We start from the raw sequence: 57,671 nt of genomic DNA on the forward strand, positions 1-57,671 counted from the left end.
GGTTAATGCTATTACTGATGAAAATGCTCTCAATTGGTTTAATCATTGTGGATTGTTTTTTGACCCTATTTAGATAGCTATTCTTGTACTGGACTTGATATCAAACTGCTGTAATTATGACTAACCAAGATACGGAAATATATCCTGTTATAGCTGTTGCTAAGTAGATGAAGAGGGATGGTAATCAAAAAAAGTCAGATACCAACTTTCAATCATCTTCTTCCTCCTATTAATCAAATTAATCCCCGACTAGCTTTGAAATCTTGGTTTTTTAGCCCTATCCAACCCCAAGCAAGACCAGAAACAGGTACTTTACCTATTATTGGACAACTCCAAATTCGTAGAGCTACATCTGATGATTTAATAAATATTGCCCAAATTGTAGCCGAAAGCTTTCACTCCCAGGAAGGTTTATGGGGTTGGGCTTTTCCCTTATTTCGTATGGGTATTTATGAAGACCTAAGACATCGTCTTCTGTTTCCTATGTCCCGTCATATTTGCTTAGTTGCTGTTGACACTGCTACTGAAGATCAAAAAATTATGGGAACTATAGAAATAGGTATCAGGTTGATAGATTCTTGGACTAGTGCAAATTCGGCTTTTCCTTATCTATCTAATTTAGCTATTCACCCCAGTTATCGCCGATTGGGTGTAGGTTCTAGTTTACTGATTCACTGTGAGCAAATTTCCCTAGAATGGGGATTTCAAGACTTGTATCTCCATGTTTTGGAAAATAATCATCACGCCTGTCAGCTTTATTTTAAGTTAGCATATCAGGTGCATAAAATTGAATCTCCTTGGGATCTACTTTTCTTTAGTCGCTCACGTCGTATATTACTACATAAGCGTATATAGGATAAGTCAAGATTTACATTAAAAAAGTATGAGTAACTAAAAATGTATATTGATACGGCCGTCAATAATTTATTGTTAATCGTTACTATTTTAAAACTGCTTGTATGCGTTCTAGAGTGCGAGTGTTTTCTGCTGGTGTACCGATAGTGATTCTTAACCCACTAGGTAGAAGTCTAATGAGAGTACCCTGACTTCTGAGTTTTTGGTTAATTTTTGTTAAAAATGTAGCTAGTGAGTGAGAATCATCAGTTTTAACACGCAAGTAAATGAAGTTAGTGGTGCTGGGTGTAATTTCTAGGTTCGGATGTGATGATAAAACTGTGATCATTTTGGTTCTTTCACTGAGAGTCTGGGGAATTGATTCCAGTAAAAGTTGCCGATTTTCTAAAGCCATAAGGGCAGAAGTAATGGAAAAGCTGGGAAGATTGTAAGGAAGACGGACTTTTTCTAGAATAGCGATCGCATTTGGATGAGCGATACAATAACCTACACGCATGGCTGCGAGACGGAAAGCTTTGGAAAAGGTGCGTAATATTATCCAGTTAGGATGTTGCAATAATTCTGTAACTAAGGTAGTTTGACTAAATTCAAAGTAAGCTTCATCAATAACTACCAAAATCTCTTCTGGTAAACTTTTTAACCATTCTATTTCCCTTGTTGTTAAACAATTGCCCGTAGGAGAATTAGGATGAACAACAAAAACGACGCGAATAGGGGGGTTTTGTGTTTGTTTAATGGCAGATTTGGCAGCTTCTAAATCAGTTTCAAAGTTGCTTTGATTTCTCCCTATGGTGACAACAGGAATGGCCAAAGTCTGGGCTAAAATTCCATACATTGAAAAGGTAGGATTGGCAACTAATATAGAACCTTCTCCTCCTAAACTAGTGGCAATTAATAGGGATCTAATTAATTCATCTGAACCATTACCGACGGAAATATTTGCAGCAGTGAATGTTGAATTTGAGAGATTTGCGGATTCATTGACATATTCAGAAATAGCATTTTTCAGAGTTTCATATCCACCATCAGGATAACGATTAGTTTCAATAACTTTTTGATAAATCCCAGCTAATTTTTCTTTAATTTCTGGTGGTAGATCTAATGGACTTTCATTAGTATCTAATCTATCAAATTGAATAGGAACAGGTTCAGCACTATCACTACCGGGATGAGCTTTATAAGCGTTAAATTGGGATAAATCGGAACGGATAAATTTAAACATTTTTTGTTAGTTGTAGGGGTTTAGAAATGCTAAACCCTGTTATTTTGCAATTTTCATGAGAATCAAGAAGCTTTAATCGACAGCAAAAGAGTCATTTTAATTATTGTAATTTAGCAGCCATTTTATCTAATAATAGACTAACCTTTTTCGCTCTTTCGGGTTGACGCTGTTTTTGCAATAACTCTTTTGCTTGTAGTAGATTGGTTTTTGCTTCTGTTTCCTGTTGTTCCTGCATGAGAATATTCGCTAAACGTAAATAAGCGTCAGGATTTTTGGGACTGCTATCAATTACTTCACAATATAATGCTTTTGCTTCAGCAATTTGTCCCCGCTGATTTAAAATATCTCCTAACAGCAAATGTACCATATCATTGGTAGAGTTGATAGCAATAATTTTTCTAAATGCTATTTCGGCATTTTCAAAATCTTTCGCTTGATAAAAATTGATTCCTTTTTGAAATAAATTAGAGGTAATCAATGTTTTAATACTTAAATAACCAAGAATTGCCAGACCAAAAATGACTACAGAAACCGCGATAATATTAGATGTGGGAAATGTTGATAACATGATTTTAAGCTAATAAACAGGAGACGGGAAAAATTAGATATTCAATGAAAAACAATTTCCAGATAAATTGATAGAAGTTAGTAATGGCTTTTGTGTTTTGTAAATCAACCCCTGCACCTTGCCACCACATCACAATTAAAGTTATTGTATGGGTAATTAAAACAAAAATGGTGTTAACTTCCGCAAGATGAAATAATGCTACTAAAATCATGCCTCCATAACAAATTGTTAATACCCAAAGTGCCAGATTAAATACTTTTTGTTGTCCGAGTTGGAGGGTAAAAGTTGTGATATTATAAACTCTATCACCTTCCATATCAGGAATATCTTTGAAAATAGCGATCGCAAATGTAAATACTAAGATAAAAATCGTTAAAGCCCAAACTGCACCTGGAATACCTTGGCTTCTTTGCAATACCCAACTAAAATGCAAAAACAAACCTAAATTAACAATCGTTCCCCGCACCGAAAAAATACATAAAGCCGCCCAAAAAGGAAACTGTTTTAACCGAATTGGTGGTAAAGAATAAGCCGTACCGATTGCTAAACTTATCGTTACCATTCCCATTAAAAAAGGTCCAGTTAACAAGGCTACAGCCAAAGCCAAAATACCAGCAATAACAACAATTAATTGTCCTTGTCCTTTGGTAAATTCACCCGAAGCTAAAGGTAAATCAGGTTTATTGATTTTATCAATATCAATATCTTCCAATTGATTCAAACCAACAATATAAATATTACCACTTATACAAGCAATCCATGTTCCTAAAATTTGCCCAATATGCAAACCAGAAAAACTTGTAGAAGTGACACCCAGAGTAATTAAATATAAACCCAAAACACTCAAACTTGTTCCCATAATTGTATGAGGACGGGAAAACTTCCAAAAAGAATAAAACCAACTTTTTGGAGAAACAGCCGAACTTTGTTGATAAAATTGATTCATTTTTACCCTTTATTATTCTTAAGCACCTAAAAAAATTGAACTGATACCATTTCTTAATGAAACCGAGCCAAATTTCCCAAACTTGTCTTCTTCTCCGTGTCCTCTGTGCCTCTGTGGTTCGTTAATCTTTAAATTGAGCATATTTTCATACAAAATTCAACTTACTTTGTCCCGCGTAATAAACCAAAGCGAACTAACCCAGTTTCATAACCTCGACGCATTAACCCCAAAGACAATGCTCCTTGAATTGTACTCCAACCCGCCATTAATAAACCGATAAATGCTTGGGGCGTAAATGCTGAATCAATTACCACATTCCAAAAAGGTGCAACTGCGGTTGACCAATCAGCCGTGCGAATATTAGTTAATGGTAATTGCCAAGCGATCGCTTCATACTCCGCTAAAGAAATTACATACGGTAAACAATAGACCTGATAAATATCCTGCAAGTGCTTTTGTTCATCCGCAGTCAGTGGTGACTTATCCGTATTTCGATGACACCATGTCACCATAATCAAAGTCCCACCGGGTTTTAACACGCGATAGCACTCTTGCAAAAATTTAGTTTTATCTGGCATATGTTCACCGCTTTCTAGTGACCATACCAAATCAAAAGAATTATCCTCAAAGGGCATTTCCTGGGCATTGGCCACCATGAATCTAGCCTTTTGACTCAAATTCATTGCTAAAGATCTTTCCATGGCTCTAGCGGCTTGTACAGGACTCAATGTAATTCCCGTGGCATTTGCCCCAAACTTTTCAGCTAAGTATAAAGAACTACCACCTATTCCACAGCCCACATCAAGGATATTTTTAGCACTATGAACATCAGCCCATTTTAGCAGTTCTTCAATTAAATCAATTTGTGCTTGACGGCGTTCTTTCACCTGTTTACCATCTACACCATAATAACCGTGGTGCATATGTTCTCCCCAAATCTGCTCCCATAGACTGGAAGAAGCATCGTAAAATTCCTGAATTTGCTTGTAAAGTATTTGGCTCATTAATTTAGTAATAAAAAGATTACAGGAAATTGAAAAAATATATTCTTAGGCTACCATCTATGTTTTTAATTAGATAGGGCTATTATTTCGCCTGGGAATAACTGATTAATTCTACCTTGCGAATCTTGAAAATAACCTAAATACACAAATTTTCTTGGTTTTTAATTATTTATGACTGTTGCTCGGACAATTTGTTTGGGGTTTATCGCTGTCATTCTCTTAGGAACAATTCTCTTAACCATGCCTTTTTCTACTGGTAATGGTAATTGGAATGATCCCATTGTGGCATTATTTACTTCCACCTCCGCAGTTTGTGTGACTGGTTTAGCAGTGGTAGACACTGGTACTGACTTTTCCTTTTTAGGTCAGTTATTTATTGCTCTTTTAGCCCAAATTGGTGGTTTAGGTTATATGACAACTACCACATTTTTAATGTTATTAATGGGCAGAAAATTTGATTTGCGACAAAAAGTAGCAATTCAACAAGCTTTAGATCGTCCGGGGATGAGTGGAAGCACTCAAATTATCCGTTCTATTATTGCAACTACCCTATTGTTTGAACTTACGGGAGTATTGCTATTAATGATAGCTTTTGTCCCGGAAAAAGGTTGGCAAGAAGGAACTTGGTTAGCAATTTTTCATAGTGTTAGTGCTTGGAATAATGCTGGATTTAGTCTATTTAAAGATAATTTAATCAGTTATCAATCTTCTCCTTTAGTGATTTTAACAATTGGCACATTAATTATTTTTGGAGGTATTGGTTATCAGGTAATTTTGGATATGTATTTATGGTTGAGAGATAGCTTTACTTATCAAAGTAATCGCATCATCAAAAAAACAAGTTTTTTAACATTTTCCCTAGATTTTAAAGTTGCTATGAGTACAACTTTAATATTATTAATATTAGGCACAATTGCTCTTTTCTTAATAGAAGTTAGAAATGATAGTACCTTTGGAAAACTAAATTTATCCGACAAACTATTAGTTGCTTGGTTTCAGTCAGTTACTACCAGAACCGCTGGTTTTAATAGTATTGATATTGGGAAAATGACCAATGCTGGATTATTCATTATGATTGCTCTCATGTTTATTGGTGCAAGTCCTGGAGGTACAGGAGGAGGAATTAAAACCACAACTTTACGAGTGATTACGAGTTGTACAAAGGCAATTTTGCAAGGGAAAGAGGAGGTATTATTATATAATCGCAAAATTGCCATATCATTAATTTTGAAAGCCGTGGGTGTGGTGTTTGGTTCATTAGCAACAGTGATTGTAGCTACGGTTTTAATTAGTATTACCGACCCGGAATTTCCCTTTATTCAAATTCTTTTTGAAGTAGTATCAGCCTTTGGTACAGTGGGACTTTCTACAGGAATTACAGCTACTGTTTCTACCGCAGCCAAATTAATTTTAATTCTCACCATGTATATTGGTCGAGTTGGTATTTTACTATTAATGTCATCCATACTAGGTGATCCTCGTCCTAGCAGAATTCATTATCCTGAAGAAAATCTCCTTGTAGGATAATTACCAATTACCAATTACCAATTACCAATTACCCATTACCAATTACCCATTACCCATTACCCATTACCAATTACCAATTACCCATTACCAATTACCAATTACCCATTACCCATTACCCATTACCCATTACCCATTACCCATTACCCATTACCCATTACCCATTACCAATTATGAATCTTTCATCATTAAAATTTCTTCGCAGTTTACGTAAAGATAACCACCAATTTGCTGTCATTGGTTTAGGTAGATTTGGTCGTTCTGTTTGTTCAACATTGCATAATTTAGGTTATCAAGTATTAGCTACAGACGTTGACGAAAAACGGGTTTCTGAGGCTTTGAATGAGCAAATAGTCAGTCATGCTTTACAACTAGATTCAACCGAACCAGCAGCACTAAAAGAAGCCGGAATTTTTGAATTTGATACAGTAATTATAGCCATTGGTAACTACGTTCAAGAAAGTATTATTACTACTTTAAACGTAAAAGAAGGAGGTGTACCTCACGTAATTGCTAAAGCCTCTAGTGAAGTTCACCATAAATTATTAAATCGAGTGGGAGCAGATCATGTAGTATTTCCTGAATATGAAGCCGGTTGTGCTTTAGCACGAACACTGACAAAACCAGGAATTTTAGAAAGATTTGATCTTGACCCAGATAATAGTATTGTGGAGTTAATTGTTCCTGATGAATTTCATGGGAAAACTATTGCTGAACTTCAACTTCGTAACCGTTATGGTTTAAATATGTTGGCCGTAAGTCATGATAGTAAATTTATCATCAATCCTGAACCAACTAAACGTTTAGAAAAAGGTTCTGTAATGGTAGTAATTGGTTGTAATAAAGATATTAACCGGTTACCAATGTAGGGAACAGGAAACAGAGAATAATAATTTTCTCAATTACCAATTACCCATTATTTTGGATTTGTCATTTGTTTATTTGGTGTCAAATTTAGTAAAGTAGTTTTGTCCCTTACTGAAGTATTTATAGGTAAGTCTTCAACTGGGGGAAGATTTGCCGGCAGTTGTTCAACTGGTGGGGTAATAATTGGTGTTCCATTATTGGGTTGATTTACTGGCAATTGCTTGGGTGCTAAAATCTGGGTAATTTGCTGCATGATTTGTTCTGTTTTAGTCACTTGCTCAATATTTCCCTCTTTTATGTACTGTTCACGAGCACGTTTTAAGGCTCGAGCAGATTCATTCCAAGCACCTTGATTATACAAAGTTACTCCTAAATTATAATAAGCTGAGGTATTTTTAGCATTTTGAACAACTGCTTGTTGATAAATATTAATTGCTTCGGCAGTTCGGCCTTGATTTACTAAAAGACTACCCAAATTATTATAGGCTAGAAAATTTTCAGGATCTATTTTTAAAACTTCCTGATAGGCAGAAATAGCCGCTTCTATTTGACCTTCTTGTTGTTGAACAATTGCTAAATTAAAGTAGGCCTTTTTATGATTTCTGTTTAGGTTAATTGCTTGTTGATAGGCAGCAATTGCATCTTGACGCTGTTCTTGTTCATACAATAAAACTCCTGTATTATAATAGGCATCAGCTAAAGTAGGAGTAACAACTAAGGCTTGACGATAAGCTGTAATTGCGGCTTCTTTTTGCCCTTGTCTTTGCAAAGCTACACCTAAATTATAATAAGCTTCTCCCAAATTGGGACTTAATCTAATAGCTTCTCCAAATTCTTGGATAGCTAAATTGAGACGATTTTGCTGCAAAAAAATGTTCCCTAAATAATTTCGCGCTGTGCCAATATTAGGGTCTCGCTCTAAGGCTTTGCGAAAAGCAATTTCTGAATTCTGAAAATCTTGACGATTATAAAATGTTACCCCCTGTTGAAAAAATATAGCTGCATCTAAATCTTGAGAAACAACTTCTGCTGCTAATAGCTTACTATTAGGAGCATGAATAATTGCAGGTAAGGTCAACATTAAAAATGCAGAAGAAGTAGAGATAATAGTCGTTAATACTTGCTTGTACGTAGCCAGGACTACGTTGAAATGCGGAAATTTATGAAATATCTGATACATAATTTACCACCCCTTAGTTATAATCAACTTAATCTCAATTAGATTATCTATTACTTCATTAAAAATTCATCAAAAATTCATCATTGAATATTTTTTCCTTCTGGTAAAATCAACATGGCATCACCGAACGAATAAAAGCGATATTGGGCAGCGATAGCTTGTTCATAAAGATCTAACAATCTTTTTCTACCAATTAAAGCACTAACCAGCATTAATAAACTAGAACGGGGTAAATGAAAATTGGTGATTAAACCCTCCACAACCTGCCATTTATACCCAGGATAAATAAACAAATTTGTTTGACCCACAAAAGGCTGTAAAGCTCCTAATTGTGCAGCACCTTCCAAAGCCCTTACCGCTGTTGTTCCCACCGCAATAATTCGTCCCCCAGCGGCCCGAGTAGCCAGAACTTGCTCAACGGTATCAGAAGAAACTTCAATCCATTCTTTGTGCATGACATGATTAGTAACGTCTTTAACTTCTACTGGGCGGAAAGTACCTATACCAACATGAAGAGTAATAAAAGCCTGGTTAATACCATAATTACGCAGTTTTTCTAATAAACTTGGTGTAAAATGCAATCCTGCTGTTGGGGCAGCGATCGCTCCTTGTTCTTGAGCATACACCGTCTGATATTGTTCATCAGCAGCCGTAGAAGCCGTAATATAAGGAGGTAGTGGAATCTGTCCAAACTTCCCTAACACCTGCACTAAAGGAACTTCTGGGGGTAAATCAAACTGTAATAAACGCCCCCCAGTTTCTGGGTCTGACTCTACAACTGTTGCCCTTAATTCCTGTTTTTCCCCATCGCCCACCGCTGTAAAAATAATCTCACTACCCACCTTAAACCGTTTACCGGGTTTTACTAAAGCTAACCAGCAATTATGCCTCCGTTCCTCTAACAGTAATACCTCCACTTCTGCACCCGTAGATCTACAACCATACAACCGAGCGGGAATTACTTTTGTATTATTCATAACTAGTAAATCCCCTGGCTTCAGTAATTCCGATAAATCACGGAAAATATGATGTAAAGGTGGTATAGTTTTACCAGTTTCAGCAGAATTAACAACCAATAACTTAGAACTATCTCTAGGAACAGCAGGATTTTGAGCAATTAATTCTGGTGGAAGTTCGTAGTCATAACTAGACAACAAACAATCTAAATTGATATCATTTGCAGCTTCTAGTTGTGTTTGATTTTGTAGTATTTGTTGTTTCATAATTAGTTAATTAATTGGTTCAAAAGTTATTTGTTTTTGCTCAAATTGGGTAAATCTCCCCATATAAAGACGGGTGCTTTTACCCTACCAGGAATTTCACTCAATTGAAGACAATAGATAGGTAAAACTAAACTAAATGTGACCCCATAAAATCATGATGGAATATTTATATTACTTAGGCAATGCCAGTCTTACACTGAGAATTGTTCAATACTTACACAGTAGACCGCAACTTCCTGTTTCCTTTGTCAGCATAATTCATCAAATTGATGGTTGGATAGTGAGGATTAAATTTAGAGAACCAGTCTCAGATCAACAAAATGGCGATTTTCGGGCTTTTCTCAATGAATTAGGCATTAGCTATCAGCCAGCAATGAGAGTACAAATGGCACTTTGGAGTTTAGAGTCGGGACAAGCTACTGTAGACGTAATGCGCCGTTATCAAGTAGCAATTGTTTCTCATGGTAGCCCGGAAAGAGAAGAAATTGAAGCCTTTAGACAGCAGTTTGTTCGAGGTTTAGGATATTGTCCCGAAACACTGGCTTAAACAATTCAAAGTTCAAAATTATTCCCGTATGATCACGAAGTGAAAAATAATTGCCCCATGATTATTATTGGTCAAAAGCTGCTTCAATATATTGGTGCAGCCTAAAGTCATATCCAGATATAGATAAACGTTCTAAAAAATCTTTAGGAATAATTTTTTTAGTTTGTAGTTGATAGTCAACAAGCGCCACATCAAAGCGACAAGAAAAATTAGCTTTTTCGGGATATTCAGCTAAAAATATTTCCGCAGTTTGCCAGATTTTCGCTTGTTTTTGGAGAGTAATGGCATTTTTACCTCCTTCGTCCCAATTACGAGAACTTCGGGTTTTTACTTCTACAAATGCCAACATTGTATCTTGATATTGGGCAATAATATCAATTTCTCCCCAGCGACACCAAAAGCGCCGACGCAAAATTTCCCAACCTGTAGATTGTAACCATTTTGCTACTAGGTCTTCACCTATGTTCCCAATATCTGCATAATTAAATGGAGAAGGATTAGCCATTCAATCACAATACCATGAATACTAAACATCAAAATTGGATAAATATATTTAGTTTACTACTTTGGGTGATGATTTCCGCCACAGTTTTAATGGGTTTTGTTACCCCTGCTGTAGCGCTGGAATATAACAAAGAAATTCTCGTCAACTCTGATTTTTCTGGACGTGATTTAAGAGACTCTAGTTTTACTAAAGCCAACCTTCGCTATAGTAATTTTAGTAACTCTGATTTAACTGGTGTAAGTTTTTTTGCTGCTAATTTAGAATCAGCAAATTTACAGGGTGCTAACCTCACTAATGCTACATTAGATTCCGCCCGTCTGATTAAAGCTGATTTAACTAATGCTATTTTAGAAGGGGCTTTTGCCGCTAATGCTAAATTTGATGGCGCTATAATTGATGGTGCTGATTTTACAGATACCCTACTGCGTCGAGATGAAAAAAATAAATTATGTAAGGTAGCTAAAGGTACTAATCCCGTGACAGGTAGGGAGACAAGAGATACTTTATATTGTTCTTAGATTTAGATCAGATCCTCAACTTCTTTGAGAAGTCGGGGATCTGATGCTTACGGTATTTATATATTTTGTAAAATTTGTGAAAGTGTTAATTTGAGTTCTGGAAATAATGGCGATATAATTAAATCATCACATCTAAATTGATTAACTATGTATTCATCATCAACTAAAGAATAAATAGAAATAGTTGGTTGTTTAGGATTACCAATAAATCTTTTACCACCGAAAGCACCATAATCAACTATCCAATATTCAGGAATACCCATTGATTCATAATCATTAGTTTTATGAGTATAATCGGTTTGCCAATTACTGCTAACAATTTCTATCACTAAAGGAACTGAAGCAGCTTGAGTAACGGTTGATTCTTTTTTCCACAAAGGTTCATTAAGTAAGTTAGCAGGATTTAGTAACAAAATATCAGGCAAATAGGCAGATTCAGATTTTGCTGCTTTGATGAATGTTGTTTTAGGTATGAGGTAAGAAAGATTAAGTCTATCTAATTCTCCTGATATCTTACGAACTAAAAAACCAATTACAAATTCATGATCTCCTACTGGTGGGTTCATTTCTACAATTTCTCCATTATGTAATTCATAACGTGATCCTGTTTCTGGATAAAATTGGATAAATTCTTCAAAGCTTACGAATTTGGTTAATGTTTGAACCATGATTCACCTCTAGAATGGTGATAATTTGCTGATTTCAATTATAATATAGAGAAATCAGATTTGGTTTATAAATTGATTAATTGATGATATAAAATATGAATCAGCTAAAAATCCTCCTTGAACCCGGTACATTATGGACAAGCATCAAAACTACAACAGAGCAGGCTTTAAAATCTGGAGCTTTAAAATCTATTCCCACAGAATTGGAAATTATTGAACAAAATGGAGTACAATTTATAGTCAGAATTTTAGCAAATCTCAACCGTAAAGAAGCTGATAAAGAAAAACAAAATCAACAAATTACTAAAACCCGTAAAGAGTTTAATCCTTTTTTACCTTATGAAAAAGATTTATTTGTAGCAGATATTTCTGATACTCATGTTTGTATTTTAAATAAGTTTAATGTTGTTGATTTTCACCTATTAATTATTACCCGCATTTTTGAAGAACAGGAAAGCTTACTTACCCTACAAGATTTTACAGCAATGTGGACTTGTTTAGGGGAATTTGAAGGTTTAGTATTTTATAATGGTGGTAAACTTGCTGGTGCGAGTCAACGACATAAACATTTACAAATTGTCCCTTTTTCAGAAACAGATATTCCTATTTCCCCGCTTTTAAAAACAGCAAAATTAGAAAATGATATGGGAACTATCCGAGAATTTCCCTTTTTACACGCTTTTACTAATCTTAATAGGGGAGAAAGTCCAAAAATAACCTTAGAAAAATATCATACTTTACTCCAGAAAATGGGAATTAAACCCCTAGAAAATAATCTCCAATCAGGAGCATATAATCTTTTAATTACACAAAAATGGATGTTAATTGTTCCACGTAAACAAGAGGAAATTGAGGGAATTTCTATCAACTCTTTGGGGTTTGCTGGTGCATTATTAGTCAAAAATCAACAACAAATGGAATTAGTTAAAAATATCAAACCTATGGAAATTTTAAGCAAAGTTGCTTTTCCTGTACAACAAAATTAAATATTTAGACTACAATACAAGTGTTAATCGACTTACCCATATAAATAAAATCCTCGACTTCTTAATTTGCCCCAGAAATCGAGGATTTAAATGTTATGCTGACCCCTTTTTTGCCTTTGCGCGAAACAAAATTGAAAATAGCTGTAAGATCCTATTAACCGCAGTCCTCAGTCTCACAAACACGACGAACATTGAGAATATCACTCATCTTTTTAATTTGAACAAATAGACCTTCCAACTGAACACAGTCGCGCACATCAATTCCCAAATCAATCAAAGCAGGTTGTCCCAGACAAGTTTTTACTTGAGCATGACGGACATTAATACCTTTATCACTTAATCGAGATAGAACATCTTTCAATACTCCTACTCTGTCTAGGGCTTCAATTTGTAAATTAATGGGATAGGTACGTGGTCGATTGCAGTTTTCAATAACTGAATTCCAACGCACTGGTACTAAACGCTCACATTCAACATTACTTAGATTATGACAGCCTTGACGGTGTACAGAAATACCACGTCCTCGTGTCACCACACCTACAATGGGTTCACCAGGAATGGGGGTACAACAACCAGCAATATGATGAACTAAACCCTCTAGTCCAACAATTGGGGAATCACCACCACGGGAGGTAGGTAAAGCGTCCCGTGAGCTTCTTGACGTTGATTCCTTGGGGATAAATGGAATCACATCACTAACAGGTTGTCTAGCTTTAACGACTTCCTGCCAACGATTCAGCACTACATTTAAGGTGACTTCCCCATAACCTAAACTGGCCAGTAAATCCTCCACACTATGATAATTACACTTTTCCGCCACAGTTTCCATGGCATCCGATTTGAGCAAATTCTCAAAACCAGCTTTCCCCAATTCCTTTTCTAATAAATCCCGTCCCCTGGCAATATTTTCTTCTCGACGCGATCTCTTATACCATTGTTTAATGCGATACTTAGCTACCGAAGTGCTGACAAAATTTAACCAATCTAAACTGGGGTGACAATTTTTCTGGGTAATAATGTCAACAATATCACCATTATGTAATCGCGTTGACAGGGGAACAATCCGCCCATTAACTCGCGCTCCTGCACAGTGATTTCCGACTTCCGTATGAATCCGATAGGCAAAATCTATACTTGTAGAACCAGGACTTAAAGGGATAACATCTCCCTTGGGAGTGAAGACATAAACGCCATCTTCAAATAGATTATCCTTAACACTATCTAAGTATTCTTGAGCATCTTTTAAATCACTTTGCCAATCTAGCAATTGGCGTAACCAAGTAAATTTTTCATCAGAACTTGTTAAGTGAGTATTCTCAGAACCACCTGTTTCTTTATACTTCCAATGAGCAGCAATTCCGTATTCCGCGATATGGTGCATTTCCAGAGTGCGAATTTGCACTTCTAAGGGTCTTCCTGTGAAACCAATTACCCCAGTATGTAGAGATTGATAATTGTTTGGTTTAGGCAGACCTATATAATCTTTAAATCTACCAGGAATGGGACGAAAAGTATCATGAACCACAGCTAAAGCTCGATAGCATTCTTCATTAGTTTCGACAATAATTCGCAGCGCCGCTAAATCGTAAATTTCATGAAATTCCTTTTGCTGTCGCCGCATTTTTTGATAAATGCTATAAAGGTGTTTAGGACGACCGCTAATTTCCAAACAATTAATACCCGCTTTGAGTAACCGACGGTGCAGAGTATCCGTAGCTTTGAGTAGCTTTTCTTCTCTGGCTGTGCGTTTTTCAGCCACACATTCCTGAGTTTCTCGATAGGATTCCGGTTCTAAATATTTAAATGCTAGATCTTCTAATTCCCACTTAATCTGCCAAATTCCTAAACGATTCGCCAAAGGTGCAAAAATATCTCGTGTTTCCTGGGCGCTGCGTTGACGACTAGCTTCTGACATATATTGGAGAGTCCGCATATTATGCAAACGGTCTGCCAGTTTCACGACAATTACGCGAATATCTTGGGCCATAGCCAAAAACATTCGTCGGAAGTTTTCCGCTTGACCTTCGGTTTTGCTGGTAAAATTTATTTTCGATAGTTTGGTAACACCTTCTACCAAGCGCCGTACTTCTTGTCCAAAACGTGCTTCTATATCTTCATTTGTAACTTCTGTATCTTCAACTACATCATGAAGTAAACCGGCTGCTATCATAGTAGGACTACCACCTAATTCCCGGAGAATTTCGGCTACAGCGACAGGATGGGCAATATATGGTTCTCCTGATTTCCGAATTTGACCTTCATGTAGTTGATATGCAAACTGAAATGCTCGACAAATTAAGGCGTTACCGTTATACGTTCGTTCTTCTTCTTCTGTCAAGATTGGCGCTGGTGGTGCGATTAAACATTTGTTCAGCCAGTCCGGGAGAACAACATCAGTAGGGGGTTTGATAGCTACACTACTCATAAAATAAAAAAGTTAATTTGTGCATAGGTCAAGAGATAAGCAAAATTGACAGGATGCTTATAAAAGAGATACTGTTGCCTGAATACTTAGAGACAATGCCCTAATTGCTTGTAGTTATCATCGTTGCCTGCTAAGATCATAAAAAATCTATTAACGGCAACCAAGTCTCAAATCTTGAGTTGAGTCTTGTGATTTTGATAATAAACAAAAGAAATTTCGGTTGTATGAGAAAATTTTCTTGACAATAATATTATCTTAACTAGCAACAAATGTATTTAAATTGTGATAAATATCAGGAATTGGCAACATTTATAAACGAGTTACGAACTAATGTAACAACAGATAAACCCAATGCTGAGGAATTACGGTTAAATTTAACTAAGTTACAGATATTTTTTTTACAGCAAATTATTCCTTTAGTTGACGCTAATTCCCAGGAACAGTCCTATAAAACGGAAATAAGTAAACAGTTGCGACTCCTGGAAGTGGATATAATGTTTCTCCAAGGAGCAAAGCAATTAACAACATTACAGTCTAGATTAAAAACTATTGAAGAACGTCTTGATACTTTAATCAGATATTGTCAAGCTATTACCCAGCCTATGGAAGCGCGGGAATCAAAGTAGGAATTTGTCTCACGCGGCGCCTCTGCGTGAGACAAAAATATTTAACCTACTCACGAAAAATACAACTAACTACTTAATAAGTATATAAAACTTAACAAAAAAAATACCAAAGTAACCAGAAAATGGTAAATTAATTTCAGTTGTAACTATTCTAAATCTCGTTTATATGTTTACCAGAATCCGTCGGCTTTTAAATCGGTTTTTTAATAACTCTCGGACACTTAACAACGAACCACTAAATAAGGTGAGTTTGATTGTCATTATTTTAGTTGATATTTTCATTTTAATTAATGTTTTTACGGGTTTAAATGATATTAGTCAATGGTATCTTAGCCCGTCTCAATCTTATCCATGTTATTTTGAATGGAACGATTATAAAGCAAATACTAGCAAAAACAAAGATTATGAATTTTTGAGAAGTTCTGAGCTAAAAATTCAACAAACATATCAAAATGCAGAAGATGGACATTTAGGTAAGGTTTCCAAAATCTGTTTGAACTATGCTGAATCTAAAGATAAACTGAATAATCCTGAAAATCAGAAAATTATCACGACGATAAATCAGACGCAAGATAAAATTAGTCGTCTTGAACAAGCAAATGCTACCATTCTTCAGCAATACGATTCTACACTTTTAGAAAAAATTGCTGGTCAGTCTTCAGGTAATTCTATTAATCAGGTTCGCGCCGAAAAAGCTAAACAAGAATTAGCACAAAATAATCAGAAAATTTCTAACTTAAAACAGGAAATTGCTAATCTACAAAATCAACTGCTGACAAAACCTGAAAGTATTAATTTTCTGGTTTTTATCAAAGATGAAACTAAATTTGAGCAAATAAAAAAAGGTTATGAAAACGCATCATTTTGGTATCCTAGTATCCAATTGTTTTTTCAATCTATTTTTCTATTGCCTTTGATTGCAATTGCATTATTAGTTAATAGCTTCAGTCAACGCAGAAGATATGGATTAATCAGTCTAATAAGCTGGCATTTGTTAGTTATATTTCTCATACCCTTAATTTTGAAGGTATTTGAATTTTTACAAATTGGTGTAATCTTTCAATTATTGTTTAATCTGATTAGCTTCCTATTTGGTGGGCTAATTTTCCTAATTAATTATCTTTATATTTTGCTAATTCCCGTCATTGGTTTTGGCATAATTAAATTCTTCCAAACCATCGTATTTAATCCTCAAGTTCAAGCAGTTAACAGGATTCAACAATCACGCTGTATTCGGTGTGCTAAGAAAATTCGTTCTCAAGATAGCCATTGTCCTCATTGCGGTTATGATCAATATATTGAATGTCATAATTGCCATAATTTGACTTATAGAGGATTACCTTATTGTTATCATTGTGGTGCAGATCAAAATTCTAGTAATCTAGAACAGAGTTAAAAATCAAAAGGTATAATTTGTAAATGTTGGGTTTCACTGTCGCAACCCAACTTACATACACAAAAAGAAACTTAGTAAAATTAAACTTAGCATCATGTTTCTTCACCTATTTATTAGATATTATCAAATTAATAACTCAAGTCTAGAGAGACAATTTATTTATGTCATCAATTACTAACGTCACTGAAGCTACATTTAAACAAGAAGTATTAGAAAGTCAAACCCCTGTTTTAGTTGATTTTTGGGCTCCTTGGTGTGGTCCTTGTAAAATGCTAACCCCCGTAGTAGAAGAAGTAGCTACAGAATACGCAGAACAAATAAAAGTAGTAAAACTGAATACAGATCAAAATCCCACCGTTGCTAGTCATTACGGGATTCGGACTATTCCCACTTTGATGATATTTAAAGGAGGAAGACAAATCAAAACAGTTGTTGGTGCTGTTGCTAAAGCTACCTTAGCTGATACCTTAGAAAAATATATTACCGGAGATAAGTAATCAAAAACAGAGATATCAGCCATAAAAACTCCGTATTTACCTCCTCTGCGTCTCTGCGTGATCAGAAAATACCCTGTAATGAATAAAATAATCAAAAATTCAGTCAATTGAACTGCATACACAAAAGTGTTAAACTAAGCGCATACAACAAAACAGAGGAGAATAGCGTGAGTTCCACCGAAATCAAAGCCTTAGATGTACCTAGTGCTATCATACAACGTCGTTCCATCAAAACCTTCAAACCAGATCCTATTTCCCCAGAACTACTCAAACAATTAGTAGAATTAACCGTAGCTGCACCCAGTAGTTATAACATCCAATCGTGGAAAATAGTGTTAGTTCAAAACGAAACCCAGAAAAAAGCATTATGTGCGGCTGCTTACAATCAAAATCAAATTATTCAAGCGCCTGTTACCTTTGTTTTCGCTGCTGACGCTGCTGCGGGAGAAAAAAATTTAACACCTATTTTAGAACAAGGTGCAACTACCGGAGCTTGGAATGAGCAAACAGTCAATTATTTTAAAAATGCTATTCCTCAATTTCAAATGCACTTAGGGGATAAGCGCCGAGAATATGCCATTAAAGATGCGATGATAGCTGCTACAAATTTAGTATTAGCAGCGGAAAGTCTGGGTTTATCCACTTGCTTTATGAATGGTTGGATTGAAGAACAGGTCAAAGTTGTAATTGGGGCAGAAAATGACCCAGATATCGGTATTGCTGTTTTAGTACCCGTAGGTTATGCGGCCGAACCTCGTTTAAATCCTGGTCGTCTACCATTATCGGTTAATGTTTCTGTAGATAGATTGGACAATCCATTCTAACCATACATCTAACCATACATGATTTTGAATTAATCTACTTTTAGGCTGGGTAAGTCCCCAGCCCATTCTTTAACTAGAAGTTGCTAAAGTTAGTAATTGCTTCGGTGATTTTGTCCATGACTTCATTCACGGTGATGATTCCCAATTCCCCGGAAGCACGGGTACGAATACTCAAGCTGTTGGTTTCGACTTCCTTCGCACCAATCACCGCCATTACAGGTATTTTATCCTTTTCTGCGTTACGAATCAATTTACCCAAGCGATCGCCACTGGTATCCACTTCTGCACGAATACCTAACGCAACCATCTTGGCTGCCACTTCTTTGGTAAAATCTAATTGAAGATCACCTACAGGTAATAACCTGATTTGCACAGGTGCTAACCACAAGGGAAAATCACCCGCATACTCTTCAATCAAAATCCCAATTAACCTTTCCAGAGAACCAAAGGGGGCGCGGTGAATCATGACCGGACGCTTACGCGAACCATCCTCAGCCACGTATTCTAAATCAAACCGTTCCGGTAAATTATAATCTACCTGCACTGTTCCTAATTGCCATTCTCGTTCTAAAGCATCACTGAAAATAAAATCCAGTTTAGGACCATAAAAAGCCGCTTCCCCAATCCCTTCAAAATGCTCCATTCCCAATTGTTGCACAGCCCGACGAATCGCCCCTTCTGCTTTATCCCAAACTTCATCCCCACCAATATATTTATCACTGGCTGGGTCACGAAAACTCAATCTAGCTTTAAAATTCTTTAATTGCAGACTTTTGAAAACGCTCAAAATCAAGTCTACAACATTCAGAAATTCACTATCTAGCTGTTCGGGAGTCACAAATAAATGAGAATCATCAACTGTAAAACCCCGCACCCTGGTTAAACCACCCAATTCCCCAGACTGTTCATAACGGTAAACTGTACCAAATTCCGCCAACCGCATCGGTAATTCCCGATAGGAGCGTAATTCACTCTTGTATATTTGAATATGGAAAGGGCAGTTCATTGGTTTGAGAACAAAACCCTGTTCTATGGCTTTTGCTTCCTCATTTTCAGCCATTAACGGAAACATATCTTCTTTGTATTTCTGCCAGTGTCCAGATGTTTTAAATAAATCAACTCTGGCAATATGGGGAGTAACTACAGGTAAATAACCCCGTTTTAATTGTTCTTTTTTGAGAAAGTCCTCTAAAATCGTTCTTAACAAAGTCCCCTTCGGAGTCCACAAGGGTAAACCAGGACCAACTAAATCAGAAAAGATAAATAATCCCAGTTCTTTACCTATTTTACGATGATCACGGCGTAAAGCTTCTTCTTTGCGGCGTTTGTACTCAGCTAGTTGTTCGGGAGTTTCCCAAGCCGTAGCATAAATGCGTTGTAACTGAGCCTTATTTTCATCTCCCCGCCAATAAGCACCCGCAACGCTTTCTAATTCTATAGCTTTGGGATTAATTTCGCTAGTATTTTCGACGTGAGGACCAGCGCACAAATCCCACCATTGCTCTCCTAAATGGTAAATTGTAATGGGTTCTTGTTTGATATCACCCAGAATTTCTAACTTATAGGGTTCTTTAATAGCTTCTATGCGGTGTTGTGCTTCTTCTCGGCTGACTTCTTCCCGAATTAACGGCAATTTACGATTAATAATCTTCACCATTTCTTTTTGAATGGTTTTCAAATCCTTATCACTAAAGGGTTCTGGACTATCAAAGTCATAATAAAACCCATTCTCAATCCAAGGTCCAATTGTGACTTGCGCTTTGGGAAACAGCTTTTGTACTGCCATTGCCATGATATGGGAAGCTGTATGGCGAATCTTTTTTAATGTTTCTGACTCGCTGGTACGGGGTAAATAGATTTTTTCGACTGGTTGGGTTTCTTGATTTGGCGACATCGGCTGTTAAACTTTTGGCGAAGTGTTAAAATAAACTTGACAAAAAATATCTTTACAAAATAAATAATAGTCCACTGGCTATGGTTTCTCCTAATTTAGCCCAACTACAGCCCCTTGGTAGAAAACAGGTCAAAAACTTCCTAATTTTTCTTTCTTCTCAACTTGTCCATAATTTGTTCCTTTAGACATACCACATTACTCCCCAAGAGCTTTACAAGTTTCTTGCCAAATTTATATAATTGTCTATCAGGTGGGGAGTCACAGATTTTTTAATTTTTGTATAGAAACTTATGAACTGATTGTTAAGAATCGTAAATAATGTTAATATAAAACAAGAATTAGGAAATATGCTTCTCATATATGGGACACTCAAATATACCAAGCTCTGATTTACTGAAATCAGTCTTAGAACCCCTGTTAGAGGATTTTCAATATTGGTTTGAGCGATATCGTCAAATCTTGGAAAATGAGAAAATCCAATTCATGAGTGATCAAGAGCAACTAAACTTACTTAAGCGAGTTAAAGATGCACAAGATCAACTCAATGCCTTTAAAATGTTATTTACGGCAACTGACCAACAGGTAGGAATTGATATGGCAACTGTAATGCCTTGGCATCAATTAGTTACAGAATGTTGGGGTGTGGGAATGCGCTTAGGTCAGTCAAAGGAATCATAAACCCCTTGACAAAATCTAAATCAAGCGGAAATTGTGAAAATATTAGACAATTCTTAACATTTTTTTCATAAAAAAATAATGTGCCTCATGTTACCTTAATCTTAATATAAGGATTGCATCATATAACATAGGCTCACAAGTAAAGAATTTTACATTCTTTTTTTACCGTAAATTATTTATTTACGGAGTTTTAAGATTTACAAGATAAGATTTTTAACCTTTGCTGTTTTGGAGGAAAATTCCATGCTACACCTGCTTTATATTTTAGCCTTCACTGTTTTGGCATTCATGGCCGTTGGTAATTTAATTCGCAATCTGATCATGTTCAGTTTTGATAGGGAAAGGACTTATCCAAATCATCAATCATCACAAGGTGGCTTTGGTTATTATGCAGCTAGAAAGCAGTATGTCCCCCATCCTGAATTGTTAGATAGTGCAGGTAATATGATTAAAGAACCACTGTTGGTAATGCGTTCAATTAATCTTGACGATGCGCGGGAACAGTTAGATGCTCTTTATGAATCTTCTCCTGGTCAGAAAATTGATAGATCAGAAGGAGCATAATTTATCATCACCAAATAGGGGCAACTCTCTGTGGTTGCCACCCCCCGCTGTTGATTTTTCGAGTTTCCAATCCTTAATCTAGTAGTTTACCAGGAAAACTGGGAAGTTTGAAAGCCCCTGAGAAATAGGAACGAAGTTCCGTCCTTCGTGCTTCAGACAGGGGATGAAAAACGACACGGGCGGTTTTAACCGTCTTCAGTATTTTATCTCTAATCCTGTTGACAGTTTTACGCTATCGAAATAACAGCAATAGATGATGCAATTCGCACCGCTCAATTCGTTTTCGTGTCTGGCTTGAATATTTTGGGAAAGTATTCAAGAGGGTAACAGTAGCGGTTAACCCGCAATACACTAGCCAAGAATGCTCTAGCTGTGGTAAAATTGTCAAGAAATCTCTGTCCAATAGAACGCATATTTGTAAATGCGGTTGTGTGATGGATAGAGATGAAAATGGAGCTAGAAATATCCTGAGTCGAGGATTGAGTACCGTAGGGCATACGGGAACTTTTGCGCTAGACGCAAGCAACGCTTTAGGAGATAAGACCTCTATTCAGGTTGGAGAAATCCTATCTGGGCAAGTCATGTCTTTGATTAAAGAATCCCCGTCTCTTTAGAGCGGGGGGTGTCAAATTCCCAGGCTTTTTTCTGCATTGTTTTGAAAATATTATAAAATCCATTAGCACGGGAAGGTGTCAAACTTACATTTAAACCAGTCTCTTGAATAAAATCAGGAGTAAGCTGGACTATTTCTGTGGGTGTTGATCCGTTTAATCCCTCTATTAGGAGTGCCAATAATCCCTTAGTTAATTGGGAGTCAGAATCACCCTGAAATATTACTTTACCGTCTTCTAATGATGCGGTAACATAAACTTGAGAAACACAACCTGGAACTTTATTTTCTGGGAGTTTACCATTTTCAGGGAAGGCTTGTAGCTTTTGAGCATACCAGATTAACTGTTCATAGCGTCGTTTTGGTTCTGTGGAGCGTTGAAAGCGTTGGACGATTTTATTGAGTGCAGGTGGTAAGGAGTCAAGGGTTGAGGACATGATCAATTCAGAAAATAATTACTCTCATCTTAGCAATTACCAGCCATTCTAGATACCGTTAAGACGACGGCAAACATCAAAAATTATTATTAATAATAGCATTCTTTTCTATTATGTAGTGAAAACAAATATTAAGATTTGTTGCAAAGTCAGCAATGATACAAACTGTTGTCGATCAATATTTAGATGATATTGATAAATGTCTGAAAATATGGGAGTAAATTAGATGTTGATTTCAAGCTTACTCGCTACTGCGACTGCACCTCTAGAATGGAGTTCTAATATGGGCATAATTATGATTATTGCCAATATTTTTGCTATTGCTGTTGGTAAATTTACTATTGAGCGCCCTCACTCTAAACCTGAATTACCAGCACCTCAACTTTTTGGTGGTTTTGGTTTACCTGCGGTACTAGCAACTGCTTCCTTTGGGCATATTTTGGGAGTAGGTATTATTTTAGGACTACACAGTATTGGTAAAATCTAAATTTTGCTAATTAGAAACTAGGGAAAGGAATATATTTTCCTTTTCCGTTTTATAAAATTTACATATTAGTGAAAACTCTATGAATTTTCATCAAGTTAAGGTTATTTAAAAATTACTTCCTCTCTAATCTCAATATTTAAAGCCCGTTGAACTTTCAAATGTTATTGCTGCTATCCAAATGTCATTTTCATCAAAACCTAATTCAGTGATTTTAGTTATTTGACGTTTAGTTTTTTGCTTTGGTCCAAATTTGTTAATTAATCCGGCTTTTATTTGTCCATAAATTTTAGCAGTTAGATCATCTACATAATAAACTCGAATATCTGCGATAAATTGCTCAATACGAGTTAAATTTTCTTGCTTATAACTAGAATTTTGTGCCATATAATTTAGCTCTTATTTGTCTGAATCAGGATATCCAGGATTTAAGGATTTACAGGATGTTTAAAGATACCCAACTTCTTTGATTAATTTTATCATGTTATAGATGAATTATTTGAGAAGTCGGGGATATACTACTTGATTAATTGTTTAATCTCCTGCTTGATCTCCTGGCGTTTATTCTCAATTTGAGTTAATATCTCATGTTTAGATTGGTCAGAATCCCTCAATTCTTGCTGATTATTTTCAATATTATTTAATTCCTCATCATAAAAACTTATAGCTTCTTCAATGTTTAATTCATACTTTTCTACCATTTCTTCGGCTACCTTTCTAAACTCTTCTCTTACCTGGTTTCTAGCATTACGTAGCTGACGTTGATTTTCTTGATCATCGTATTCTTCTTTTGCTGTCATAGCTGCATCAAATAAGACACCAGCACCAGCAATAAATGGTCCTAAACCTTTAATGAACTTAGCGCCATTAACAGCACCCCAAGGTTTAAATTTAAAACCCAGAAATTTTCCTATATTATAAACTAAATCTCTGGATACTTTGGATGATAATTTTCCAAGTTCTTGCAGGATTTTACCACCTTGTTTTTCTAATATTGATTTTCCAAATTTATCAGCAATATTTGGATCATTAATCCTCTTACCATCTACTAAATTAATAGTTATTTCCCTAGCAATAGTTTTACCTAATGGAGAGTTTTGCAGTTCTTCTAATTTATTTTGTAGATTTATTAATTCCTCTTGTAAATGAGCTTGAATTTTTCCTATTATCTTCTCTGACAAAGTGGTAATTTCCTTTGTGACTTTTTCTATTTCTACTTCAATTTCTTCCTTCGTATGGTGTCCATCAATCATACTAGCTATTTTTTCACTTAGCATGATCACTTCATGTTTAAGTTTAGCTAATTCAGAACGATAAGCGTTTCTCGCTCTAGTTTGAGATGCTTGTATTATATTTTTTTTGCGTCGTAATATCTCTAATAAATCACGAGTTGTTTTATCACCTGTACTTAAAAAGTTTAGTGATTTCTCCAGAGTATCAACAGCACGATATAAAGGAGTCACTAATTTAGCGGAAAGTTCATTTTTTTGAATTAGCTTTTGCAGAGAATCAAGAAAATCATGAAAATTAGATTTAGTTTGTAAAGATTGCTGATATTTGATATATTTAGGGTCTTGAGATTTGAGGTAGGAATCAGCATCAATAAAACAGGTGTAAAATTGTTGAGGATAAAATGGTTCTATAACTTGTGTAATTGTTAATAATAAATCTTGGGGACTTCCTGATTCACGACTCATTTTATTAACTACTAGCACCATTTGGCCAACTCTCTGCATTTGGTTAGCTACTTTTTGGAAAAATGCTGCACCTTGGGGGTTAAATAATTCATTGGGAACGACAAACACTAATAAATCACATTTATAAATTCTTTCTGAAGTAATACCATCATGTTGTTTATTACCTGCATAAATTCCTGGCGTATCTAATAGTAATACATCTTGCCAAGCATACTCTGTAACTTTATCAGTACATATTTCTGCACTAATTCTCACGCTTTCATCTCCAGTTAAGGCTTTAATTAAGGTAGATTTACCAGCATTGTACTGTCCAATAAAAGCAATAGATAGTTTTTTCTGTTGTTGATATTCTTCCCAGAAGTCTTGAAAATTATCAACTAATTTTTTAACTTCATCTTCTGTCCGATTTTTTAGAATATCTATTGTTTGTTGGCAAAGTTGGTTAACTTTCTGGGATTTAGCATTAAATTGAAAACTTGACATTGTTTTATTCTCCTGATGTAATTATTTTAATTTATCAAAATCTTCTTGCATTTGTTTGTTTATTTTTGCAATTTCATGGCAACTATCATCTAATTTTTGAATTATTTCCGATAATCCCTGAATATATATTTTCATTTGAGAAACCACTTTATTCTCATATTCAATTACATTCTTAAAAAATGAATCTTCATAGGCTTTTATTGTGATATCTCTTTTTTGTTTTACCTGTTTTTTCAGTGAATCTTTTTCTTTTGCAATATCCTTTTTATAATTTTTATCCTCATCTGCTTTTTTCCTGTCACCAGCAACACTCATACCTATACTAGCAACAGTAGCAACTATCCCTGCTCCAACAACCCACCCTCCTGGATTCCACCAATTTGCTGCTACAAAAAGTGCTGCACCCACAGCACCAATACCTACACCAACCCGTTTTATTAACTTTCCTGTATCATCTTTGGTGATGTTACTAAAATTCATTGCCATGTCAATCTGAATATTCTTCAGATCATATTCATATTCCTGTTCAAATTCCTTGAGTTTTTCTCCTAAATCTGAAAATATTGCCTCTATGCAAGATTTCATAGTTTCTTCAATATTTTTTTCATTAACTATTTTCTTCCATTCTCTCTGTCTTCCATTGATATCCATATCTGAATATTGATCAACAAAACTACCTATTTGATTTTCTATCAGATCATATAAAGAGTTACATTTATCTTTAATTTTTCTATCACCTTCTTTTTCAATTTCTGCAAATATCTTTTCGATTTCTCTTTGCTTCTGTTCCAGAAAGTTTAATTGAACAGATAACTGAGATTTTGCAGCAGCTAATTTTTGATTAATTGAATTTATAAAATATTCCAAGCTATCAGCGAAAGTTGATAAGCGTAAATTTTTACCATGAGTATAAATTTGATAGGCAATTAAAGAATATAATTCTTCTATTTTACTCAATTCCCAAAGTTGACTACTATACTCTTGATATTCTGCTTGCGTACTTAAAAAACCAGATTGAGCATGAATAGGAACTATATCTACATTATCTAAATTCAAATATTCTTGAATGTGACTTTGAATATGATTTTTATGTTGTGATAACCTATCTTCATCAAATACCATTTCTGGAATATCAAGGAACATTTCTAAATCTTCTAAGTTATTAGCAATATCATGTTTAACATTGAGAATTACAGCAAAGTATTTATTTTTAAGTTGTAATTCTGCCATTGCTTTAAATTCACCAGGTTGCACAGAATCATCACTGGTTAAAAACAAAATGATATCAGATTGATCAATGATTTCATTAGCTTTTTGTGTATCATCATCACCTTTATAAGCCTCAATTCCAGGTGTATCTAGTAACCGTAAACCTTCCCAAGAATATTCTTTTACATCTCTGGTTGTACGTTGTGAACCTTTGCCAATTGTACTACCATTACCGCGAGTTAGTGTTTCTCGTAAGGTACTTTTACCTGCTTTAGTTCTGCCAAATAAAGCAACTGTAAAATCTTTGAGATGTTCTTTTTTCTTATGTAAGGAAATAACTAAATCTTTTACACTATTTTCAGATAATGTTTTAATATCTAACTGTATTTGTTTTAATGTAGTTGCCAATTGGAATTTATCAGCACCTTTTTTATTTAAAATCTCATAATTGATTGCTATAATATAGCTATTAAGTTTTTTGATAGCTGATTCTATTTTATGTGCATAGATTGAACTACGATTATAGGCGGAGTTAGCTGTTTCTGAGCATTTTCTTAATGCCTCTTCAAATTCAGTTTGAGATACTTTACCTTTTGGGATTTCTACTTGATCATTAGATGTATTTCTGTTATTTTTAGATTTGTTTGATTGAGAATAATCATAGTTATTTTGTGGATATAAATCAAAATTATGATACCAATTTGGATCAAAAGTTTTGATTTGTTTTCCGTAAATTTTTACAGTTTTAATGGATGTTAATTTGAAATTGGCTATTTCTCTCATGATAACTGGTAACAGTTGATCTTTTTTTGTAACTGCCACTGACTCCAGGGCTATTTTGAGACAATCATTTTTAACAGAGACTTTGGCAATAATGCCGTCAAAGGTTAAGGATTGATTAAGACAATGAGCGATCGCTTCTGTATCAATTTTCATAAACCAGCATCTTTTTTACACAGCATCATTATAAATCAACTGAGTAAGCATTATACTAAACCTAACCCATCTAAACCAGTATTTGTTAAATATATTTACATTAATCAGGATGATTTTAATAACATATTTTTCATACCTACTCAAGTCACAACTTTTCTTAAATCCTGTAAATCCTCAAATCCTGGACATCCTGATATGGCTACGCCACGCTTCGCTATCAGACAATTATTTATTTTAATTTGTAATTAACCAGGACTTACGCAAAAAGAACCGAATTTGGGGTAATTCATGAATTACCCCTACCCAAGAATAAGGTGTTCAGCCACATCTTACGTAAGTCCTATTAACTACTAAAATATTAATACTATGAACTTGTTATCTCCCTAGCACCCCATGACTACCATTAAAGAAAAACTCATTGCGTCAATTGAAAACGCACCAGAACCTATTCTGGAAAAAACCCTCGACTATCTTGAATATCTCAAAACTAAAATAACTGCCTCTACTATTAAATCAAGCAGTATTCCCATAAAAGATGGAGAACCGATATTACGCGGATCTAAAGCCAAAGATTTACTATAATTACCGAAACTTAAACTAGGCAACCTGTAACGGTTGTGTAGGAAGCATTCTAGGTTCTGGTAATGCTTTATTCTCCTCAGTCAGCATCTCCACAAAAGTTTCAATCACTTCCTGACCATTTCTCGCAGCTTCTTCATAAGTTCTACCATGAGTATGAAACTCCTGCCAGGGAAATTCAGGTAAGTGAACTAAAAAAAGTTGATCCTCTTGTGACCATTGAATCACCATACTGTAATGATAAGTCATTCTTCACCTTCTTGATTTTCTTGCTTGTTCAATTCTTCAAGTTTTTTCAGCACCCGCTGAATGTTTTTTTCTAAATATAACGGAGCATCATCTCCATCTTTTCCCGGTATGGTTAAGGGTTCTTCCGGTAATAAAGGATGTTTCCAGTAAGTATGACTTCCTTTACCTCTACCTGCTTGAAGGAGATACCCAACTTTTGCTACTATTGCCTTCAGTTCTCTTATTTTCTTCGGCATTTCTCATGATCACACTCCCAGTTTATATTTTATGCTATTTCTGTACAACATAATCATTGTCTGATAGCGAAGCGTGGCGTAGCCATATCAGGATATCCAGGATTTAAGGATTTACAGGATGATGATAAGATTAACATGATAGATTATAATCCAGATCATCTTGTTCGATTATTCGACCAATAAATTCTCAAATTTACCTAGTGTCTATCAGTTCTCACATTCTACCAAAATTATCAATGACTAAGATAATCAAATCAAAAAATCCTGTACATCCTCTAATCCTGGACATCCTGATTCTGACAAATAATAATAATAAATGACCACAATTAAACAACTGCTAATTGCAGCCATTGAAAACGCACCAGAACCTATTCTGGAACAAACCCTCGACTATCTTGAATATCTCAAAACTAAAATAAATGCTTCTGCTATTAAATCAAGCAGTATTCCTGTAAAAGATGGAGAACCAATATTACGCGGATCTAAAGCCAAAGATTTGCTAAAATTTGCTGGAACTTGGCAAGGTGAGGACTTTGAAAAATGTCTCCAGCTTATTTACGATACGCGCTCCGAAGCTAAATTTTGATCTATCTTATAGACACTAATCACTGTAGACGCACTACAGTATAAGTAATTCGTTGTTTGCGTTAAATCAGTTAGTTATTAGCAAATTCTGCAAAAGAATCATTTTTAATTTATTTAGTTCCCTGTCGCACTGCTTTTGTAGAAATATACAATTCGCTTAGTTAATTCCAAGGAGAAATAATTTCAGTAATTATATCAGAATATTGAATTTCTGTTTCCAAGTTATGCTTATTTTTTAAATGTTCAATTATACTATTACAGTTATTTTTTGCATCCTCTGGTGATTCACCAAATGTAACAATATCTTCTGTACTATTGATAACCCATTTTAGAATGGTTTCATCAGGGTAAATATCTTTATCCAAATTTAAAACTGGTTCTTTTATAGAAACTGGTTCTTTTATAATAAGTCTATAGAGATAGATAGGCTTTCGGGAGGATACATTATAATTATTGCTACTTTCAATAAAATTATTTCTTATATATTTTAGTTTATCAAATAAATCACTAGAAATAACTCTATTCATTATATAGAATTCACTAAAACTTAATTCCTCTTTAAACTTATCTAATATCTCTTCATAATCATTAAAAAACTCATTCTGTAACTTTCCTAAATTATTATTTAAATAACGTTTTGATAAATAGTAGCTTGTGAATATACCAAAAATAGAAGTTGTTAAGATGGCAATTTTAACAATTATTAAAGTTCTTTGATATTGAGGTTTATACTCAGTTTCATTAACATGAGTTTTCTTAACTGTAATATGTTCATCTAATTCAATTAAGAAACGTTCAATATAATTAGAACATTGTTGTAATTCATTTGAATATTTGGAGATTATATCAATATCTTTTTCATCATAAATGCCTATCTTATTCAATGCTGTCTCATAGGCTTTAGAAGTGAGCAGATCATTTTTGTAGATTTTTATATAATTGATATTTTCTTTAATTGAAGTAAATAATAAATAAAGATTAATAAACTGTAATGATTTTACTTGTGAATCAATAGAGTTTCTAAATAGAACAGATATTTCTCTCTTTTCTTTATCATCTGCTAATTTTTTTAAAAATCCATTAGTACAGAAACCTCCTACAATTGTAAATAAAAAGGCAATGTTAGAGTTATTTTTAGCCCAACATTGAATTGAAGGCCAACAAATATAAATAATCTCAAAAAGAAAGCCAGATGCTATAAAAATAAAACTTGAGATTAAAATTCCTGGAGGATTTTCATTATATTGAGGAATTTTAACAGAAAATATAGATTTTAATATCAGTATTCCAGCAATTGAAAATCCAATAATTGCTGGTAAAACTTCTGTAATGCTGTGGAAATTATTAACAACCATGATTAAATAATTTAAGTAAAAATTAATTGAAAGTAGTTTATTATTTTTGTTGATAAATAGAGTCTCATTACTTGAGAAAGTTATTTAAAAATTACTTCCTCTCTAATCTCAATATCCAAAGCACGTTGAACTTTCAAAATTTTTGTGAAACTAGAATTAGCATATTCATTAGCCTCATCACGTTGCACCTGTTGTTCCTTCACATTTAAAAGTTCTGCTAATTGTCCCTGAGTTAAACCACGAAAAATCCGTGCTTTAATAAGTGCTTCTGGTAATTCTTCTAAAGACTTACATTCCAACCTATCTATTTTCCTTGATTTGAGGTTTTCATATTCCTCCACTTGTTCTAATAGTTCTTCTATTTCACCATTAAGTGAACCTAGATATGATTGATGTCGTAACTTTTCATTTTCATTATCTTGTGGGGGTACTTTTTTTTCCAGATTTTCTACTGCTAATTGAAATTTTTTAATCTGAGCTTTAGTAATCATATATTGGCGTTCATTTAAAATCATAGTCAACTTCCTTTTTTACTCTTAATTTTGGTGATAATATTACCCAAGTTAGAGTAATATTCTTTGGTTAATTTTCTACAAATCTATTGCAATTATCCCTCTATGATTAAGATTATTGTCTTTTTGAAAATATTCAATAAAAGTTTCATAATCATTGGCATAAAGATAAGCTTGAAAAATTTCACCTCCATAAGTCTTTTTTTGTGCTGATCTTTTATTTCTGCCAGCATCAAATAAATTTATATCTAAAGATTGTAAGATTTTAAAATCTACACCCTTATCATCCCATAGAAGGTCAAAATCGTTTGGATAGATTTTTCTAGTCACAAAACTACCACCAATATAAATTCGACTACATCCTGCTTGTTTTAATATTTCACTAACTCTTTTCATACCTTCCAAAAGCTGTTGACGACGTTCATTAAAAGCTAGAACATCTTTGATTTCCTCCCAGGTGGAAAGATGAATACCAGCAGGTAAGTTTCCATTTTGCTCGAACTTTGGTACAGTGTACATAAGCGTTCCTTATTAATTAAATTGTACATAAGCGTTCCTGTTTCCTTGGTTTTCTTTATTGGTTTTCTTTACTAGTTTAATGATAACACAATTTTTTTGTTGTGTTTACTCTGATGGAAAATTTACCCATAAAAAAAGCGGGCTAACCGCTTATTAGAAGGTTAACCCGTTTCACTTTGGGAACGCGCTACAGAAATTGTTACTGCAATACCAACTTAACGTTAGCGTTTTGCAGACCGCGCTGTTTTACTTCAGCCAAAGTCTTGTTAACGGCATATTTTTGATTAATAGAGTTAATCAACTCGGTCTGGTTGTGCTTCTTAGCAACACCCCATAAGTCAGCAATGAGGTCAAAAGAACCGTCACTGTTACGAGACCAACCTAGATCGTACTCGCCTTCCAATACAGCAACGATGTCGGAACGGAGACGCTGACCATTATAACCACGGACATCAGCTTCAGTCTTAACGCTGATACCTAAGTCGCGCAAAGAAGACTTGAGAATTTCGGCATCGGTGATCTTGGTACGCAGAGTGCTAAAGTGAGACATTTGGGTTTCCTCCAATAAGAAGATTGATGAGAAAAACGACAACGGTTCTTTTTCAGCGAAGCCGCATTAATTGGGAACGGCTTTTTTCTAACTGTTAGCCTTGTGACTAACCTTTCCCCCTGATATAGCAGAGGAAAGCTTTTAAAACTCCATGCGCTGATATTCAGCAACAGAGGAGGCTGCGGGTCTAGCACGCTGTCTGGCCCAGTCCCTTAAGGCTGTGACCTGTTCTTGCATCGTTCGTGACAGCGGCAAAGTAGACTTCAATGCAGCAATAATATCTAATTGGGTGAACTCCCGATCTTGGGCGAAGGCTTCATACATAGCCGCCACGACCGCCTGTTCAATTTCTGCCCCCGAAAAGCCATCGGACATTTTTGCTAGTTGTCCTAAATCAAATCTAGCAATATCTTCCCGGCGTTTGGTCAGGTGAATACCGAAGATATCCTGACGTTCTTCCGGTGTGGGCAGATCCACAAAGAATATTTCATCAAAGCGACCTTTCCTCAAAAACTCTCCAGGTAAGCGTTCTACACGGTTAGCAGTCGCCATGACAAACACTGGAGATTTCTTTTCTTGCATCCAAGTTAGGAAAGAGCCGAAAATTCTATTTGATGTCCCCCCATCAGAATCGCCAGAACCACCACTACCCGCAAAGGATTTATCCAACTCGTCGATAAACAGAATCGTGGGGGAAATTGATTCTGCCGTTTTCAGGGCGTTTCGTAGGTTAGCCTCACTACGACCCACCATTGAGCCGTCGTAGACCCGCCCCATATCTAATCTCAGAATTGGTAAACCCCATAAACGGGAGGTAGTTTTAGCAATTAGCGATTTACCACAACCGGGAACACCGAGAATTAACATTCCTTTAGGTTGGGGTAAACCATATTCTCTAGCCCTTTCTGTAAAGGCGTTGGAGCGTTGGGTAAGCCAGGTTTTTAACTCTTCCAAACCACCCACGGCATCAATGGTTTCATCTTCTTCGAGGTACTCCAAGATACCGTTACGGCGGATAAGTTGTTTTTTCTCGGATAAAACGATATTAACTTCATTTTCCGTCAATTGCCCCGTTGTTACCTGTGCTTTACGGTATACTTTCTCAGCTTCATCTTTAGTTAGACCTAAAGCGGCTCTGAGCAGCTTTTCTCGCGCCTCGGTTGTCAGCCGTCGTCCCCGATTTTGCTCTTGATGGGCAGTTAAAACTTTATTTAACTCAGCCATGTCAGGCAATTGAAAATCTAAAACAACAACTTCTTTTTCTAGTTCGATGGGAACTTGTTGCACAGGAGACATTAAAATAATGTTCTTTTGCATTCCTTTAAAACTAGCGATCGCGTCCCGGAGCGATCTATTTGTTGCTGGCGCATCAATAAAGGGATGTAAATCTTTAAGAATAAATATACTGGGTTCTTTTTGCCGGATAATCCAATCAATAGCTGCTTCGGGAGAAACAGTATTATGTTGAGTGGTATTCCGGGGTTGACCGTACTCGACGATACCGTGAGTTACTGTCCACACATATACTCGTCTTTGGGGTTTTATCTCTTGGGAAACTTTAAAAATTGACTGCTCTGCCCGTTCTTCCTCGGAGGTCACAAGGTAGATTAAAGGGTATTGAGCCTGAATTAAAATATTGAGCTCTTCTTTCATACTATCGACCTACTTGAGACCTTATTAGAGACAGCAATGACGGCGTGGTGTTAAGCCAGACTATAGATTAATCATTAATAATTCCTATCTAACAAGGAACTAATTCTTCCTCTCCCAAGGGAAGGGTTTCATCTTTTTCTCTACCATCAATAGATAGATGATTTTGACCGATTACTCCTGGTTGATTACCCAAGTTCACTAGTTGACTATCACGTAATACCAGTGAAGATTCACAGCTTGGGCAGGAATAAATCCGGTGAGTTCGCCCATGAGAAGACGCTTCTATTTCTTCTACTAATTCTGAGTTCGTCAGGTAGAAATTAAGTGCGCGTTCCGCAAGGTCTGACATCGGTTCTGAGTCAACAGCAGAACGAATTTTAAGTCTTCTGTGCAGTTCCGGTGATAAATATAACGTAACCTTTTGCTTAGTTTGCATACAACTTTTAGTGGTCTTACCCGGGTATGCATATCACTCTATCTGTTCTTTTTTTGGTTGTCAAGATGGTAAGCCGTTTTAATGGCTATTTTGTTACATTTCTTAATAAATAGTCATTAATCAGGATTTACATAGAAAAATAAAGAAATATTAAATACATATTAATCCGAGGACTAAACCTTGTGTTAAAAATTATTTCCTAAAAAAATTATTTCCGCAAAGATCATCTACGCTACTGGGTAGCGATTACTTTCATGTATCCGGGCGATCGCTAGTGCCAGTCTCATAAGTCTTGATCGATTAAATGTAAATGCAAACAAGTAGTTGATGGAAAGGATGTTATGACTAATCTTCTTCAGGCCACTCTCAACAAGACCTATAACCAACTGAAAAACTTTGCTGGTTTGAATGACTTCTGGAATTTGTTCGAAATAGCATTTGGTACACAATATGACCATACAGTAGTCACAAATCTCCGTTCTCAATGGCTTGTAGGTGATTTTAGTTCATTTCCGCAAATTGAAATCCTTGATAGTAGCATTCTTGGTAATGCTAATGGCGCTTATGGGACTAGCACGAATAAGATTTATCTCGCTTCTGATTTTCTTGATACAGCTACGGATATAGACATTATTGCGGTTTTGTTAGAAGAATACGGGCATTTTATTGATGCTCATATCAATCAGAAAGATAGCGCTGGTGATGAGGGAGACATTTTTTCTAACTTGGTGCGTGGTAATATTCTCAGTGCTGTGACATTACACACTTTGAACAGTGAGAATGACTGGGCAACAATTACCATAGATGGACAGAGTATTGAGGTAGAGCAGAATATCGCTTCAGTCGACTTGTCATGGTCTCAAAACCTTTTGATGGTTCAAGACAATAAAGATAACTTTCTTTATGAAAACGTAAAAACTGCATTTTCACCAGTGAGTTCACCTACATTCAGGTCTCGCTTCAAAAATGTACTCTTCGCAGCTACTTTTTCGCTAAATACGCCTTACACACCAATAGCGGGCAATCCAGGTGGTGGAGTTAACACTGTAGCACCATATACTGCTAATGTAAACGATACAGTTATTAGAACTCTTGATTCTACAGAAAAAGGGTTACTTATCCACACATCTACGAATGGACTCAATCCGAATGTATGGGAAACTGCGGATACAGCTAATTATGCTGCTGCAAGCGAATTTGCAAATGCGCTAGGAAATGCTAGTGGTGGTAACCTAGGACTAAGATATTTACTGGCAGAGGATACATTCAAGGGTACACAGTTAAACGTGGGTAGGTTATCTCGTTCTCCCTTTAGTCCTGTTAAAGTTACCTTAGTTTGGACAGGAACTCCTAGCACCACCGATACAGATGCTAACTTGACTTTTCTATTGCAAGGTATAAATTTGTACACGCCCTTTAGCACGCCATTCAATGGTGTTCCGGTCAATAATAGATTTATAGGACAAAACAGCATTGCTGGTGGTGCTGGTGTGGATTCGATTACTGGTGCTGGTGCTGTTGAATACATACAACAGATTTATTTTCCAGCCCACTTTTTCTCTTCAGCGGACACCAGTTTTAATGTTTATGTTTCTGGTTCACTGGGTTCAGTGCCAGTTACGACAGGTCAAGATTTCTCGATCTTTTTCACCTCTAGGCCTGTAGTCGGTCAAGGTCACGGCTGGGGAGATGTGCATCTTCAGACTTTTGATGGAAAACCCTATGATTTTCAAGCAGTTGGGGAGTTTATTCTTGTCAAATCTCTAACTGATGATTTTCAAGTTCAAACCCGTCAAAAGGCTTGGAATAATAGCACCACAGTTTCTGTTAATACAGCTTTTGCGATAACGATAGACGGTTACAATGTTGTTTATGACTCAGAGCTTGCAGTTGGTAAAGAACTCAAAATTGACGGAGTGACCTATAACTTAGCAAGTGGTCAAAGTGTATTTCTGAGTAGTAGCAAAATCCAGCGATCAGGTAATAACTACACATTCACTTATGCAGGTTTAGATGGTGATATCTCCACCACTGATGATAATGATGTAGTGATTGCCTTTGATAATGGAAGCTACATTGATATTAATGTCAATCCTGCTGATGATCGTGCGGGCTCGCTGCAAGGGCTTTTAGGTAATGGTGATGGTGATAGTACCAATGATTTTGCTCTGCGTAATGGCACTGACTTGGGATCTAATCCATCCGTTAAAACAATACATACAACTTATGCAGATAGTTGGCGGATTACTCAGCAAGAATCCCTTTTCGGGACACAGACATTTGCTGATCAAAGTTTTCCCGCTAATTATGTCTCCTTAAACACTTTAGCAGAAAAAAATCCCCAAGGAGTAGCAAACGCTTTCGCAACGGCACGGAAATTTGGTATTGCTGAGGGCGCTTTTTTAAATGGTGGGGTTTTCGATTTTGTGGTGACGGGGGATGAAGGCTTTCTTAAAGGAGCAAAGCAAATAGCGGACTTAGCACTTCAAGATGGAGGCATTAAAACTCCACTTGGAAGCATCCAAGGTAGTAAATGGAACGACGTTAATGGTAATGGTGACTGGGACACGGGTGAACGAGCCTTAGCTGGTTGGACAATTTACATTGATAGCGTTGCCAATGGAGGATTAGATCCTTGGGAACTTTCGACAGTTACTAACGCTAACGGTCAATATACCTTCAGCAACTTAGGACCAGGAGAATATGCCATCCGGGAAGTGAATCAAACAGGCTGGATACAAACCTCTCCTACCGCTCCCTATGCGGTCAACTTGACCGCCGGGCAAACATTGACTGGCATTAATTTTGGTGGCAATCTTCAAAGCAAAATTGATTCTAGTCTCTTTAGTAATGCTATTATCAGAGACTTAGCATCTATTGAAGTAACGGGTTTAACTGGTACTTTAGGACTCAATAACTTTACCATTTAGTAGCTTCTGATATCCTTTAGGTAAACCACTTCGTAGAGACGTTTCATGGAACGTCTCTACATTATCGTCATACTAAGAGGCAATAATTTCCATTTTTAGGCACATTTAGAACTTACCCGCAAATTACAAAATAATGAACCACAAAGGAGCGAAGATCACAAAAGAAAAAGGTTTTCAGGGATATTTTGCGAAATTCCCCACATTAACATGGTAATTTAGGTTCATAGGCAAAATTACTCTTTTCTGTTCTCCTTTTCAACCGGTTATTTTGTTATGGGTGCACCTTACGTACAAAAAATACTATGTACCACTACTTTAAGTATTGGCTTATACTTAATGCTTTGGGGGTGCATTGATAATGATTTCCAAGTTAAAGATGTAAGATGGAAGACATATAAAAATAATCGTTATGGTTTTGAGTTTCCCTACCCCAATACTTGGCAGGAATTAAAAAACCCAGACAATAGTGATGGAGTTGTGTTAGTTTTACCAAACAAGAAAAACCTAGAAATTCGCTATTATGCCAGTAAGCCCTTATTAAAATTTTCAAGGAAAACCCAAGGAAAAGTATATAATTTTCGCACTAATCAAGGGGTTTTTAGTGTCTTGACGGTAGAAGTTAGGGAAAAGGTGACTGTAATTAAGTTGACCATTACTCAAGAGAAATTAGAATATTTCTGGCAAGGACAAAGCGACAGTCAGGAATTTAAAAAGTATTATCGCCTGTTTTACTACATGGCTCAAGAGTATAAAATTAATAGGTGAAGTTTTAAGTTTTACCCGATTACACTAGCAAAATTGCGCTAAGTTTGTCAAAATTTATCATTGACAATTTTGGACAACCTTAAATTAGTAGTGCTAGTAATAGTCAAATGATCAACAAACCGCGCAAATACAGAAGAAAATCCCCTAGGCTAAACCAGCCTCCTCAAGGTGTAACGAATAAAAATGTTAAAAAAATGCCGAAACCCTCTCAACGGTATAGTTGGTTATGGTCTACCTTGACGCTAGGCCTGTTGTTAGGTATTGCTGGTGTAATTATTGGTCTTGGTTGGTTGAGTTTTCTTTATATCTTAAATCCTGCCCAGGTTATCTGGGTGAATAAATATTTACCACAAGGGGTAAAAATATCTACAGGTAAGCGAGAACGACCTCAAACACTTACCGCTATTCAACTTGATTTAACTCAAAAACAACGTCTAGCTGGTGCAACTCTGCCTTTAGATAACCAGTCAGAAGACTCTTTTTTATTACCAATTTTCCAAAAACGGACTAATTGTCAATCTCATTGTCAAAAATTGGTAGAACTGAGAATTTATCAACGTGATCAGGATTTAGAGTATAAATATCAATCAGAAAAATACTACTATTTAATTACCAAATTGCCTATTATCGGTCTATCGAAAACTTTTATAGAGTCTCCTGCTGTGACAGCCATTTCTGATTCAGACAATCAGGAAGCAATGGTACATTTACCTTTAACTAATGTAAAAACTTTTACAGATACTAATCTATCTCCAGGATTTTGGTTTTATTTGCGAGGTGAACACAAAAAAGACAATAATAATATTATCTATGGTCAAGTTTTTTATTACAATCCGACTCTGAAAAGTTTACAACAAATGTTATCATGGAAAACTGGAAATGGTCAATTACCTAAATGGCAACAGATAACGGGTAATGATACTAAAGAATTAATTATTGATCAAACGATATCTTTAGAGCCAAATTTCCAAGTTTATCAAATCAAATCTGGTCAGTTACCAGCTAATTCTATTTATTTAGAAGCAATTAATTTCCAAAAACCCGCAGTTAATGAATTTGCTTTTGAGCATTCTATATTATTGGCTAGAAATGGACTTTGGACTCCTGCTTTTACATGGTTGAAATCTTTAGAAAAACAACGTCAACAGCCTTTTTCAGGAGCAGCACAGGGACAAATAGATGTGATTCGGTTACATTCTGAATTTACGAAAGTGCAAGCTGAAAAAAGTTGGGCTAGTCCTGAAGAACAAGTAATAGTAGATATTATTGATGGTCGTTGGGAAAAAGCTTTACAGGTCTTGGAAAATTTACCTGATTATGGTCAAGAAGTTACTAATTTACTACAAACAGATAAAGGTAGAATTTGGAATCGTGCTGCTGTAGCTTTGCGACTTAATCCTAGTCGTCGCGCTGTTTTAGCTTGGGTTGCATTAATGTTTAAGGTGCACCGGGGGGAAGAAAGAACTAATTCTTGGTTGCAAGCACAACCGAATATTAACCCGGAAACACTCAAATATATTCAAGACATTTTAACCAAACTTGATGACGACAAAGCAAATCCTCGTCAAAGTCGAATTATTGGCACTGTCAAACAAATTAGTCGAATTAATCAGCAGGATTGGTTGCCAATATTCTTGCAAACTGATTTAAAAATTACTGATAATCAAGTTTGGTATCGGGTGGAAGTTAGTGCATTTCAAAATGGTACAAGCTGGTTAAATTATCCGTTTACTAATTTTCACCAATTCAAAAACCAACCTCGAAAATTTTGGCGGAAAATTTTGGGTATTAGTTCTGACCAAAGTATACAAATTATTGTCTGGAAATCTAATGGAGAACAGGAAGTTACTACTGCTACTATTAAGGCTATACAAGTGCAAGATCAGGGTTTACGGCTGTTGATTTTGGGTTCTGCTCTTCCTGAAAGCAAGGTTAATTCTTTTCAACCTCAACCTTTAGCTCTGACTGCGGATGCACTGAAATGGGTAGAACCGTCTCCGGTATCTATCAAGGCATTGTACCAACAAAAACCCCAGCTAGTAGCGTCAATGCTGCCAATTATATGGCAAAAATTACAACAGTCCGGTGATATGGTAGTCGGCGCTATTCCCAGTTTACAGGCAATTCTTGAAAAAATGGGTGATTGGCCGGTCCAGTTAACTGATGTAACTAATGACGAACAGCAGGAGATTGTCGTTACTATTTCTGCTACAGCTATAGCATCTTTAAATCAGTCCGGTATTAATTATTCAAAACAGGCAGAAAATCAAGCACTCCCCCGGACTATAATCTTTTCAGCGGATAGTAAGGTGATTTATAGTGATTTTGCCCGTGCAAACCAGCAAACGCTAATAGCGATCGCTCAACTTACCGATGATCAATCTCTAGCGTTACTGGTAGAAAAAAAACAGGGATATAGTTTGGAACTGTGGTCACAAACTCGTCAGCGATTTGAATAGTTATCAGAAAGATAGGTTATTCTTTGTCGCTAGAAGTTGCCACTTGTTCGCTTTTGAGACTTTGCAATTGCTTTAAAAGAGAATCTATTTCTGCTTGCAAGTCCATGAACTTCACTTGTTGATCGTCCCGATAGTAAGCCTTCGTTAACTTTTTAACTAAGTTAGCGTGGGATTCGCATTCGGAAACACTGGATGACATAGTAGACATAGTTGTTACCATTAAAAACTTAACTCACACCATCTAGGGATAGTATAATATATTTATCCCCATCTTTGTAAAGATATTATATAGTTTTCGTTATCTGCTCTGGTAGTTTATCAACATGGTAATCAAAGTCTTCGATTATCATGACAGTGTTCCACAACTAAACATATAGAATTGAAAAGTGGGATACTCATAACACAAGCATTCCCAATCCCAAATCCTTAATTAAGAAATTTTGAATCCCGTGATTTTGAGCCCGTCTGCTGCTAAATCTTATTGCCAACCTTGGCCAGGGCTGATAGAAGCCTATCGTGAATACTTACCTGTCAGCGCGAAAACCCCTGTAGTAACTCTCTTAGAGGGTAACACACCTTTAATTCCTGTGCCAGCGATCGCTGAACAGATTGGCAGACAGGTTAAGGTGTATGTTAAATATGATGGTCTTAATCCTACTGGTAGTTTTAAAGACCGAGGGATGACAATGGCAATTTCTAAAGCAGCAGAGTCTGGAGCTAAGGCTGTAATTTGTGCCAGCACTGGTAATACCTCCGCCGCTGCTGCTGCCTATGCTAAAAGAGGAGGGATGCGTCCCTTTGTGTTAATTCCTGATGGTTATGTAGCTTTGGGAAAGTTGGCACAAGCGCTACTGTATGGGGCGGAAGTCCTGGCAATTCAGGGCAATTTTGACCGCGCTCTGGAAATTGTCCGGGAAATGGCGGATCAATATCCGATTACGTTGGTAAATTCTGTAAATCCGTACCGCTTAGAAGGGCAAAAAACTGGTGCTTTTGAAGTTGTTGATGTTTTAGGTAATGCTCCTGATTGGCTATGTATTCCGGTGGGAAATGCCGGTAATATTACAGCATATTGGATGGGTTTTTGTCAATACCATCAACATGGTAAATGCGATCGTCTACCAAAAATGATGGGTTTTCAAGCTGCTGGGGCTGCACCTTTGGTGAATGGTCAACCTGTGGCACATCCAGAAACCCTGGCTACAGCCATTAGAATTGGTAATCCTGCCAGTTGGTCTCAGGCTATTGCGGCGCAAACGGCCAGTCAGGGGAGTTTCCGGGCTGTGACTGATGAAGAAATTCTCGATGCTTACAGGCTATTAGCATCATCGGAGGGGATTTTCTGTGAACCTGCTAGTGCGGCTTCTGTGGCAGGATTATTACAAGTAAAAGATGAAGTTCCCACGGGAGCAACAGTGGTCTGTGTTCTTACTGGTAATGGTTTAAAAGATCCAGATACGGCTATTAAACACAGTCATGCTCAGTTTAAACAGGGGATTGCGGCAGATGTAAAAGCTGTTGCAGAAGCCATGGGATTTGCATAAATTTTAGACATTGAAATAAGCGATTTCTGGACAGTGCTTCGCTATCGCTTATTCTCATTTGTATTTTTCCCCGGTCTAATGAAGCACACACTAATTTATTCCCTGTTCCCTAAGATTAAAAAACTCTGTCCCCCACGACCATGGGAAATACCAATTACCTATTCCCAATCCCCAATCACTTATTCCTCAGATTTCTGAGATGGTGGTTTTTGAAACACTAAATAAATGTAATATGTAGCCATGGGGATGACGGTAGCGGCAATTAATAACCCGATAACCCAAGCAGTAGCATTACCTTGATTAGTTTCTTCCGCTTTCGTGAAAGTTCCTTCTACCTTTACCGTTTCCTTAATCTGTGGTGGACCTGGATCTGTTTTACCAGATAAAACCGCAACTAAGCGATCGCTCACATCTGAGAATCCTTGGTTGTATTTATTACCCTCACGCAATGCTGTACCTAATGTTTCCTCAGCTACACTCTGAGCGATAGAATCAGTTAACAAAGACTTAATCTGATCTCCACTAACTAAAGCAGTTCCATTAGTAACAGTATCAACAAGTAATAATACCTGATTAGCTTGTGCTGTTGCGGTAGGAAACCATTTAGTAAATAGTCCCTTAGCAAAACTTTCCGGTGTTTCCTCGTAGTCGAGACGGTGAATAGTTACAATTCTGGCTTCATAGCCAGTTTCCTGAGCCAAATCCTTGAAAGCCTTACTAATCTCACCTTCATTCAATCGGCTAATCACATCACCTTGATCTAAAATCCAAGTATCTGCTGTAAAACTGGGCATTTCGTATACACCAGTAGCGGAAGCAGGTAAAATGAACATCGTACTGGCCATGACCATTACCAATACAGGTAAAATCAGACGGATAAAGAAATTTTGGTTACTAAATAATTGCTTGAGTAACTGTTGCATGGGATGAATCCTTAAACAGACTTGCAATCAAAATACTACATAATTAGGTCAGTTGTCAGTTGTTAGTTGTCAGTTGGAAATATCTTTTCCCAAAGTCCCCTCCTCCGCTACAAACTACGGTCTGCTTTATTTCCTCAATTATCCAGGGGGATATGTGACTTGATACGATAATATGAAATTTAATAAAAGTAAAAAATCTTTATTTTAGAGAAAGATCATGACAACTTCTACTGCTTTTGACTTAGAATCACTAAATCAGCAATTTGAAATCGCAACTCCCACAGAAATTTTAGCCTGGTCTGTGCAAAATATCCCCACAGGATTAGTACAAACCAGCGCGTTCAACGTAGATGATGTCATCCTAACACATATTTTCTACAATGTACTTCAGCATCCAGTCCCGGTTATTTTCCTTGATACCCTTTATCACTTCCCTCAAACCCTAGAATTGGTTGCTCAAGCCAAGGAAATCTATAATCTAGACTTGAAAACCTATAAAACACCAGATGTAGATAGTCGTGAGGCTTTTACTGCTAAATTTGGTGAAGCCCTCTGGGATACAGATATTGCTAAATTCCACGACATTACCAAAATTGAACCACTTCTCCGGGGTTTGGACGAATTAGAAACTGTAGCTTGGATTACAGGTCGCCGTCGTGATCAAGCTGTGACTCGTGCTAATATGCCTGTATTTGAATTAGATGGTAAAGGGAGATTAAAAATTAACCCTCTAGCTACTTGGACACGCAAACAAAGCTGGGCTTATGTAGCTGAACATAAGGTAATTTACAACCCTCTCCATGACGAAGGTTATCCTAGTATTGGTGACGAACCTATTACCACCAAGGTCGCTGACGGTGAAGACGAACGTGCTGGACGTTGGAGAGGAAGTGAAAAAACTGAGTGTGGAATTCACATTTAGTTAGTTGTCGGTGGTTAGTTGTTAGTGGTTAGTTGTTAGTGGTCAGTGGTCAGTTGTTAGTGGTCAGTGGTCAGTTGTTAGTTGAAAAAATGGCGAAATCCAACTTTGAGAATTTGCAAGTTTATCAATTAGCAGAGAAACTAGCTGATCAAATTTGGAATATCATTCTTCATTGGGAGGAGTTTCCTAAAGCAACAATTGGTAAGCAGTTAGTACGTTCTGCTGATAGTATTGGCGCAAATATTGCAGAAGGTTGTGGAAGATACAATTTTCAGGATAATCGCCGTTTCGTTAGGATAGCAAGAGGTTCTTTAAATGAAACTAGGCATTGGTTAAGAAGAGCTTATAAACGAAATTTATTAACTAATGAAGAAGTAAATAGGCTAAAACCAATCATTGATGAACTGTCTCCCAGGTTAAACGCCTATCTTAACTCCATTGGTAACATTTCAGAAAGAACAAAGAACAACTGACCACTGACCACTGACAAAGAACAACTGACAAACTATGAAAATTCTTCATCTTTCAGATATCCATATTGGTAGCGGTTTTTCCCACGGACGCGTTAATCCAGCTACAGGTTTAAATACACGACTAGAGGATTTTGTCAAAACATTATCTTTATGTATTGACCGAGCGATCGCTGATCATGTAGACTTGGTTTTATTTGGTGGTGATGCTTTCCCGAACGCCACACCAGCACCCTATATTCAAGAAGCTTTTGCTAATCAATTTCGGCGTTTGGTAGCTGCTGATATTCCTACTGTATTATTAGTGGGAAATCATGACCAGCATTCCCAAGGTGTGGGAGGTGCTAGTTTAAATATTTACCGGACTTTGGGTGTACCTGGGTTTGTGGTTGGTGATACTTTAACTACTCATCGTCTCTCTACCCGTAACGGAGATGTGCAAATAATTACTCTTCCTTGGCTAACTCGTTCTACCTTAATGACCCGTCAAGAGACTCAAGGTTCTTCTCTAGCAGAAGTAAACCAACTCCTTACAGACCGTTTACAGGTGGTTATAGAAGGAGAAATTCGCCGGCTTGACCCGCATATACCAACGGTGCTTTTAGCCCATTTAATGGCTGATAATGCTACTTTAGGAGCAGAACGTTTATTGGCTGTGGGGAAAGGTTTTACTTTACCTTTATCTTTATTAACTCGACCATGTTTTGATTATGTGGCTTTAGGTCATGTCCATAGGCATCAAAACCTAAATAAATCTAATGACCCACCGGTAATTTATCCCGGAAGTATTGAACGGGTGGATTTTAGCGAGGAGAAGGAAGATAAAGGTTATGTCATGATAGATTTAGAACGGGGAAAGGTAAATTGGGAATTTTGTCCCCTACCTGTGCGAACGTTTCGGACTATTGAGGTAGATTTATCTAAGCAAGATGATCCCCAAAAGGCATTATTAAAAGGAATTGGTAAATATGATATTCAAGATAATGTAGTGCGATTAATTTACAAATTGCGGTCAGAACAATTGGATTTAATTGATAACTCTTCCTTACACCAAGCTTTAAGTATAGCACACACTTACACTATTCAAGCTGAATTAGTTAGTCAATTAGCAAAGCCCCGCATTCCCGAATTAACTGCTAGTAGTAGTATTGACCCAATGGAAGCTTTAAAAACTTACTTAAATAATCGGGAAGACTTAAAAGATATTATGTCACCTATGTTGGAAGCAGCACAAAATTTATTAGCAAATGATGAGGAAATTTGCTTAGAACCTGAAGCAAGAAATCAAAAGTTAAAAGTCTAAAGTTAAAAGTCACAATTAAGAGGATTTTCAAGGGGATTGATACGGGTAAAATTTATCTATTTAATCTATTTTGCCAATTGGTAATAGCTCGCAAATATGCCATAATAGGAATTTGATAAACTTCAATAAAAATCCAAACAATAATTCCTAAATGTGACAAAAAAGTTAACACAGTCCAAACCAATGGAATCCATGAGAGGGGAACATGAGAGCGAGGAGGAAAATAATATGCTGTTACCCCTATTAAAGTGGTTGGTAAAATAATAAAAGCAATTGCAGATAAACCATAACCCCAACCTAATTCCACATTTTCTAATCGTGCTTGTGTCCACGTAAATCCATTCCAATTCCAAATTAAAGGTGGTTCTCTAGAAGGCATTTTAACCTGTTGTAATTCTAGGTTAACTGTGAAAATTTCGTTACAAAAATCACAGCACATAGCCTCCATCATTAACATTTGAGAAATTTTACCAACGCGACATATTGGACATGGATAATCTTCTTGAAAGTTTAAAGCTGTGGACAAAATTGGAGATTTGGGCATAATTAAACTACTCCTTTTTTAATATCTGTAATTGATAATTAATAATTGCACGATACATGACAAATTTTTAATCAAAAATAAATTATAAAGCGAATTTGACTCCTGGATTTTTTTTAATAAAACAACCTAGTTTTTTGATAAAACCAGGTTGAATATGATATGATAATAATATTGAAAGTGTAACTAATCTAGAAAACCCATCAAAATTTCGGAATCATCAAAGGTATTTGGTGCTATGGGACGATTTCCAAATATAGAATAGTTTTCAGCAATTACCAAAGCACTAGAAGCAATGGGACGAATACCAGACAAGTTGATACTATCAACCACTTGGAATGTATTTGCACCTATGGGACGAATTCCCATGGAGTTGTAGGTATCAACTACTTGTAAAGTCCCAGCAGTAATGGGACGCACTCCGGCGACTATGATTGTCCCTGGGGTAGTTTGTTCCGTATTACCACTGTTATCCTGATTATTTTCTTCCACTGTTATTTCTCCTTTGTATCTGATGACACTTTCTCAAACTGAATCTTTGTTTGTTAAGTGAATTTTACAATAATTAAGGAAAGAAGTATTTTTTTTCCCATATATTCAGAGTCTAACCCTAAACCAGCATATATCACAGGTTAAATCTGAGATTGATATATTTTTTAATCCGGTTAGACTTTTGATTATATCAGATCATGTACATTTATTTTGCTACGGATAAGTTATCTCCAGTGATAAAATAATTTTATCTTGCTGATAATATTCCTATGATCATCAAATTTATTCATTTAAAGAATTAAGTAACTATGCCATTTTGGTTGAGAATCTTGACGGTTTTTTTCTGGTATTAATAACCGCCAACTTTTACCTTCTTTCTGAATTTGTAGATAAACTTCAAAGGGTTTTTCTATTTGTTTAAAACTGCGTTTTGGTAGTTTTACAGTAAAGTCATAATTTCCCTTTACCCGATAAGCTGGTAGGTTTTCAATGCTAAGGGGTTGTTGTTGAGTAATAGATATTCGCTGAATGTTAACTTTTTGGAAGTTTAAATCTAGTTGTTGATTAAGTTGCTGTTGGGTTTGTTTTAACTGGAGTGCAATGGCTTTTTGCACTAATTCCGGTGTGGGTAATAAGACAATACTAGTACAAGCTGTGAGGAAAATTATCAAAATTGTTGTAAAAGTTAATTTAATCATATTTAATCATATTTAATTATATTTAATTATATTTAATTTCTTCTTGATGTATTTGATATATTCCTCCTAACCACCATTTACTGGCGGAATTAATACCACTTCGTCACCATTTTGGAGAATAGTATCTGGTTCAACAAATTGTAAATTCACACCAAAGCGGGTTATTTCCCGCCATTTGCTTAATTTTGGTTGTTTAGCAATTAAGTAATCACAGACAGCTTGAACTGGTGTACCATTAGGAAAATCTAATTCTAATTCTGACACATCAAAAGCTTCTTGATAAACAGCAAATAACTTGACGGTTACGGTGGTAGATTGGGACATATAATTTTTGTATACAACCTAATTTAATCATTGGGAATCATTGTAAACTGACCTTGTTGAATTTGTAAAAGAATAGATTGACCTTCTCGCTCTCTTTCTGGTGTAAACTTGAGAGGATAGCCAGAAGTTTCACTTGCGGTCAGACTGACATTTTCCAGCCCTCTTAATACCGTATCACGAGTTGCATTATTAGATAAAGTTTTAATTAAAGCCTGAGTTGCATCAAAGCTAATTGCAGTCCGCCAACTAATACCTCCCCCCCACTTCCGCGCTGATTTTTCCGCAAAAGGTTGAGCTTGTAATGTTTCTCCAAACCAGGGTACTGCAATTCTTAAACCCTCTACATTCTTCCTACCGTTGTCTAGGATATCACCCTTATAAAGAATACCTCCACCTAACATTTTTAATTCTGGTTTTGGTGGATTTTGGGTTTTGAGTGTTTTGTTTATTTTGGTAATCTCTTTAGCAATCGGAATAGCTTTATTAATGGTATCTGCATCTGGAAACAATAACGCTGCTTCTGCCTTATAATCATAGACACTGTTAGTAACTTCTTTCTCTGGATCAAATTTAGAAGCAGTTAAATTAATTAAAGGTTTACGAACCACCTCACCTCCTAGTTTTTCAAATTGATTTGTGAATATCTCTCTGATACTATTACTATATGTACTACTTGGATTTCCAAAAACTACTGCTTTTTTTAATTGCAGAGTTTTATAAGTGTATTCAGCAAGTGTTTTTCCTGCACTTTTATCAGAATAAACTACTCTAAAGAAAACTGGATTGTTTAGAAAAATGCTGGCACTTGTGGGGGAAACAAGTGCTAATTTTGCTTTTTCATATTCTGGTAATGCAAGCCGAGTAGCTTCACTAGAATTATGTCCAATTACTCCGATTATGGAAGAATCTTTGGTGAGTTCTTGTGCTACTTCTTTAGCTTTTTTTGTGTTGCTATCATTAGCAATTACAATCTCTAGTAATCTGCGGTTTAATCCCTTATTCCTATTGAATTGGTCTTGTGCTTGGGCTACCCCACGTAATACTTCTACAGGAGTAGTTTTATTTTTGTCTAATGATACAACTACTGCTAAGGTAAACGGAGAACCTTGTTGACGAGCCAGGGAATTATTATAATAAATTAGCACTTCTGGGTCATAGCGATTAGCGTCTACAGCTTGTTGAAATAATGTAATTGCTTCTTGATAATTAGCTTGTTGGAAGGCTTGAATACCTTTGTCACGAGGGATATTATTAATCTCAGGAAAGAAAGTGCTATTACCTCGACTAATTCTACTATTATCTACTACACAAAAAACACCTAATTCCTTTCTTTCATCTGTTGGACAAGTTTTCATTTGAGAAATACCTGTCAATAGAAGACTAGCAGTAATAAAAACAGCAGAGGCTATTGTAGTTAAAACAATCAAATTAGACTTTACGGGAATAGCTGAAGTATTAACTTCACTTGGTTGATGTAAATTAATATTAATGTCACCAGGATATGACAAGGAACTATTAATAGTTTTTGAATGTAGAATTATATGACTAGGACTTTTTTTTTGCTCAATTTTATCTAACTCGTGAATTTCGTCCCTTAGTGGGTGACGTTGTATAATCCAGAGCCGGACAAATTCTATTTTAACCCTGTCCTTTACTTGATCTAAAAAATCATTAACTCTGAGAATTTTTGTTGTTTCTATAATTAATTTATTTTCTATTTCAGGTCTATATTTTCTGATTAATTCAATATAATTCTCTGAATTTTCTTGTGCTTCTGCTATTGCTGCAAAAACAACCCTTTCTAGAATTGGAAATCCTTCCCAAAACCATGTTAAACCAGCTTCAGATAATTCAATTGCTTTGTTAATAATGAATTTGACATCTTTACTATTAACTGTCCATTTATTCTCCTCTCGCGCTCTCCCAAAAATAGTAAAACATATTGCTTGGGTAAAATAAGGGTGTCCTAATGATAGCTCAAAAATGGTTTTTATTGCATCTTCCTCATATTCAAGGCTATTTTTCGCTGGGTCAACAATCAATTTTCTTGTACTATCTTCATCTAATAACCCAATTTCCTTTTTAGGTACATCTTTAAATAGCTTACTTATTCTGTGATTATTTACCGATCTTTGCTCTATTAATGAAATTAAAAATAGTTTTTTGCTAAGATTAATCAGTGCGGATAAATAGTTATAAACTTGTTCTAATAATTCTGAATCATGACTATTCATTAAAGCATCAAATTCATCAAGTAGCAATACTAGATTTTTGTTTTCTAATAATTGATATACTTGGGGTAAGAACTCATGAGAAAAAATTCCTAAATCTAATTCTAACTCTGTAATTTCCGGTAGTTTAATATTTTTATTATCTAACGAGAGATTACTAACTATCTCCTGAGCTAAAACTACTAAAATTGTACTTAGCGATTCTTGACTATAAGATTGTAAATTAAATGCAACAAAAACACACTCATTTAAGTCATTCAAGCCATGAGGAATATTCCTAATGACGGATGACTTACCAATGCGTCGTTGACCATATAAGCAGATGATCTTTTGATTATGTTGAATACTGTCTTGAATGAACGAAAATAGGTTTTCTCGCCCAAAAAACAACTGTTGGTCAATGGGACGACCAATAATATAAGGATTCCTTTGAGACATAAGAGAATTAATCATACCTTTATAATACCGCTAAAAGTGTTAATTTCATCGGTAAAACCTCATAGCTGTTATGGAGTAATTTCTACAAATTTACCCCCCTTAATTTCTAAAAGAATAGATTGACCTTCACGCTCTCTTTCTGAGGTAAACCTGAGAGGATAGCCAGAAGTTTCACTTGCGGACAGACTGACATTTTCCAGATCTCTTAATACTGTATCACGAGTTGCATTATTAGATAAAGTTTTAATTAAAGCTTGAGTTGCATCAAAGCTAGTTGCAGTCCGCCAACTAATATCTCCTCCCCACTTCCGCGCTGATTTTTGGGCAAAAGATTGAGCTTGTGATGTTTCTCTAAACCAGGGTACTGCAATTATTAAACCCTCTACATTATTGCCACCGCTGGTTAAAGTTTCATTTGTATAAAGAGTATCTCCAGCTAACATTTTTAATTCTGGTCTTGGTGGATTTTGGGTTTTGAGTGTTTTGTTTATTTTGGTAATCTCTTTAGCAATCGGAATAGCTTTATTAATGGTATCTGCATCTGGAAACAATAACGCTGCTTCTGCCTTATAATCATAGACACTGTTAGTAACTTCTTTCTCTGGATCAAATTTAGAAGCAGTTAAATTAATTAAAGGTTTACGAACCACCTCACCTCCTAGTTTTTCAAATTGATTTGTGAATATCTCTCTGATACTATTACTATATGTACTACTTGGATTTCCAAAAACTACTGCTTTTTTTAATTGCAGAGTTTTATAAGTGTATTCAGCAAGTGTTTTTCCTGTACTTTCATCAGAATTAACTGCTCTAAAGAAAACTGGATTGTTTAGAAAAATGCTGGCACTTGTGGGGGAAACAAGTGCTAATTTTGCTTTTTCATATTCTGGTAATGCAAGCCGAGTAGCTTCACTAGAATTATGTCCAATTACTCCGATTATGGAAGAATCTTTGGTGAGTTCTTGTGCTACTTCTTTAGCTTTTTTTGTGTTGCTATCATTAGCAATTACAATCTCTAGTAATCTGCGGTTTAATCCCTTATTCCTATTGAATTGGTCTTGTGCTTGGGCTACCCCACGTAATACTTCTACAGGAGTAGTTTTATTTTTGTCTAATGATACAACTACTGCTAAGGTAAACGGAGAACCTTGTTGACGAGCCAGGGAATTATTATAATAAATTAGCACTTCTGGGTCATAGCGATTAGCGTCTACAGCTTGTTGAAATAATGTAATTGCTTCTTGATAATTAGCTTGTTGGAAGGCTTGAATACCTTTGTCACGATAGGTATTAGTAATCTCTGAGAAGAAAATGCTATTACCTCGACTAATTCTACTATTATCTGCTACACAAAAAACACCAAAGGCCTTTCTTTCACTTGGTGGACAAGTTCTCAAACCTTGGGAAATACCTACACCAATAACTACAACTCCAGCTAATCCTAAAGATGCTATTGGTCTTGAAATACGGTTGAGCCATTGGAGCATGATTGTAGAAGGTTTTTTATTTAAAGATTTAGCCGCAACGTTAAGATTAGTGTTAGACCGAAGGGCTTGAATTTCTTTTAATCTTTGTTGAAATGATATTCTGTTTGGATCAATTTTTAAACCTAATTGACATCGTTCCGTTGCTTTAATCCATTCTCTTGCAATTATCAATTTATGGACATAATTTTCTATTGTCTGTAAAAAACCATCTTTACTACTTTCGCTATCAATTTCGTTAGCTAGTCTGTAAATTTCCAAGGCTTGCTCAAAATTTTCTGCCTTTGAGTATTTTTCAGCTACAGTTAATAAAGGCTGTAAAACAGACTGTTGTTTATTTATATTTCCGATAAAAGAATAGAAATGATAGGCTCGTTCGTAAAGTTCACAGGCTTTATTAAGTTCTTGAATCTTTAAATATTCGTCAGCCAAAGATGTTACAGTTTTAAAGTTATTAGGATTAAGCTTTAAAGCCAGTTCATAAGTTTGTACCGCCTGTGTATCATGATGTTCTCGCAAATCATCTGCTACTGACAAGAGCTTATTAATATTTTCTTGTTTAACTGTCTCTAAATTGCTAATTTCATCTTTTAGCTTATGGCTTTTCACCAACCAACGACGGACAAATTCTACCTTAACCCTGTTATTATCTAAAAAACCATATTCATGTAATTGTTCGTCTGCTTTCTTCAAATATTCTGTTTCTATTCCATGGTTTCTTAATAGCATTAGCTGGGGAGGTTCATTTTCTTTAATAGGTATATTTTGAGCCTCTGCTGCTGCTGTAAAAATAACTTGCTGCTCAGTAGTTAATCCGCGCCAGAACCAATCTAAACCACCTTCAGCTAATCCAATTGCTCTATCTACAATACTTTTAACATCATGACCATTTATACTCTGGGGAAGCACATTTGTTGGAGTATGGCGATCGCGTGCTAGATTATGAATGGCATAACATATACACTGGGTAAAATAAGGATGTCCTGCGGATAATTGAAAAATTGCTTGTATTGCTTCTTCTTCATAGTTTAAAATATTCTCATCAGGTTGAATAATTAACTTTTGAGTATCCTCTTTATTTAACAAACCAATTTCTATATTTGGTGATCCTCGGAAGAAAGAAGATAAGTTTCCTAACTTTGATATATGTCTTCCTACTATTGGGATAATAAATAATTTATTATCTTTTTGCAGTAATTGAATAATATAATTACAAAAGTTATTACTATATGTATCTAATTCAGTATCTCTTTCAGTCAAAACATCAAATTCATCCCATAGCAAAACCAATTTTTTATTACCTAATTGTTGATAAACTGTTGGTAGAAATTCACGAGAAAAAATCTCAATATTGGTAGGAATATTCTCCGCTAAATGGCTTAAAACTTGCTTATTGGTTTCTAGGTTTTCTATAATTCCAATCGCAATTAAACTTAGAATTTTTTGAGTAGACAAATTTTCTTCATCGTTAAAATCCAAACTGTTAAAATCGAAACTGATAAAAACGAATTCATTTGTACTCAATTTCTGACTCAATTTTTTAGGAATTTGTGCAATTACAGATGATTTGCCAATCCGTCTTTGACCATATAATAAAATTAGTTGTTCATTGTTTTGAAGACTATCATTAATATCGCTAAACTCAGGTTCGCGTCCAAAAAATTTATTTGGATCTCTAATTGGAACACCTATGATGTAAGGATTTGGACGGAAAGGCATATTTTATGTACTCCTTGTTAATTTCAGATCAATTATTGTCTATAAACTCAGTCGAGAAGTCCAAAATAACTTCTCTATTCAAATATCTATGCAAGAAATAGTGCTACCTTTGTAATCCAATCTAAGGCAGATCCTACTTGCTCTGGATGTTTCCCCAGCCAAGTAACTACTTCTTTAACCTTGTTTACTTGTCCATGACTCATTAGATTCATAAATTCCTTTTCTCTGTCTCTGATTGATTGTTCTGGAGTCTGTAAAATCTCCTGAATTACCCATTTTTTCATAAGTGGTGAAGTGAAAGAATAGAACTTTTCGGTTTCTATAGCACTGGAAGTAATTACAATCACACCCTGTTCTTGCAACCTAATTAAAGATCGTCCATCTTGTGTAAAAATGCGGCCAATGCCTTTTAATTTAAACTTTAGCTCCCCTATATGACCTCCCATATCTAATAAGGCTATCAGCATTAACAACACCTGTTCTTTAGGATTACATCTACGCCAAATTGTTTGGAAAATCTGTTGAGTATCTCTTTCAAAATTCCCAGCAAATGAGTTAATATTGGCATTATTCCCATTCTGTAGCTCTCTGTACAGAAAAAAACCAGCAGTTTGTACTAAAGTCGGATGTCCACCAGTAATATTAATAATTTCATGTCGTAATGTTGGTGGTCTAATTATTGTCAATAGTTCCACTAATTCCTCAGTTGTGAACAATTTTAGAGGTTGAAATAAATAGTGATTGTACCAAGGAGAAGCATTGGGATTAAGTTTAGGACCTAGTTCATTGAGGCGCTGGAGTGAAGCCACAATCATGGAGAAGTGTTCACTTTCTTCAGCATGAACAGCCAAACTACGACACTGGGCTAAAAATGTTTCCATTTCATTCTCAGTGTATTGGTTATTTGTTACCAATGCTGCATCAAAATCATCTACCAACAGTAGTAAAAACTTATTTTTTCTACCCAGTATCCGTAATGCTTGACGCAAACTATCACCAGTCACCGTTTTTTCGAGTAACGGCTTGATTTCAACCTGTAGTTCTGGTTCACTGTCTAATTTATCGTGTAGCAAACTTACAGATTCACGCCAAAAACCACCAGGAGTGAAGGGAATGAGATTTTGACTTTGACAATTGAGGATAACAGGGATACCTTGGGATGGGTCTAAGCCATATTCAGTCCATATTTGCTTGTTAGCCAATTTACGCAAGAAAGAAGACTTACCCATTCCCGGACCACCCCAAATAGCGAAATGGCTGCGGTTATAGATTTGGTCAAAAGCAAAGTTAATTTCTGATTTCCGTCCTATAAAACTTTCTGTGGGAACTGGTTTTCCAGGAAAAAAAGGATTGGGAGTCATGGTGAGTTTACTTCTGGAGGCCGAGAAAATAGCTGATTTTACGTATAATTTCAGTATACCATCAAAATTGTACTTGTTAGATCACTTAAAAGCAATATCCAATCAGAATTTAATGTTTTTATAACAAGTATTATATTATACTAATTTTTATCCTATTACCAGATGATTCGCAGTTACAGCTAAGTAGGTTGACGTTAAAAATTGTCGTGATAGCGAGGTAAGAGGTCATAGGTAAGACTAAAAAAGTTTAGCCCTTGAGTACATCATAAGCAAAATCCGAACAAAAAATCTCATAAAGCTTGCTAAGTACGAGAAATAAGCCTTATATTTGAATATAATGGCAAAATATTCAATATTCCCCTGTTTTCTGTTCCCTGTTTCCTTTTACTGAAATTTTAGACTTAAAAGATGTTTTAAAAATTGACGACGATTATGAATCGCTGCTGAAAAGTGAACAATTCAAAAATAAAGTATGAATAATAAACTCTTACCAATTACCAATTACCAATTACCTATTACCTATTACCAATTACCAATTACTAAAGCTTTAATTCCAACCGTTGAAAATCCTGCTGTACCTCATTCCACAGAGCTTTATTATATGGGTCAGTTTTTAAGGCTTTTTTCAGATAAATTCTAGCCTTTGGTAATTGGTTTTCTGCAATTAACGCTCGTCCCCAGATTTGATAAGCAATTGCTAACCATTGACGCACCTCCATATCTGCTGGTAAACGGGCCATTAAAGCTTCTGCTAGAGCAATAGCCTGGGGAAAACGTCTTTCCTGTAAAAACCGCTGTAACTGTTCATAAGTCTTCCATTTTAACCGTTTTTCTATATCCTCTAAATTTGGGGGGTGAGATGTAACCGTTGTTTTTGGGTCTGCTGATTGAGTTTGAACCTGTGTAGTGCTAGAAGCATAAGTTTTCTCCCCACCAGACTTTGACCTAAAATCCTCCGAAGGTAAGACAGTTTGTAGGAATTTATAAGCTTCAGTTACCGCAATAAATTTGTCTTTGGCTTTGAGATCATCTGGATTAATATCAGGATGATATTGCTGTACCAATCGGCGATAGGACGCTTTAACATCAGCAAAAGAAGCTCCCGACCTTAAACCTAATATCCGGTAATAATCTTCAAGATTCATGTTGCTTTGCTTAACTCCAATTCAAAATTCAAAACTAAAAATTCAAAACCAAAAATCCAAAATGAGTAATTCATAATTTTGAATCTTACATCTTGAATTTTGAATCATTTTTCACTATTTAAATACGTTCTTCAATCACACGATCAATTAAACCGTATTCTTTAGCCTCTTGAGCAGACATAAAAAAGTCACGATCCATGTCTTTTTCAATCTTGCTTAAAGGTTGAGTAGTGTTATCAGCATAAATTTGATTTAACTGACTCCGAATTCGTAGAATTTCCCTAGCTTCGATTTCGATATCAGAAGCTTGTCCGCGAGTTCCACCAGAAGGTTGATGAATCATAATCCGGGAGTGAGGTAAAGCCATGCGTTTACCCTTGGCTCCAGCAGCCAATAGGAAAGATCCCATAGAAGCAGCTAAACCGACACAGATTGTGACCACATCAGACTTGATATGTTGCATGGTATCATAAATTGCCAAACCAGATGTCACCATACCACCAGGGGAATTGATATATAAATAAATATCCTTTCCTGGATCATCGGAATCCAAATACAGCATGACAGCAATAATTTGGTTAGCAATTTCATCATCTACATCTCTTCCTAAGAAAATAATTCTTTCCCGGTAAAGACGGTCATAAATGCTAATCCAATCTGTATATTGTCCACCGGGCATCCGGTAAGGAACTTTAGGCACACCTATAGGCATTTGCGGTACTCCGTTTGTAATTGGTCAGTGGTTATTGGTCAGTGGTCATTGGTTATTGGTCATTGGTTATTGGTCATTGGTCATTGGTTATTGGTTATTGGTCATTGGTCATTGGTCATTGGTCATTGGTCATTGGTCATTGGTCATTGGTCATTGGTCATTGGTCAGTTTTCACCCATCACCCATCACCTATTACCTATTACCCATCACCCATCACCTATTACCCATCACCTATTACCTATCACCTATTACCCATTACCCATCACCTATTACCTAGTTAAAGCACACCTATGGGGAGTGGGGGATTAGCGAGTTCTTCCTTCCTGAAAACCCTGTCAATTAAACCATACTCCTTAGCTTCGTCGGGAGTCATGTATAAAAGACGATCCATATCCTTGCTAATCTTTGCTGCATCTTGTCCAGTTGTCCGAGCCAAAATTTCCAGCATAGAAGCTTTATTTGCCAAAACTTCCCGAGCACGAATTTGAATATCCGTTGCTTGTCCTTGGGCGTAGCTCTTAGGCTGATGCAGGATAATAGAAGAATTAGGCAAACTAGCACGACACCCTTTTGTTCCAGCACTAAGAATCATCGCAGCCATACCCATTGCCGAACCAATACAAATGGTGTGGATGGGGGGTTTGATATATTTCATAGTGTCATAGATAGCGAAGGCTTCGGTTTCAAAACCGATAGGTTCGCCACTGTAACCAGAAGTACCTGTAGAGTTGATGTAGATTTTAATTGGCTTTTCGGGGTCGTCAGACTGTAAGTACAGCAATTCAGCGACGATTAATTCCGTAACAGCCGGAACAAGCGGCATACCCAGATAAACAATCCGCTCCTTTAAAAGTAGAGAAGGTAAATCTGGTGGCGGTGTCCGGTAGGAGCTATCGCCAGAATAGGGGGCTTGCACAGCCTTGAGGTGAGAAATATCCATAGCAACTAATCGCCTGAAACTATGCCGTTAATGTATTACATCCTAGCGCGATGGTCGCCTAATTTAGGGTGTGGATTTCTCCCTGATAGTAAAAAAAGCTAGATTCTGGTGGAGTTAGTTAAAAAAATATAATTCAGACCGATCAACTGATGAACAGTTGGAACAGTTAGAAATCTTCTTAAATTCCCATAAAAGTTTTATAGGACAAAGGTTATAGAACGTT

The 57,671-nt window shown here is 35.9% G+C and carries 57 protein-coding genes and 1 pseudogene; 24 read left to right on the top strand and 34 right to left on the bottom strand.

The genetic code is table 11. From position 1 onward, the window contains the following. Positions 1 to 255 precede the first annotated feature (255 nt). Entirely contained in the window at positions 256 to 855 is a 600-nt protein-coding gene (locus tag H6G44_RS07835; protein WP_375379355.1) for a GNAT family N-acetyltransferase, read from the top strand. An 85-nt stretch (positions 856 to 940) separates the two neighbouring features. On the opposite strand, the gene H6G44_RS07840 is transcribed toward H6G44_RS07835, so the two are convergent. From H6G44_RS07840 to H6G44_RS07855, 4 genes are all read right to left on the bottom strand, one after another. Continuing rightward, positions 941 to 2,077, bottom strand: a complete 1,137-nt coding sequence (locus H6G44_RS07840) for a histidinol-phosphate transaminase (protein ID WP_190385938.1) — start codon at positions 2,075 to 2,077, stop codon at positions 941 to 943. Between the two features lie 100 nt (positions 2,078 to 2,177). After that, a complete protein-coding gene (locus H6G44_RS07845; RefSeq protein WP_190385939.1) occupies positions 2,178 to 2,645 on the bottom strand; it encodes a tetratricopeptide repeat protein in 468 nt (155 codons plus the stop codon). 4 nt (positions 2,646 to 2,649) lie between these two features. Beyond that, positions 2,650 to 3,591: a homogentisate phytyltransferase gene (locus H6G44_RS07850; RefSeq protein ID WP_190385940.1), complete on the bottom strand. Its 942-nt coding sequence runs from the start codon at positions 3,589 to 3,591 to the stop codon at positions 2,650 to 2,652. 161 nt (positions 3,592 to 3,752) lie between these two features. Further along, positions 3,753 to 4,595, bottom strand: a complete 843-nt coding sequence (locus H6G44_RS07855; protein ID WP_190385941.1) for a methyltransferase domain-containing protein — start codon at positions 4,593 to 4,595, stop codon at positions 3,753 to 3,755. A gap of 171 nt (positions 4,596 to 4,766) precedes the next feature. Between H6G44_RS07855 and H6G44_RS07860 the strand changes: the two genes are divergently transcribed. Both H6G44_RS07860 and H6G44_RS07865 read left to right on the top strand, forming a co-directional pair. Further along, the gene (locus H6G44_RS07860) at positions 4,767 to 6,122 is read left to right on the top strand and encodes a TrkH family potassium uptake protein (RefSeq protein WP_190385942.1); all 1,356 of its coding nucleotides are present in this window, start codon (positions 4,767 to 4,769) and stop codon (positions 6,120 to 6,122) included. 170 nt (positions 6,123 to 6,292) lie between these two features. After that, complete coding sequence (locus H6G44_RS07865) at positions 6,293 to 6,988, top strand: potassium channel family protein (protein ID WP_190385943.1); 696 nt, start codon at positions 6,293 to 6,295, stop codon at positions 6,986 to 6,988. A gap of 47 nt (positions 6,989 to 7,035) precedes the next feature. Here H6G44_RS07865 and H6G44_RS07870 read toward each other — a convergent pair whose 3' ends face one another. Both H6G44_RS07870 and queA read right to left on the bottom strand, forming a co-directional pair. Next, the gene (locus tag H6G44_RS07870) at positions 7,036 to 8,166 is read right to left on the bottom strand and encodes a tetratricopeptide repeat protein (protein WP_190385944.1); all 1,131 of its coding nucleotides are present in this window, start codon (positions 8,164 to 8,166) and stop codon (positions 7,036 to 7,038) included. 80 nt (positions 8,167 to 8,246) lie between these two features. Beyond that, positions 8,247 to 9,389, bottom strand: coding sequence for a tRNA preQ1(34) S-adenosylmethionine ribosyltransferase-isomerase QueA (gene queA / locus H6G44_RS07875; protein WP_190385945.1), 1,143 nt, complete (start codon positions 9,387 to 9,389; stop codon positions 8,247 to 8,249). 157 nt (positions 9,390 to 9,546) lie between these two features. Between queA and H6G44_RS07880 the strand changes: the two genes are divergently transcribed. After that, complete coding sequence (locus tag H6G44_RS07880; RefSeq protein ID WP_190386018.1) at positions 9,547 to 9,936, top strand: hypothetical protein; 390 nt, start codon at positions 9,547 to 9,549, stop codon at positions 9,934 to 9,936. 64 nt (positions 9,937 to 10,000) lie between these two features. On the opposite strand, the gene H6G44_RS07885 is transcribed toward H6G44_RS07880, so the two are convergent. Continuing rightward, positions 10,001 to 10,441, bottom strand: coding sequence for a YraN family protein (locus H6G44_RS07885; protein WP_190385946.1), 441 nt, complete (start codon positions 10,439 to 10,441; stop codon positions 10,001 to 10,003). A gap of 14 nt (positions 10,442 to 10,455) precedes the next feature. On the opposite strand from H6G44_RS07885, the gene H6G44_RS07890 reads away from it, so the two are divergent. Then, positions 10,456 to 10,959, top strand: coding sequence for a pentapeptide repeat-containing protein (locus H6G44_RS07890; protein ID WP_190385947.1), 504 nt, complete (start codon positions 10,456 to 10,458; stop codon positions 10,957 to 10,959). Between the two features lie 56 nt (positions 10,960 to 11,015). Here the strand turns inward: H6G44_RS07890 and H6G44_RS07895 are convergent, their stop codons facing one another. Continuing rightward, on the bottom strand, positions 11,016 to 11,627 hold the full coding sequence (locus tag H6G44_RS07895; protein ID WP_190385948.1) for a Uma2 family endonuclease: 612 nt from the start codon (positions 11,625 to 11,627) through the stop codon (positions 11,016 to 11,018). A gap of 95 nt (positions 11,628 to 11,722) precedes the next feature. Between H6G44_RS07895 and H6G44_RS07900 the strand changes: the two genes are divergently transcribed. Further along, positions 11,723 to 12,613, top strand: coding sequence for an ATP adenylyltransferase family protein (locus H6G44_RS07900; protein ID WP_190385949.1), 891 nt, complete (start codon positions 11,723 to 11,725; stop codon positions 12,611 to 12,613). 154 nt (positions 12,614 to 12,767) lie between these two features. Here H6G44_RS07900 and H6G44_RS07905 read toward each other — a convergent pair whose 3' ends face one another. Beyond that, positions 12,768 to 15,038 carry a RelA/SpoT family protein gene (locus H6G44_RS07905; protein ID WP_190385950.1) on the bottom strand — a complete coding sequence of 757 codons (2,271 nt, stop codon included), beginning with the start codon at positions 15,036 to 15,038 and terminating at the stop codon, positions 12,768 to 12,770. A 269-nt stretch (positions 15,039 to 15,307) separates the two neighbouring features. Here H6G44_RS07905 and patD point away from each other — a divergent pair, with 269 nt between their 5' ends. The 4 genes from patD (at position 15,308) to H6G44_RS07925 (ending at position 18,381) form a co-directional block, all read left to right on the top strand. Continuing rightward, on the top strand, positions 15,308 to 15,664 hold the full coding sequence (patD, locus tag H6G44_RS07910; RefSeq protein ID WP_190385951.1) for a heterocyst frequency control protein PatD: 357 nt from the start codon (positions 15,308 to 15,310) through the stop codon (positions 15,662 to 15,664). Positions 15,665 to 15,830: 166 nt separating this feature from the next. Continuing rightward, entirely contained in the window at positions 15,831 to 17,060 is a 1,230-nt protein-coding gene (locus H6G44_RS07915) for a hypothetical protein (RefSeq protein ID WP_190385952.1), read from the top strand. 161 nt (positions 17,061 to 17,221) lie between these two features. Continuing rightward, on the top strand, positions 17,222 to 17,557 hold the full coding sequence (gene trxA, locus H6G44_RS07920; protein WP_190385953.1) for a thioredoxin: 336 nt from the start codon (positions 17,222 to 17,224) through the stop codon (positions 17,555 to 17,557). A gap of 167 nt (positions 17,558 to 17,724) precedes the next feature. Beyond that, on the top strand, positions 17,725 to 18,381 hold the full coding sequence (locus H6G44_RS07925) for a nitroreductase family protein (RefSeq protein WP_190385954.1): 657 nt from the start codon (positions 17,725 to 17,727) through the stop codon (positions 18,379 to 18,381). A 73-nt stretch (positions 18,382 to 18,454) separates the two neighbouring features. On the opposite strand, the gene thrS is transcribed toward H6G44_RS07925, so the two are convergent. Further along, the gene (gene thrS, locus H6G44_RS07930) at positions 18,455 to 20,275 is read right to left on the bottom strand and encodes a threonine--tRNA ligase (RefSeq protein ID WP_190385955.1); all 1,821 of its coding nucleotides are present in this window, start codon (positions 20,273 to 20,275) and stop codon (positions 18,455 to 18,457) included. A 360-nt stretch (positions 20,276 to 20,635) separates the two neighbouring features. On the opposite strand from thrS, the gene H6G44_RS07935 reads away from it, so the two are divergent. From H6G44_RS07935 to H6G44_RS07945, 3 genes and pseudogenes are all read left to right on the top strand, one after another. Further along, positions 20,636 to 20,953 (top strand): DUF2605 domain-containing protein, encoded by a 318-nt coding sequence (locus tag H6G44_RS07935; RefSeq protein ID WP_190385956.1) that lies wholly within the window; start codon positions 20,636 to 20,638, stop codon positions 20,951 to 20,953. Positions 20,954 to 21,196: 243 nt separating this feature from the next. Beyond that, positions 21,197 to 21,517 carry a DUF2973 domain-containing protein gene (locus tag H6G44_RS07940; RefSeq protein WP_190385957.1) on the top strand — a complete coding sequence of 107 codons (321 nt, stop codon included), beginning with the start codon at positions 21,197 to 21,199 and terminating at the stop codon, positions 21,515 to 21,517. Between the two features lie 278 nt (positions 21,518 to 21,795). After that, positions 21,796 to 22,131: pseudogene (locus tag H6G44_RS07945) on the top strand (zinc ribbon domain-containing protein); the annotation flags it as partial. On the opposite strand, the gene H6G44_RS07950 reads toward H6G44_RS07945, so the two are convergent. Continuing rightward, positions 22,109 to 22,564, bottom strand: a complete 456-nt coding sequence (locus H6G44_RS07950; RefSeq protein WP_190385958.1) for a SufE family protein — start codon at positions 22,562 to 22,564, stop codon at positions 22,109 to 22,111. The pseudogene H6G44_RS07945 and the gene H6G44_RS07950 sit on opposite strands and share 23 nt — an antisense overlap. Positions 22,565 to 22,790: 226 nt before the next feature. Between H6G44_RS07950 and psaK the strand changes: the two genes are divergently transcribed. Further along, positions 22,791 to 23,051 carry a photosystem I reaction center subunit PsaK gene (gene psaK, locus H6G44_RS07955; protein ID WP_190385959.1) on the top strand — a complete coding sequence of 87 codons (261 nt, stop codon included), beginning with the start codon at positions 22,791 to 22,793 and terminating at the stop codon, positions 23,049 to 23,051. 129 nt (positions 23,052 to 23,180) lie between these two features. Here psaK and H6G44_RS07960 read toward each other — a convergent pair whose 3' ends face one another. The 3 genes from H6G44_RS07960 to H6G44_RS07970 all read right to left on the bottom strand — a co-directional run bounded on the left by H6G44_RS07960 (position 23,181) and on the right by H6G44_RS07970 (position 27,259). Beyond that, on the bottom strand, positions 23,181 to 23,435 hold the full coding sequence (locus tag H6G44_RS07960; protein WP_199291750.1) for a hypothetical protein: 255 nt from the start codon (positions 23,433 to 23,435) through the stop codon (positions 23,181 to 23,183). Between the two features lie 131 nt (positions 23,436 to 23,566). Continuing rightward, a complete protein-coding gene (locus H6G44_RS07965) occupies positions 23,567 to 25,228 on the bottom strand; it encodes a GTPase (protein WP_190385960.1) in 1,662 nt (553 codons plus the stop codon). Positions 25,229 to 25,249: 21 nt separating this feature from the next. Continuing rightward, positions 25,250 to 27,259: a GTPase gene (locus tag H6G44_RS07970; protein ID WP_190385961.1), complete on the bottom strand. Its 2,010-nt coding sequence runs from the start codon at positions 27,257 to 27,259 to the stop codon at positions 25,250 to 25,252. A gap of 507 nt (positions 27,260 to 27,766) precedes the next feature. Here H6G44_RS07970 and H6G44_RS07975 point away from each other — a divergent pair. Continuing rightward, positions 27,767 to 27,955, top strand: coding sequence for a hypothetical protein (locus H6G44_RS07975; RefSeq protein WP_035368660.1), 189 nt, complete (start codon positions 27,767 to 27,769; stop codon positions 27,953 to 27,955). Positions 27,956 to 27,970: 15 nt separating this feature from the next. Here H6G44_RS07975 and H6G44_RS07980 read toward each other — a convergent pair whose 3' ends face one another. Continuing rightward, positions 27,971 to 28,201, bottom strand: a complete 231-nt coding sequence (locus H6G44_RS07980) for a type II toxin-antitoxin system HicB family antitoxin (protein ID WP_190385962.1) — start codon at positions 28,199 to 28,201, stop codon at positions 27,971 to 27,973. Further along, positions 28,198 to 28,437, bottom strand: a complete 240-nt coding sequence (locus H6G44_RS07985) for a type II toxin-antitoxin system HicA family toxin (protein ID WP_028085463.1) — start codon at positions 28,435 to 28,437, stop codon at positions 28,198 to 28,200. Before H6G44_RS07985 ends, H6G44_RS07980 begins: the two co-directional genes overlap by 4 nt. 316 nt (positions 28,438 to 28,753) lie before the next feature. On the opposite strand from H6G44_RS07985, the gene H6G44_RS07990 reads away from it, so the two are divergent. Beyond that, positions 28,754 to 29,023, top strand: coding sequence for a hypothetical protein (locus H6G44_RS07990; RefSeq protein ID WP_190385963.1), 270 nt, complete (start codon positions 28,754 to 28,756; stop codon positions 29,021 to 29,023). A gap of 160 nt (positions 29,024 to 29,183) precedes the next feature. Here the strand turns inward: H6G44_RS07990 and H6G44_RS07995 are convergent, their stop codons facing one another. The 6 genes from H6G44_RS07995 to H6G44_RS08020 all read right to left on the bottom strand — a co-directional run bounded on the left by H6G44_RS07995 (position 29,184) and on the right by H6G44_RS08020 (position 34,047). After that, on the bottom strand, positions 29,184 to 30,377 hold the full coding sequence (locus tag H6G44_RS07995) for a hypothetical protein (RefSeq protein ID WP_190385964.1): 1,194 nt from the start codon (positions 30,375 to 30,377) through the stop codon (positions 29,184 to 29,186). A gap of 80 nt (positions 30,378 to 30,457) precedes the next feature. Next, the gene (locus H6G44_RS08000; protein WP_190385965.1) at positions 30,458 to 30,892 is read right to left on the bottom strand and encodes a helix-turn-helix domain-containing protein; all 435 of its coding nucleotides are present in this window, start codon (positions 30,890 to 30,892) and stop codon (positions 30,458 to 30,460) included. A 75-nt stretch (positions 30,893 to 30,967) separates the two neighbouring features. After that, positions 30,968 to 31,408, bottom strand: coding sequence for a DUF6932 family protein (locus H6G44_RS08005; RefSeq protein WP_168635219.1), 441 nt, complete (start codon positions 31,406 to 31,408; stop codon positions 30,968 to 30,970). A gap of 199 nt (positions 31,409 to 31,607) precedes the next feature. Next, on the bottom strand, positions 31,608 to 31,958 hold the full coding sequence (locus H6G44_RS08010) for a DUF1257 domain-containing protein (RefSeq protein ID WP_015081375.1): 351 nt from the start codon (positions 31,956 to 31,958) through the stop codon (positions 31,608 to 31,610). A 141-nt stretch (positions 31,959 to 32,099) separates the two neighbouring features. Next, entirely contained in the window at positions 32,100 to 33,611 is a 1,512-nt protein-coding gene (gene ycf46 / locus H6G44_RS08015) for a stress-responsive protein Ycf46 (RefSeq protein ID WP_190385966.1), read from the bottom strand. Between the two features lie 88 nt (positions 33,612 to 33,699). Continuing rightward, positions 33,700 to 34,047, bottom strand: coding sequence for a hypothetical protein (locus H6G44_RS08020; RefSeq protein ID WP_190385967.1), 348 nt, complete (start codon positions 34,045 to 34,047; stop codon positions 33,700 to 33,702). Positions 34,048 to 34,388: 341 nt separating this feature from the next. On the opposite strand from H6G44_RS08020, the gene H6G44_RS08025 reads away from it, so the two are divergent. The 3 genes from H6G44_RS08025 to H6G44_RS08035 all read left to right on the top strand — a co-directional run bounded on the left by H6G44_RS08025 (position 34,389) and on the right by H6G44_RS08035 (position 40,201). Next, positions 34,389 to 36,977, top strand: coding sequence for a VWD domain-containing protein (locus tag H6G44_RS08025; RefSeq protein WP_190385968.1), 2,589 nt, complete (start codon positions 34,389 to 34,391; stop codon positions 36,975 to 36,977). Between the two features lie 273 nt (positions 36,978 to 37,250). Beyond that, a complete protein-coding gene (locus H6G44_RS08030; protein WP_190385969.1) occupies positions 37,251 to 37,742 on the top strand; it encodes a hypothetical protein in 492 nt (163 codons plus the stop codon). 194 nt (positions 37,743 to 37,936) lie between these two features. Beyond that, entirely contained in the window at positions 37,937 to 40,201 is a 2,265-nt protein-coding gene (locus tag H6G44_RS08035; RefSeq protein WP_242031683.1) for a hypothetical protein, read from the top strand. A 16-nt stretch (positions 40,202 to 40,217) separates the two neighbouring features. On the opposite strand, the gene H6G44_RS08040 is transcribed toward H6G44_RS08035, so the two are convergent. Next, on the bottom strand, positions 40,218 to 40,409 hold the full coding sequence (locus H6G44_RS08040; protein WP_190385971.1) for a hypothetical protein: 192 nt from the start codon (positions 40,407 to 40,409) through the stop codon (positions 40,218 to 40,220). Between the two features lie 241 nt (positions 40,410 to 40,650). Here H6G44_RS08040 and thrC point away from each other — a divergent pair, with 241 nt between their 5' ends. Then, positions 40,651 to 41,745 (top strand): threonine synthase, encoded by a 1,095-nt coding sequence (gene thrC, locus H6G44_RS08045; RefSeq protein ID WP_190385972.1) that lies wholly within the window; start codon positions 40,651 to 40,653, stop codon positions 41,743 to 41,745. A 179-nt stretch (positions 41,746 to 41,924) separates the two neighbouring features. Here the strand turns inward: thrC and psb32 are convergent, their stop codons facing one another. Next, positions 41,925 to 42,668 carry a photosystem II repair protein Psb32 gene (gene psb32, locus H6G44_RS08050; RefSeq protein WP_190385973.1) on the bottom strand — a complete coding sequence of 248 codons (744 nt, stop codon included), beginning with the start codon at positions 42,666 to 42,668 and terminating at the stop codon, positions 41,925 to 41,927. A gap of 217 nt (positions 42,669 to 42,885) precedes the next feature. Here psb32 and cysH point away from each other — a divergent pair, with 217 nt between their 5' ends. From cysH to sbcD, 3 genes are all read left to right on the top strand, one after another. Then, positions 42,886 to 43,590, top strand: coding sequence for a phosphoadenosine phosphosulfate reductase (cysH, locus tag H6G44_RS08055; RefSeq protein ID WP_190385974.1), 705 nt, complete (start codon positions 42,886 to 42,888; stop codon positions 43,588 to 43,590). An 89-nt stretch (positions 43,591 to 43,679) separates the two neighbouring features. After that, positions 43,680 to 44,063 (top strand): four helix bundle protein, encoded by a 384-nt coding sequence (locus tag H6G44_RS08060; protein WP_190386019.1) that lies wholly within the window; start codon positions 43,680 to 43,682, stop codon positions 44,061 to 44,063. A 34-nt stretch (positions 44,064 to 44,097) separates the two neighbouring features. Then, positions 44,098 to 45,363 (top strand): exonuclease subunit SbcD, encoded by a 1,266-nt coding sequence (sbcD, locus tag H6G44_RS08065; RefSeq protein WP_190385975.1) that lies wholly within the window; start codon positions 44,098 to 44,100, stop codon positions 45,361 to 45,363. Positions 45,364 to 45,415: 52 nt separating this feature from the next. Here the strand turns inward: sbcD and H6G44_RS08070 are convergent, their stop codons facing one another. From H6G44_RS08070 to H6G44_RS08110, 9 genes are all read right to left on the bottom strand, one after another. Then, positions 45,416 to 45,907: a hypothetical protein gene (locus tag H6G44_RS08070; protein WP_190385976.1), complete on the bottom strand. Its 492-nt coding sequence runs from the start codon at positions 45,905 to 45,907 to the stop codon at positions 45,416 to 45,418. Positions 45,908 to 46,090: 183 nt separating this feature from the next. Further along, positions 46,091 to 46,396 (bottom strand): hypothetical protein, encoded by a 306-nt coding sequence (locus tag H6G44_RS08075; RefSeq protein ID WP_190385977.1) that lies wholly within the window; start codon positions 46,394 to 46,396, stop codon positions 46,091 to 46,093. 290 nt (positions 46,397 to 46,686) lie between these two features. Beyond that, the gene (locus H6G44_RS08080; protein ID WP_190385978.1) at positions 46,687 to 47,094 is read right to left on the bottom strand and encodes a hypothetical protein; all 408 of its coding nucleotides are present in this window, start codon (positions 47,092 to 47,094) and stop codon (positions 46,687 to 46,689) included. A 66-nt stretch (positions 47,095 to 47,160) separates the two neighbouring features. After that, a complete protein-coding gene (locus tag H6G44_RS08085; protein WP_190385979.1) occupies positions 47,161 to 47,418 on the bottom strand; it encodes a MoaD/ThiS family protein in 258 nt (85 codons plus the stop codon). Positions 47,419 to 47,441: 23 nt separating this feature from the next. Beyond that, positions 47,442 to 50,102, bottom strand: a complete 2,661-nt coding sequence (locus H6G44_RS08090; RefSeq protein WP_190385980.1) for an ABC transporter substrate-binding protein — start codon at positions 50,100 to 50,102, stop codon at positions 47,442 to 47,444. Positions 50,103 to 50,155: 53 nt separating this feature from the next. Next, on the bottom strand, positions 50,156 to 53,290 hold the full coding sequence (locus H6G44_RS08095) for an ABC transporter substrate-binding protein (protein WP_190385981.1): 3,135 nt from the start codon (positions 53,288 to 53,290) through the stop codon (positions 50,156 to 50,158). 86 nt (positions 53,291 to 53,376) lie between these two features. After that, positions 53,377 to 54,651: an ATP-binding protein gene (locus H6G44_RS08100; protein WP_190385982.1), complete on the bottom strand. Its 1,275-nt coding sequence runs from the start codon at positions 54,649 to 54,651 to the stop codon at positions 53,377 to 53,379. A gap of 539 nt (positions 54,652 to 55,190) precedes the next feature. After that, a complete protein-coding gene (locus tag H6G44_RS08105) occupies positions 55,191 to 55,796 on the bottom strand; it encodes a J domain-containing protein (RefSeq protein WP_190385983.1) in 606 nt (201 codons plus the stop codon). A 118-nt stretch (positions 55,797 to 55,914) separates the two neighbouring features. Then, on the bottom strand, positions 55,915 to 56,508 hold the full coding sequence (locus H6G44_RS08110; protein WP_190385984.1) for an ATP-dependent Clp protease proteolytic subunit: 594 nt from the start codon (positions 56,506 to 56,508) through the stop codon (positions 55,915 to 55,917). A 27-nt stretch (positions 56,509 to 56,535) separates the two neighbouring features. Here H6G44_RS08110 and H6G44_RS20245 point away from each other — a divergent pair, with 27 nt between their 5' ends. Beyond that, complete coding sequence (locus H6G44_RS20245) at positions 56,536 to 56,817, top strand: hypothetical protein (protein ID WP_190385985.1); 282 nt, start codon at positions 56,536 to 56,538, stop codon at positions 56,815 to 56,817. Here the strand turns inward: H6G44_RS20245 and H6G44_RS08120 are convergent. Then, a complete protein-coding gene (locus tag H6G44_RS08120) occupies positions 56,786 to 57,448 on the bottom strand; it encodes an ATP-dependent Clp protease proteolytic subunit (protein WP_190385986.1) in 663 nt (220 codons plus the stop codon). The genes H6G44_RS20245 and H6G44_RS08120 overlap by 32 nt on opposite strands. Between the last annotated feature and the right edge of the window lie 223 nt (positions 57,449 to 57,671).

Origin of the sequence: Aphanizomenon flos-aquae FACHB-1287 (assembly GCF_014698755.1) — a bacterium.
GTDB classification, from domain to species: domain Bacteria; phylum Cyanobacteriota; class Cyanobacteriia; order Cyanobacteriales; family Nostocaceae; genus Dolichospermum; species Dolichospermum flosaquae.

Bases quoted from the DNA above. Each gene is read 5' to 3' on its own strand.
- H6G44_RS07840 (WP_190385938.1), bottom strand. From the start codon at position 2,077: ATGTTTAAATTTATCCGTTCCGATTTATCCCAATTTAACGCTTATAAA.
- H6G44_RS07845 (WP_190385939.1), bottom strand. From the start codon at position 2,645: ATGTTATCAACATTTCCCACATCTAATATTATCGCGGTTTCTGTAGTC.
- H6G44_RS07850 (WP_190385940.1), bottom strand. From the start codon at position 3,591: ATGAATCAATTTTATCAACAAAGTTCGGCTGTTTCTCCAAAAAGTTGG.
- H6G44_RS07855 (WP_190385941.1), bottom strand. From the start codon at position 4,595: ATGAGCCAAATACTTTACAAGCAAATTCAGGAATTTTACGATGCTTCT.
- H6G44_RS07860 (WP_190385942.1), top strand. From the start codon at position 4,767: ATGACTGTTGCTCGGACAATTTGTTTGGGGTTTATCGCTGTCATTCTC.
- H6G44_RS07865 (WP_190385943.1), top strand. From the start codon at position 6,293: ATGAATCTTTCATCATTAAAATTTCTTCGCAGTTTACGTAAAGATAAC.
- H6G44_RS07870 (WP_190385944.1), bottom strand. From the start codon at position 8,166: ATGTATCAGATATTTCATAAATTTCCGCATTTCAACGTAGTCCTGGCT.
- queA (WP_190385945.1), bottom strand. From the start codon at position 9,389: ATGAAACAACAAATACTACAAAATCAAACACAACTAGAAGCTGCAAAT.
- H6G44_RS07880 (WP_190386018.1), top strand. From the start codon at position 9,547: ATGGAATATTTATATTACTTAGGCAATGCCAGTCTTACACTGAGAATT.
- H6G44_RS07885 (WP_190385946.1), bottom strand. From the start codon at position 10,441: ATGGCTAATCCTTCTCCATTTAATTATGCAGATATTGGGAACATAGGT.
- H6G44_RS07890 (WP_190385947.1), top strand. From the start codon at position 10,456: ATGAATACTAAACATCAAAATTGGATAAATATATTTAGTTTACTACTT.
- H6G44_RS07895 (WP_190385948.1), bottom strand. From the start codon at position 11,627: ATGGTTCAAACATTAACCAAATTCGTAAGCTTTGAAGAATTTATCCAA.
- H6G44_RS07900 (WP_190385949.1), top strand. From the start codon at position 11,723: ATGAATCAGCTAAAAATCCTCCTTGAACCCGGTACATTATGGACAAGC.
- H6G44_RS07905 (WP_190385950.1), bottom strand. From the start codon at position 15,038: ATGAGTAGTGTAGCTATCAAACCCCCTACTGATGTTGTTCTCCCGGAC.
- patD (WP_190385951.1), top strand. From the start codon at position 15,308: ATGTATTTAAATTGTGATAAATATCAGGAATTGGCAACATTTATAAAC.
- H6G44_RS07915 (WP_190385952.1), top strand. From the start codon at position 15,831: ATGTTTACCAGAATCCGTCGGCTTTTAAATCGGTTTTTTAATAACTCT.
- trxA (WP_190385953.1), top strand. From the start codon at position 17,222: ATGTCATCAATTACTAACGTCACTGAAGCTACATTTAAACAAGAAGTA.
- thrS (WP_190385955.1), bottom strand. From the start codon at position 20,275: ATGTCGCCAAATCAAGAAACCCAACCAGTCGAAAAAATCTATTTACCC.
- H6G44_RS07935 (WP_190385956.1), top strand. From the start codon at position 20,636: ATGGGACACTCAAATATACCAAGCTCTGATTTACTGAAATCAGTCTTA.
- H6G44_RS07940 (WP_190385957.1), top strand. From the start codon at position 21,197: ATGCTACACCTGCTTTATATTTTAGCCTTCACTGTTTTGGCATTCATG.
- H6G44_RS07950 (WP_190385958.1), bottom strand. From the start codon at position 22,564: ATGTCCTCAACCCTTGACTCCTTACCACCTGCACTCAATAAAATCGTC.
- psaK (WP_190385959.1), top strand. From the start codon at position 22,791: ATGTTGATTTCAAGCTTACTCGCTACTGCGACTGCACCTCTAGAATGG.
- H6G44_RS07960 (WP_199291750.1), bottom strand. From the start codon at position 23,435: ATGGCACAAAATTCTAGTTATAAGCAAGAAAATTTAACTCGTATTGAG.
- H6G44_RS07965 (WP_190385960.1), bottom strand. From the start codon at position 25,228: ATGTCAAGTTTTCAATTTAATGCTAAATCCCAGAAAGTTAACCAACTT.
- H6G44_RS07975 (WP_035368660.1), top strand. From the start codon at position 27,767: ATGACTACCATTAAAGAAAAACTCATTGCGTCAATTGAAAACGCACCA.
- H6G44_RS07980 (WP_190385962.1), bottom strand. From the start codon at position 28,201: ATGACTTATCATTACAGTATGGTGATTCAATGGTCACAAGAGGATCAA.
- H6G44_RS07985 (WP_028085463.1), bottom strand. From the start codon at position 28,437: ATGCCGAAGAAAATAAGAGAACTGAAGGCAATAGTAGCAAAAGTTGGG.
- H6G44_RS07990 (WP_190385963.1), top strand. From the start codon at position 28,754: ATGACCACAATTAAACAACTGCTAATTGCAGCCATTGAAAACGCACCA.
- H6G44_RS07995 (WP_190385964.1), bottom strand. From the start codon at position 30,377: ATGGTTGTTAATAATTTCCACAGCATTACAGAAGTTTTACCAGCAATT.
- H6G44_RS08000 (WP_190385965.1), bottom strand. From the start codon at position 30,892: ATGATTTTAAATGAACGCCAATATATGATTACTAAAGCTCAGATTAAA.
- H6G44_RS08005 (WP_168635219.1), bottom strand. From the start codon at position 31,408: ATGTACACTGTACCAAAGTTCGAGCAAAATGGAAACTTACCTGCTGGT.
- H6G44_RS08010 (WP_015081375.1), bottom strand. From the start codon at position 31,958: ATGTCTCACTTTAGCACTCTGCGTACCAAGATCACCGATGCCGAAATT.
- ycf46 (WP_190385966.1), bottom strand. From the start codon at position 33,611: ATGAAAGAAGAGCTCAATATTTTAATTCAGGCTCAATACCCTTTAATC.
- H6G44_RS08020 (WP_190385967.1), bottom strand. From the start codon at position 34,047: ATGCAAACTAAGCAAAAGGTTACGTTATATTTATCACCGGAACTGCAC.
- H6G44_RS08025 (WP_190385968.1), top strand. From the start codon at position 34,389: ATGACTAATCTTCTTCAGGCCACTCTCAACAAGACCTATAACCAACTG.
- H6G44_RS08030 (WP_190385969.1), top strand. From the start codon at position 37,251: ATGGGTGCACCTTACGTACAAAAAATACTATGTACCACTACTTTAAGT.
- H6G44_RS08035 (WP_242031683.1), top strand. From the start codon at position 37,937: ATGCCGAAACCCTCTCAACGGTATAGTTGGTTATGGTCTACCTTGACG.
- H6G44_RS08040 (WP_190385971.1), bottom strand. From the start codon at position 40,409: ATGTCTACTATGTCATCCAGTGTTTCCGAATGCGAATCCCACGCTAAC.
- psb32 (WP_190385973.1), bottom strand. From the start codon at position 42,668: ATGCAACAGTTACTCAAGCAATTATTTAGTAACCAAAATTTCTTTATC.
- cysH (WP_190385974.1), top strand. From the start codon at position 42,886: ATGACAACTTCTACTGCTTTTGACTTAGAATCACTAAATCAGCAATTT.
- H6G44_RS08060 (WP_190386019.1), top strand. From the start codon at position 43,680: ATGGCGAAATCCAACTTTGAGAATTTGCAAGTTTATCAATTAGCAGAG.
- sbcD (WP_190385975.1), top strand. From the start codon at position 44,098: ATGAAAATTCTTCATCTTTCAGATATCCATATTGGTAGCGGTTTTTCC.
- H6G44_RS08070 (WP_190385976.1), bottom strand. From the start codon at position 45,907: ATGCCCAAATCTCCAATTTTGTCCACAGCTTTAAACTTTCAAGAAGAT.
- H6G44_RS08080 (WP_190385978.1), bottom strand. From the start codon at position 47,094: ATGATTAAATTAACTTTTACAACAATTTTGATAATTTTCCTCACAGCT.
- H6G44_RS08085 (WP_190385979.1), bottom strand. From the start codon at position 47,418: ATGTCCCAATCTACCACCGTAACCGTCAAGTTATTTGCTGTTTATCAA.
- H6G44_RS08090 (WP_190385980.1), bottom strand. From the start codon at position 50,102: ATGATTAATTCTCTTATGTCTCAAAGGAATCCTTATATTATTGGTCGT.
- H6G44_RS08095 (WP_190385981.1), bottom strand. From the start codon at position 53,290: ATGCCTTTCCGTCCAAATCCTTACATCATAGGTGTTCCAATTAGAGAT.
- H6G44_RS08100 (WP_190385982.1), bottom strand. From the start codon at position 54,651: ATGACTCCCAATCCTTTTTTTCCTGGAAAACCAGTTCCCACAGAAAGT.
- H6G44_RS08105 (WP_190385983.1), bottom strand. From the start codon at position 55,796: ATGAATCTTGAAGATTATTACCGGATATTAGGTTTAAGGTCGGGAGCT.
- H6G44_RS08110 (WP_190385984.1), bottom strand. From the start codon at position 56,508: ATGCCTATAGGTGTGCCTAAAGTTCCTTACCGGATGCCCGGTGGACAA.
- H6G44_RS08120 (WP_190385986.1), bottom strand. From the start codon at position 57,448: ATGGATATTTCTCACCTCAAGGCTGTGCAAGCCCCCTATTCTGGCGAT.